At 39.7% G+C, this 54,858-nt stretch carries 47 protein-coding genes, 1 tRNA gene, 1 riboswitch and 1 other annotated feature (1 of these 50 cut by a window edge); of the genes, 7 read left to right on the top strand and 41 right to left on the bottom strand.

Features of this window, described 5'->3' with window-relative positions; all coding sequences use genetic code 11:
* The 9 genes from EO118_RS04875 to zwf form a co-directional block, all read right to left on the bottom strand.
* Positions 1-885 (bottom strand): DUF262 domain-containing protein (locus EO118_RS04875; protein WP_164726245.1); only part of this gene is annotated, 885 nt, incomplete at its 3' end.
* A 240-nt stretch (positions 886-1,125) separates the two neighbouring features.
* The gene (locus tag EO118_RS08760) at positions 1,126-1,344 is read right to left on the bottom strand and encodes a hypothetical protein (protein WP_240626882.1); all 219 of its coding nucleotides are present in this window, start codon (positions 1,342-1,344) and stop codon (positions 1,126-1,128) included.
* A 4-nt stretch (positions 1,345-1,348) separates the two neighbouring features.
* A complete protein-coding gene (locus tag EO118_RS08755; RefSeq protein WP_240626881.1) occupies positions 1,349-1,831 on the bottom strand; it encodes a DDE-type integrase/transposase/recombinase in 483 nt (160 codons plus the stop codon).
* Between the two features lie 499 nt (positions 1,832-2,330).
* Positions 2,331-3,269, bottom strand: a complete 939-nt coding sequence (locus EO118_RS04865) for a bile acid:sodium symporter family protein (RefSeq protein ID WP_127068895.1) — start codon at positions 3,267-3,269, stop codon at positions 2,331-2,333.
* A 343-nt stretch (positions 3,270-3,612) separates the two neighbouring features.
* On the bottom strand, positions 3,613-4,053 hold the full coding sequence (locus tag EO118_RS04860) for a cupin domain-containing protein (RefSeq protein ID WP_127068894.1): 441 nt from the start codon (positions 4,051-4,053) through the stop codon (positions 3,613-3,615).
* Between the two features lie 94 nt (positions 4,054-4,147).
* The gene (locus EO118_RS04855; protein WP_127068893.1) at positions 4,148-4,453 is read right to left on the bottom strand and encodes a heavy-metal-associated domain-containing protein; all 306 of its coding nucleotides are present in this window, start codon (positions 4,451-4,453) and stop codon (positions 4,148-4,150) included.
* 8 nt (positions 4,454-4,461) lie between these two features.
* On the bottom strand, positions 4,462-4,686 hold the full coding sequence (locus EO118_RS04850) for a twin-arginine translocase TatA/TatE family subunit (protein ID WP_127068892.1): 225 nt from the start codon (positions 4,684-4,686) through the stop codon (positions 4,462-4,464).
* A 26-nt stretch (positions 4,687-4,712) separates the two neighbouring features.
* Positions 4,713-5,468 (bottom strand): 6-phosphogluconolactonase, encoded by a 756-nt coding sequence (pgl, locus tag EO118_RS04845; protein ID WP_240626880.1) that lies wholly within the window; start codon positions 5,466-5,468, stop codon positions 4,713-4,715.
* Positions 5,447-6,970: a glucose-6-phosphate dehydrogenase gene (zwf, locus tag EO118_RS04840; RefSeq protein ID WP_127068890.1), complete on the bottom strand. Its 1,524-nt coding sequence runs from the start codon at positions 6,968-6,970 to the stop codon at positions 5,447-5,449. Before zwf ends, pgl begins: the two co-directional genes overlap by 22 nt.
* A gap of 175 nt (positions 6,971-7,145) precedes the next feature.
* Here zwf and rpsD point away from each other — a divergent pair, with 175 nt between their 5' ends.
* The 3 genes from rpsD (at position 7,146) to EO118_RS04825 (ending at position 8,746) form a co-directional block, all read left to right on the top strand.
* Positions 7,146-7,733, top strand: a complete 588-nt coding sequence (rpsD, locus tag EO118_RS04835; RefSeq protein ID WP_126939854.1) for a 30S ribosomal protein S4 — start codon at positions 7,146-7,148, stop codon at positions 7,731-7,733.
* Positions 7,734-7,859: 126 nt separating this feature from the next.
* Positions 7,860-8,405, top strand: a complete 546-nt coding sequence (locus EO118_RS04830; protein WP_127068889.1) for a hypothetical protein — start codon at positions 7,860-7,862, stop codon at positions 8,403-8,405.
* A 20-nt stretch (positions 8,406-8,425) separates the two neighbouring features.
* A complete protein-coding gene (locus EO118_RS04825) occupies positions 8,426-8,746 on the top strand; it encodes a YnfA family protein (protein WP_197413469.1) in 321 nt (106 codons plus the stop codon).
* A gap of 199 nt (positions 8,747-8,945) precedes the next feature.
* Here the strand turns inward: EO118_RS04825 and EO118_RS04820 are convergent, their stop codons facing one another.
* The 4 genes from EO118_RS04820 to EO118_RS04805 form a co-directional block, all read right to left on the bottom strand.
* Complete coding sequence (locus tag EO118_RS04820; RefSeq protein WP_127068888.1) at positions 8,946-9,788, bottom strand: DUF362 domain-containing protein; 843 nt, start codon at positions 9,786-9,788, stop codon at positions 8,946-8,948.
* A gap of 61 nt (positions 9,789-9,849) precedes the next feature.
* A tRNA-Ser gene (locus EO118_RS04815) sits at positions 9,850-9,940 on the bottom strand.
* On the bottom strand, positions 9,894-10,391 hold the full coding sequence (gene tadA / locus EO118_RS04810; protein ID WP_127068899.1) for a tRNA adenosine(34) deaminase TadA: 498 nt from the start codon (positions 10,389-10,391) through the stop codon (positions 9,894-9,896). Before tadA ends, EO118_RS04815 begins: the two co-directional genes overlap by 47 nt.
* 61 nt (positions 10,392-10,452) lie before the next feature.
* On the bottom strand, positions 10,453-11,292 hold the full coding sequence (locus EO118_RS04805; RefSeq protein WP_127068887.1) for an Rpn family recombination-promoting nuclease/putative transposase: 840 nt from the start codon (positions 11,290-11,292) through the stop codon (positions 10,453-10,455).
* Between the two features lie 336 nt (positions 11,293-11,628).
* Between EO118_RS04805 and ispE the strand changes: the two genes are divergently transcribed.
* Both ispE and EO118_RS04795 read left to right on the top strand, forming a co-directional pair.
* The gene (gene ispE, locus EO118_RS04800) at positions 11,629-12,513 is read left to right on the top strand and encodes a 4-(cytidine 5'-diphospho)-2-C-methyl-D-erythritol kinase (protein WP_127068886.1); all 885 of its coding nucleotides are present in this window, start codon (positions 11,629-11,631) and stop codon (positions 12,511-12,513) included.
* Positions 12,510-13,199 (top strand): GntR family transcriptional regulator, encoded by a 690-nt coding sequence (locus EO118_RS04795; protein WP_127068885.1) that lies wholly within the window; start codon positions 12,510-12,512, stop codon positions 13,197-13,199. The genes ispE and EO118_RS04795 overlap by 4 nt, the downstream gene beginning before the upstream one ends.
* A 174-nt stretch (positions 13,200-13,373) precedes the next feature.
* Here EO118_RS04795 and gltB read toward each other — a convergent pair whose 3' ends face one another.
* From gltB to EO118_RS04740, 11 genes are all read right to left on the bottom strand, one after another.
* On the bottom strand, positions 13,374-17,960 hold the full coding sequence (gene gltB / locus EO118_RS04790) for a glutamate synthase large subunit (protein ID WP_370447322.1): 4,587 nt from the start codon (positions 17,958-17,960) through the stop codon (positions 13,374-13,376).
* Positions 17,961-18,479: 519 nt separating this feature from the next.
* Complete coding sequence (locus tag EO118_RS04785; RefSeq protein WP_127068884.1) at positions 18,480-19,499, bottom strand: branched-chain amino acid aminotransferase; 1,020 nt, start codon at positions 19,497-19,499, stop codon at positions 18,480-18,482.
* Positions 19,500-19,735: 236 nt separating this feature from the next.
* On the bottom strand, positions 19,736-20,362 hold the full coding sequence (locus EO118_RS04780) for a hypothetical protein (protein WP_127068883.1): 627 nt from the start codon (positions 20,360-20,362) through the stop codon (positions 19,736-19,738).
* 163 nt (positions 20,363-20,525) lie between these two features.
* The gene (locus EO118_RS04775) at positions 20,526-21,386 is read right to left on the bottom strand and encodes a hypothetical protein (protein WP_127068882.1); all 861 of its coding nucleotides are present in this window, start codon (positions 21,384-21,386) and stop codon (positions 20,526-20,528) included.
* 626 nt (positions 21,387-22,012) lie between these two features.
* Positions 22,013-23,455 (bottom strand): [FeFe] hydrogenase, group A, encoded by a 1,443-nt coding sequence (locus tag EO118_RS04770; RefSeq protein ID WP_127068881.1) that lies wholly within the window; start codon positions 23,453-23,455, stop codon positions 22,013-22,015.
* A 315-nt stretch (positions 23,456-23,770) separates the two neighbouring features.
* Positions 23,771-24,955, bottom strand: a complete 1,185-nt coding sequence (gene meaB, locus EO118_RS04765; RefSeq protein WP_127068880.1) for a methylmalonyl Co-A mutase-associated GTPase MeaB — start codon at positions 24,953-24,955, stop codon at positions 23,771-23,773.
* A 128-nt stretch (positions 24,956-25,083) separates the two neighbouring features.
* Positions 25,084-27,267 (bottom strand): methylmalonyl-CoA mutase, encoded by a 2,184-nt coding sequence (gene scpA / locus EO118_RS04760; RefSeq protein ID WP_127068879.1) that lies wholly within the window; start codon positions 27,265-27,267, stop codon positions 25,084-25,086.
* A complete protein-coding gene (locus EO118_RS04755) occupies positions 27,268-29,442 on the bottom strand; it encodes a methylmalonyl-CoA mutase family protein (protein ID WP_127068878.1) in 2,175 nt (724 codons plus the stop codon).
* Between the two features lie 309 nt (positions 29,443-29,751).
* Positions 29,752-29,928: riboswitch (cobalamin riboswitch) on the bottom strand.
* A 275-nt stretch (positions 29,929-30,203) separates the two neighbouring features.
* Positions 30,204-31,139: a LysR family transcriptional regulator gene (locus EO118_RS04750; RefSeq protein WP_009352929.1), complete on the bottom strand. Its 936-nt coding sequence runs from the start codon at positions 31,137-31,139 to the stop codon at positions 30,204-30,206.
* 257 nt (positions 31,140-31,396) lie between these two features.
* Entirely contained in the window at positions 31,397-32,758 is a 1,362-nt protein-coding gene (dcuC, locus tag EO118_RS04745) for a C4-dicarboxylate transporter DcuC (protein ID WP_127068877.1), read from the bottom strand.
* A gap of 35 nt (positions 32,759-32,793) precedes the next feature.
* A complete protein-coding gene (locus EO118_RS04740; RefSeq protein ID WP_127068876.1) occupies positions 32,794-33,954 on the bottom strand; it encodes a M20 family metallopeptidase in 1,161 nt (386 codons plus the stop codon).
* A gap of 343 nt (positions 33,955-34,297) precedes the next feature.
* Between EO118_RS04740 and metF the strand changes: the two genes are divergently transcribed.
* A complete protein-coding gene (gene metF, locus EO118_RS04735; RefSeq protein WP_127068875.1) occupies positions 34,298-35,179 on the top strand; it encodes a methylenetetrahydrofolate reductase [NAD(P)H] in 882 nt (293 codons plus the stop codon).
* 169 nt (positions 35,180-35,348) lie between these two features.
* On the opposite strand, the gene alr is transcribed toward metF, so the two are convergent.
* The 17 genes from alr to yfbR form a co-directional block, all read right to left on the bottom strand.
* Complete coding sequence (alr, locus tag EO118_RS04730) at positions 35,349-36,458, bottom strand: alanine racemase (RefSeq protein ID WP_127068874.1); 1,110 nt, start codon at positions 36,456-36,458, stop codon at positions 35,349-35,351.
* A 592-nt stretch (positions 36,459-37,050) separates the two neighbouring features.
* The gene (locus tag EO118_RS04725) at positions 37,051-38,346 is read right to left on the bottom strand and encodes an SLC13 family permease (protein ID WP_127068873.1); all 1,296 of its coding nucleotides are present in this window, start codon (positions 38,344-38,346) and stop codon (positions 37,051-37,053) included.
* Between the two features lie 51 nt (positions 38,347-38,397).
* Positions 38,398-38,661, bottom strand: a complete 264-nt coding sequence (locus tag EO118_RS04720; protein ID WP_127068872.1) for a hypothetical protein — start codon at positions 38,659-38,661, stop codon at positions 38,398-38,400.
* A gap of 143 nt (positions 38,662-38,804) precedes the next feature.
* The gene (locus tag EO118_RS04715) at positions 38,805-39,920 is read right to left on the bottom strand and encodes a sodium ion-translocating decarboxylase subunit beta (protein ID WP_127068871.1); all 1,116 of its coding nucleotides are present in this window, start codon (positions 39,918-39,920) and stop codon (positions 38,805-38,807) included.
* A 56-nt stretch (positions 39,921-39,976) separates the two neighbouring features.
* Positions 39,977-40,360, bottom strand: coding sequence for a biotin/lipoyl-containing protein (locus tag EO118_RS04710; RefSeq protein ID WP_127068870.1), 384 nt, complete (start codon positions 40,358-40,360; stop codon positions 39,977-39,979).
* Positions 40,361-40,420: 60 nt separating this feature from the next.
* On the bottom strand, positions 40,421-40,585 hold the full coding sequence (locus tag EO118_RS08615; protein ID WP_009352831.1) for a hypothetical protein: 165 nt from the start codon (positions 40,583-40,585) through the stop codon (positions 40,421-40,423).
* 16 nt (positions 40,586-40,601) lie between these two features.
* Complete coding sequence (locus tag EO118_RS04705; RefSeq protein WP_127068869.1) at positions 40,602-40,925, bottom strand: OadG family protein; 324 nt, start codon at positions 40,923-40,925, stop codon at positions 40,602-40,604.
* 80 nt (positions 40,926-41,005) lie between these two features.
* Positions 41,006-42,535, bottom strand: a complete 1,530-nt coding sequence (locus EO118_RS04700) for a carboxyl transferase domain-containing protein (RefSeq protein WP_126939950.1) — start codon at positions 42,533-42,535, stop codon at positions 41,006-41,008.
* A gap of 36 nt (positions 42,536-42,571) precedes the next feature.
* Positions 42,572-42,994, bottom strand: a complete 423-nt coding sequence (gene mce, locus EO118_RS04695) for a methylmalonyl-CoA epimerase (RefSeq protein WP_009352819.1) — start codon at positions 42,992-42,994, stop codon at positions 42,572-42,574.
* 101 nt (positions 42,995-43,095) lie between these two features.
* Positions 43,096-44,037 carry a methylmalonyl Co-A mutase-associated GTPase MeaB gene (meaB, locus tag EO118_RS04690; protein WP_009352943.1) on the bottom strand — a complete coding sequence of 314 codons (942 nt, stop codon included), beginning with the start codon at positions 44,035-44,037 and terminating at the stop codon, positions 43,096-43,098.
* A gap of 68 nt (positions 44,038-44,105) precedes the next feature.
* Positions 44,106-44,501, bottom strand: a complete 396-nt coding sequence (locus EO118_RS04685) for a cobalamin B12-binding domain-containing protein (protein ID WP_126937572.1) — start codon at positions 44,499-44,501, stop codon at positions 44,106-44,108.
* Positions 44,502-44,531: 30 nt separating this feature from the next.
* Positions 44,532-46,178, bottom strand: a complete 1,647-nt coding sequence (locus EO118_RS04680; protein WP_126937571.1) for a methylmalonyl-CoA mutase — start codon at positions 46,176-46,178, stop codon at positions 44,532-44,534.
* 20 nt (positions 46,179-46,198) lie between these two features.
* Entirely contained in the window at positions 46,199-47,707 is a 1,509-nt protein-coding gene (locus EO118_RS04675) for an acetyl-CoA hydrolase/transferase family protein (protein WP_127068868.1), read from the bottom strand.
* A 668-nt stretch (positions 47,708-48,375) separates the two neighbouring features.
* The gene (locus EO118_RS04670; RefSeq protein WP_127068867.1) at positions 48,376-49,575 is read right to left on the bottom strand and encodes an O-antigen ligase; all 1,200 of its coding nucleotides are present in this window, start codon (positions 49,573-49,575) and stop codon (positions 48,376-48,378) included.
* On the bottom strand, positions 49,575-50,867 hold the full coding sequence (locus tag EO118_RS04665; protein ID WP_127068866.1) for a folylpolyglutamate synthase/dihydrofolate synthase family protein: 1,293 nt from the start codon (positions 50,865-50,867) through the stop codon (positions 49,575-49,577). The genes EO118_RS04670 and EO118_RS04665 overlap by 1 nt, the downstream gene beginning before the upstream one ends.
* 11 nt (positions 50,868-50,878) lie before the next feature.
* Positions 50,879-53,539, bottom strand: coding sequence for a valine--tRNA ligase (locus EO118_RS04660; RefSeq protein WP_127068865.1), 2,661 nt, complete (start codon positions 53,537-53,539; stop codon positions 50,879-50,881).
* A gap of 98 nt (positions 53,540-53,637) precedes the next feature.
* Positions 53,638-53,848 (bottom strand) — a binding site (T-box leader).
* A gap of 187 nt (positions 53,849-54,035) precedes the next feature.
* A complete protein-coding gene (gene yfbR, locus EO118_RS04655) occupies positions 54,036-54,629 on the bottom strand; it encodes a 5'-deoxynucleotidase (protein WP_127068864.1) in 594 nt (197 codons plus the stop codon).
* 223 nt (positions 54,630-54,852) lie between these two features.
* On the opposite strand from yfbR, the gene EO118_RS04650 reads away from it, so the two are divergent.
* A protein-coding gene (locus EO118_RS04650) for a hypothetical protein (protein WP_127068863.1) crosses the window boundary here: on the top strand, positions 54,853-54,858 show its 5' portion. Its footprint extends 1,491 nt past the window's final position; only the first 6 of its 1,497 coding nucleotides appear in the window; its start codon is at positions 54,853-54,855; the stop codon falls past the right edge of the window.

Genomic DNA, 54,858 nt, shown 5'->3' with positions numbered 1-54,858 from the left:
TTTATCAATAATGAAACCAGGACGCCCAATTATATAAACTTCGTCTACTAATTCTTCTATTTGCTTACGAGCATCTCCCTCTTTCCAATTAGCAGACGCAATAGACATAAGTAAATCTGAAAAAGATAATGGTGTCCCTCCACTATTAGTCCTAATAAAAATTTCAAGTACTTTATCAGGTTCTTGTTCTTCTTGTAGATAATAATTTATTAACGGGTCTTTATGAATAACTTCAAATAATTTAACTAATGTATCGTAAGCATAATTATTATCCATTAGTTTATTATCATTTAGATACTTATCAACTTTATTTTTAGTATCTAGGTTTAACACTTCACCGACTTTAAACCAAAAATATGTATCTCTATCTTTATCAAATTTCTCTAAATCTGATTTTGATAGAAACCTAAAATCAAATTCCTTTTGATTATCATATTCTTGATTTATAGGTGCAATTAAATTTAAATGTAATTCTCTAGTAGGAATGCATTCTTCTGTATTTTTCCACCATTTTCTAGGCATTTTATATGCATAACTACCTTTTAAACCAATGTATAAGCTTGTTAATCTTTGTTGTCCATCTATAACTGCATCAAAATCAGAAACTCCCTTTGTATCAATATAACTATTATTTTCCCCAAAAAATTCTCTGTATTTAGTTATAAACTCATAGAATTTATATCCACTTTTTATTTCGTTATCTGTTATCTTCCAAAACATAAAAGAATTAATAGGATACCCATGCATAATACTATCAAATAGCATCTCAATCTGATTACTCGACCAAGTAAATTTTCTTTGAATTGCTGGTAATAGAAATTGTCTATTATGGATATTATCTATTGCATTTTTTATTGTAATTGGAGATTGAAAACCACTACTCATCTTATTTCCTCCCAAAAAATATATATTAATTTTATCATTTTTCGGTATGAATTTCCATTTTAAAAGCAAGCAGATTTTACACTGCCTCTAAGAAACACAAACATTTGTGACACGAACCAATATCAATACAACTTGTGGGACAATTGGCTTGCACACAAAACAATTGAACAGCTGAATTTGTCAAGGGCTTTAGAGCGAAGCGTCCCTTGACAAAGGAAGAAGGCGTTGAACTACAATACATTAAGCCGATTGTAACAAGTGCTGCTGTGCTATTTGATTTGGAGGTTTAAATTTTAGTACACATCTAGCTACATTATTATCTCTACTAATATATCTTTTATGTGCTTGAACTAAACTATCTAAACTCTTAAATACTCGATTATAAAATCTTCTTCCATCTTCTCTATGGCTACGTTCTACTTTCCCATTTTGCCATGGAGAGTAAGGTCTAGTTTTTATATGTTTAATGCCTTTTTCTTCTAATTTTTGTTCGAAAATCGTTTTTTTTAGTTGTCACTTTTGGATCATTTGTAAATTCACGTCCATTATCTGTTTGAACGGTTTTAATGCTAAATCCAAATTTTTCTTCTAAATTATCTAAAAAGGCTGCTGTATGTGTAACGCTTTTCTCGTCTACAACTTTATATACTCGTTTTCTACTAAATTCATCTATAGCTGTTATTTGATAATATTTAATACCTTTACTATCCCATCCTATACAATGTTGCGGAATATATTTAATATCGATTTGTGCTTTTTCTCTTGGATAAGTAGTTGGTATTTTTATCCATTTACTCTTAGGATACGTTCTTTTTTCTTTCTTCTCAGTTAATTGAAGCTTTTTAATCATTTTTTTCATAGCACCGTATGAACGTGTATACCCTCTTCTTTGACATTGGACATAAACCTCTCCTTTTTGGAAGCAATGATTGTGCAGTGCCATCATATCGACTTCTCCATCGAGCAATTTGTTGTCTAGTTGTATGGTATTATATTGCTGTTTTAGCATTATTATCATGTTTTATTGCATATCTACAGCACGCTGTTTTAATTTGATTTCTTCTGTTATAATAGATTTCATAAGAGAACCTCTTTTCCTGATTTTGAGCAACTTCAGTATAACATTGGTTCTCTTTTTTGTACTTTTTTTGTCACAAATGTATTATACCCTAACAAACGAAATGTCATTTTCTAGTGCCATATCCATCACCTTCCTCTATACATAGTATACATCAATATGTCGTATACTGCGACACGATTTAGCATACAGTTTGTATGTTATATAAAAGAGCCCCAGTACCGCCATATCTGTTTATTCATTTTCTTAGTAAAGTAAAAAACGTCACATACTTTCATCCTATAACAAACTATGAAAGTACATGACGTTTCTAAAAAATATTTAATTATCTAATTACTCTAATACCCAAAGTACCCTAACTTTCAGATTAATGTGTACTTTTAGAATCATTGCGACGGCAAATGCCTGCAAAGATAGATCCTGTAAAGTTATGGATAATGGAGAACACGGCACCTGCTACGGCTGCTTGTGGTGTAAAGTGTTTCAATGCCAAGCTAGCTGCCAAAGCAGAGTTTTGCATCGCCACTTCTATTTGCATGGCACGGCGGTCTGGTACGTTGGAACCGAATAGACGGCAAATGAAATATGTCACCACATAACCGCTCACGTTTTGCACTAAGCAAGCCAAGAAAATCATCACACCATGCGCTAAGATATTATCACGACTAACGGCAGTAACGCCAGCTAGGATGATCAATACAGCTACGGCACCCACGGTTGGCAAGACTTCTTTCACAGGTTCAATGCGAGAACCAATGAAATAGTTCACAATAATGCCCAATGCAATTGGCACGGCAATGATTTTCACGATGGACATGAACATTGGCCAGAATGCAATATCTACCGTTTGTCCTGCATATAAGACGATAAAGATTGGTGTTAACACTGGTGCTAATAACGTGGATACTGTTGTGGCAGATACGGATAACGGCACATTACCATTTGCCAAGAATGTCATCACATTGGATGCGGTGCCGCCTGGGGCAGCTCCTAACAAGATAAATCCTAAGGCGATTTCTGGTGGGAATCCAAACAAGTTACCCACTAACCAACCTGCTAGTGGCATCCACAAGAATTGAATCAAGGACACCAAGATCACTTGCCACGGTTGTTTAAATACATCTAAGAATACTTTCCCTGTTAATGTTAAGCCCATGCTGAACATAACTAATTGTAGCAAAGGAACTGTTTGTTTCGCTGCGCCCATGAATACTTCTGGCACTAAGAATGCGATAACTGCTACAGCCAACACAATCCATGCTAGGTAATCATTGAACAAGCGATTGATACTACGAATAAAATTCATATGTAACCTACTTTCTATAAAACATGAGAACTTTACAATTATAGCAAATCTTTCTCTCTAATAAAAGGGATTTATCTTAAATTTATAATATGTTTGTCCATTTATGTGTTACAACTATTAGCTGTGATGTACATCGTATAGTTTTCGTCCCACTCTCATGATCATAACTAGGCTCCGTTATTGTATATCAGAAAATGTTATCTACTTAATTGTATAATGCAATTTCACTTTAAAATAAAAAAGAAACATAAGTGACGATAACTCCTAACATCAACATTAGATGCCTAGATTCCTCATCACTTATATTTCTTCCTTGTGAGACAGCTGTATGTAAACTGATTGACTAGCTATTCAAAAATGTCCGAATCGCCGAATTTTCCATCATCTCAGCTTGTTCTTCTGCAGTGATAACTTGTACTTTATCTCGGTCCACATTAACCAAGCAAAGGAATCCTAAATGATCGCCTTGGTTCGCACGGAATTGGTGTGCCATCAATTTAGGGATTTCAATCATATCTCCTACTTGTACATCTTCTATAGTATCACCCATTAAACATTGACCTTTTCCGCGGAAAATCATCACCATGTGCGTATGCTCATGGCGTTCCATGGTGCTATACCCACCTGGTTGTACTTCAAAATAGCGGAACTGACATGGAATATCCCAAGCTCCATCGAAAAGAACTTGACGAGTTACGTCTTTAAATGGACTATTATCTTGCTTATACACCAGCGTGTCTACACCATCCCAGGTGTATTCTTTTTGATTAAATTTACGTATCATAGCTACTCCTACAAAAGGGCCATCTTGGAATCAATCCAGATAGCCCCTCTTCGTATTCTAATATATACCTGGCATATCACCAGATAGGTACGCCTTATTTGAATATTTTCTTAATTGCGCCCAAAATGCCACCATGCTCATGAACATAATCTTTCACAGCTTCCACTTCAAAACCTGTTTCATCGATGGCTGCACGAATAGTCGCTTCATCCGTTTTTGTATGGTCAAAGCGAATACGCACTTCTTTTGTTTTCAAATCTACTGTAGATTCTAATACGCCTGGTAACCCACGAACAGCACCATTCACAGTATTTTCACAGTTCACGCACATCATGCCTGGCACAACAAATAATTTCGTAGTCACATTACCTGTGCTACCACAACCGCAATCTTTACACATAGTTCCTCCTAATTGTTTTGTTTATGACTATTGGTAGCACCTGCTTCTACATCAATGGTTTCTGCTTTTGCAGGTTCTTCTTTAGCTACTTTTTTATCGCCACTAACAGCATCTTTAAATTCATTAATCCCTTTACCGATGGCCTTACCAATTTCAGGTAATTTTTTAGGTCCAAAGATAACAAGGGCAATAATTAAAATAAGAAATAACTCTTGTGTACCAAAATTAAACATGCTTATCACCTCATATTTCACATCAACTAATTCTTATGAGCTGCCTCATCTACATACCATTCCACTGGGTCATGGGTTAAAACAGCACCTGGTAAACAATGGTCTACTCGATCTTCCCAAGAATATTCTTCGTATTCTTTGCGTTGGCGAAGCACACGGGCTAAGGCTGACTCTTTAGAGGCCCCTACCACCGTGAACCACACAGATTTCGCATTCACTAGCATTGGGAATGTTAATGTCACACGCTCCCATACTTTGCCGTCTTTTACGGCTACTACCATACGATCACGTTCGTACAACGCTTCGGATTTAGGGAATAAGGACGCTGTATGTCCATCATCACCTAATCCTAGTAACACCAAATCTATACATTCTTTTTCTGTGCGCTTCAAGACCATTTGTACTTCTTGTTCGTATTTATCTGCTGCTTCCTCCACAGTACCGTTATTCGTTGGTACCGGATAATAGTGAGCAGCTCCCATAATATTTCCAAATAAGCGATCTTTTGCACGTCCAAAATTGTTATCTGGATTTGACTGTGGCACAAATCGTTCATCTACCCAAAGGAAGAAAATATGCTCCCAATCGATGCGATTTGTATACTCATCAGAATCAAGCAAAGAAAACAATGCATTCGGCGTAGTACCTCCAGATACAGCCACCACACAAGTACCCGTCTCAGCAATACATGCATTGGTATAGTTTAAAAATCGATCGGCCACTGCTTTCGCCACGTCATCTCCTGTAGGAAATGCATGAATTATATCTCTCGCCACGACCATGATCCTCCTTCTAATAACTCTTCTGCCTCTTTTGGTCCCTCACTGAAAGCGGGGTAGAAGCATAACGGTGTTTCTTCATCATTTCGTTCCCATGCCTCAATCAATGGCTTAAATAAGCGCCAAGATTTTTCTACCGCATCATTGCGAACGAATAGTGTTTGATCTCCTAACAAACCGTCTAAAATCAATCTTTCATAGGCATCTGGAATATCTGCTAATTCCTTGGAATTGCTATAGGAAAAATCCATTTCTAATGTATTGACACTCAATTTAGATCCTGGAGATTTTACCTCCAAGGACAATCCCATTCCTTCATTTGGTTGCATGCGAAGTACCAATACGTTTTGGTTAAAATCTTTCGCATGGAACGGTTTAAAGATAGAATGCGGAATAGGTTTGAAAGTAATAGCGATTTCACTAGATTTCTTCGGTAATCGTTTCCCTGTGCGCAAATAGAACGGCACATCACGCCATCTCCAATTATCAATGAACAATTTCAATGCCACATAGGTTTCTGTCGTAGACGTAGGTGGCACATTTTCTTCCTTGCGATACTCAGGAGCTGGACGTTCTGTATTGCCAGAATCTGCATATTGACCACGTACTGCGATATCACCTAATTTTTGACGATGTAAACTACGGATAGATGAAATTAACTTACCAATTTCATCACGGTAATCGTCAGCATTAAAACTAGCAGGTGGTTCCATGGCAATCAAAGATAACACTTGAATCATATGGTTTTGCACCATATCACGCAAAGCCCCTGCCCCATTATAATAGCCTGCACGTTTTTCTACACCTAACTCTTCAGCCACGGTAATTTCTACACGCTCAATATATTTGCGATTCCAAAGTGGTTCAAATATAGCATTGGCGAAACGAAGCATCAAAATATTTTGTACCGTTTCTTTCCCTAAATAATGATCAATACGATAGGTTTGCTCTTCTGTAATATATTGTTTTAATGATTCATCTAATGCGATAGCACTTTCTAAATCATGTCCAAATGGTTTTTCAATGATAACACGGGACCAAGAACCTACTTCTTCTAATAGCTTTGCTCCATGTAATTCACGTACGATAGGTTCAAACAACTCTGGTGGCATGGCTAGATAAAATAGTGCATTCCCACCTGTACAATGAGCCGCCGCCACACGCTCTAATTCTTCACGCAACGCTACATACGTAGACGGCTCTGTATATTGGCCAGCTACATAAGAAAAGCGTTCAATAAATGCTTGTTCTTCTGCACTTGGTTCACGGTCACCTAGTATGGACGCTTTTACCTGTTCACGAAATTCATCGTGGCTCATCGCTGTCCGTGCTACGCCCACTACGGCTACCTTCGGTGAAAGTAAACCACGTTGAAACAAGGAATAAATAGCTGGCAATAATTTACGTTTTGTCAGGTCTCCGGAGGCTCCAAAGATAACGATGGCACCTGCCCCTGGTGTATGTTCAATACATAATTCTTCTTTTACATTATAGGACACATTCATGGTGAATCTCCTCTTACATCAGTTTCCAATGGAAACACTAATACTGTACCTTTTATTATAGCACAAACCCTACTATTGACAATGGTCATACGCCTTTGACTTTTTCATTTTCATAAGGTATAATAAATAAGCACAATTTGTGCAAAGTTTTATTAATCTATGAGGTGATAATCACATGGCAACGAGAAGAGAAGCACGATTTAAGTTATGCCGTCGCTTCGGTGTGAACGTTTTCGGTCACGCGAAGGCTTTAAAACGTGTAAAAAAAGACCAACGTCAAAAGAAAATGTCTGAATATGGTCTTCAATTATTAGAAAAACAAAAAGTTAAAGCATACTACAACTTGCTAGAACGCCAGTTCGTACGCTATTACGATAAAGCGAAAAAAATGCACGGTGTTACAGGCCAAAACATGTTGAAATTGTTGGAATGCCGTTTGGACAACCTTGTATATCGCATTGGCTTCGGTAACTCCATCCGTCAAGCACGTCAAATGGTAAACCATGGCCATATCCTTGTTAACGGCAAACGCGTTGACATCCCTTCTTACCAATGTAAACCAGGTGATGTAATCGAACTTCGTGAAGCTAGCCGTGACAACGAAATGTTCAAAGTGAACTTCCAAGAACTTCGTTCTTTCGAACTTCCTTACATTGAAAAAAATCTTGACGCTTTCCAAGGCACATTAACTCGCCTTCCTGAACGTGAAGAACTTCCTATCGAAGTAAACGAGACACTAATCGTCGAATTGTACTCCAAATAATAGGATACTACAGCAACCAATCTTCGGATTGGTTGCTTTTTTTATGCTCTCATAGTTGAAATTATTGTGGGTAGTTTATATAATGAAAGTATATATCATTCATTATGCATTAAGCGAGGTGCGATTATGAAAAAACTGTTTCTTCTACTAGCGATTTTTTCGCTCTTTACAACATCAGCATTTGCCGTTTCATTAGATGAGTTGAGAAATTCACCAGATCGTTATAAACTAGTTTATGCAGATTCAACAACTGATAAATATGTAGAAATACCTTCTATCAATGTCATCAGATATAACCCACCTTACTACACTATAAATGCCACAAGCTACAATGTTTCATATGATAAAAATTTAATAATAAAACATGATGAAATATTTTTTTACAACTATAACCGCTCTGTAAACTCTTTACGATTAAAATTTAGTACAACAGGTGCTGTAGCTGCTGAATTAAAGAAAGATACTGGTATAACATTTCAATTCAGAGGTATGGAAACTTATGACTATAACGGGCAAGTAGAAATGCCATACCAATATATCAACCCTTCTAGTTCTCTATTACCACCTTTAAAATCCCATATGTTTTCTCCTAGTTATATGGCTGCTATGTACAGTTTCCTCAAATCATATAATATGTACTTTAACCCACCTTCAAAAAGCCAATTATTCTAAAGGTACCCATTATGTCACAAATTCTCTTATCAATATTCTATTTTATCTTAGCCGGTATTGCTGAAATTGGCGGTGGCTATTTAGTATGGCTGTATCTGAAAGACGATAAAAGCCCTTGGTATATGCTCGCTGGTGCTATTACCCTCATCATTTATGGTATCATCCCTACCTTGCAAGAAGCACCCTTCGGCAAAGTCTATGCAGCCTATGGTGGCATCTTTATCGCCCTTTCTATTCTGTGGGGCTATTATGTAGATGGTATTACCCCCGATCGGTATGATATCATCGGCGGTATTGTATCCATCATTGGGGTACTGATTATTATGTATTATCCTCGATAGTAAGTTACATTTAGTCCTCCATATTGCAAAATAGAAAAGAACTGCTCAGTCCAATGAGCAGTGTCCAGCAATACAAATTAAATACACAAAAATCTCTAGTCAAAGCTATGCTTACGCACTCGCTTAAACTAGAGATTTTTTTGCATCAGATACACCAGTTTCTACAATTTAGTAAAACAGTGTATCTATCTATGTTCTATTAAATTTTTTCACCATAGAAGATTAGCTCTTCATCTTTCACTAGGGCATAGGAGCGTGTACCGAGTCCCATACGGTCTGCACGAAGTAAGATGGCTTGCCATTCGCTGTTTGGGGAAATATCTTTGAAATAATCCCAAGTGCGTTTTTCCACTGTGCTTAATACACCATTTTCTACTGGTGTGGCTTGAGTAATAATATCACCCAACGCTTCATCCATAGCCACCATATCATAGGATACGACGATGCCTAAGTTACCTACGATTTCATTGGTAGCGCCTGCCTCTTTCAGCTTATCTTGGTTCACATAATCAGCCACAACGTCCATCGCTACCCCTACGTGAAAACGTTGACGATTTCTTGTAGCAGCTGCTGCATACTCGGCCACTGCTTTATGGTGTTCAGTACCTGTTAATGCCACTAACTCACGACGACCTTCTAAGCTTGCAGAATACCAGCCTGTATTGTTCACAGCACCAGAGAATCCACTGTACTCATTCGCTTTAATATGATTCACGGAAATCATCACATCACTAGTAGCAATGCGTTCATCAATATAGGCTACTTTCACAGATTCCCCATCAGGGATGATAACCTCACGAGAATTATTGCTAGGCTCATCTACATAGACCACCGTGCCACCTTCGGATTCGATGCGTCCTTTCATATAAGCCACTACCGTTTCATAAGCCGCATAGTCACTGTGCAAATCATTGCGAAGTAACGCCACTCGTTTACCATCGCAACCAATTTCATCAAAGCCAATTTTGCGCAACAAAAAATCTAATCGTTTATGGATTAATTCTTGATTAACCTCTTGTAGAGGGGAATAATACACTTCCATGATATACCTCCGATAACAATTTAGTAAAAAAGGGCTGCATCTACTGATACAGCCCTTACTTTGGCGGAGAGAGGGGGATTTGAACCCCCGCGCCAGTTTCCTGACCTACCGCATTTCGAGTGCGGACTCTTCAGCCACTTGAGTACCTCTCCGTATACGTCGGCGTTCTTTGAAAAAATCTTTCATAATTTGACTGCATTCGTCTTGCAATACACCCGCCAAGACCTGTGGTTCATGGTTTAAATTCGGATGTGAAAGTACATTAAACAAAGATTCTACCGCACCACCCTTATAATCGCTACTGCCATAGACAACACGATCAATGCGACTGTTAATAATAGCACCAGCACACATAGGGCACGGCTCTATGGTAACATAAAGCGTGCAACCGGTCAACCGCCACCTTTCAAGCATAGCATTTGCCTCACGGATGGCAAGGACCTCTGCATGTGCCGTCGCATCATGGTCAACCTCACGACGGTTGTGATGACGACTAATAATTTGGCCTTCATGCACTAATACAGCACCAATAGGAATCTCCCCCATGTCATAGGCTTTACGTGCCTCTACCAAAGCTTCACGCATATACTCTTCATCAGTCATACAATCACTTCCTTTCCACTTGCCGCTACACAATAGAATACCATATACGTATACAACTCAACTACATCAACGCATGCTCTTCGGCAATCTTTCTTACGTCTTCTACTGTAAAGTTAGTAACCTCTGCAATCATTTCTAAGGATAATTGCTTACGTAACATCTGAATAACAACTTCAATTTTACCTTCACTTTTACCTTCAGCTTTACCTTGAGCAAGACCTTCCGCAATGCCCTCAGCCATGCCTTCTTTCCAATATTTATAATGATCCATGGATAGCATCACGTATTCCTCCTTCCACGCTTCACAATGCTTAACTTCATACACAGCATCGTCAATATCTCTTAGCAACTCATCTGTTGCTTCCTCCCCATCAATGTAATCTAAAAACGCTTGCAACGGTTTTGACACATCATTTTGAGTTCCCTTTGTACTCAAAAATAACTTGGTTGCACCATCATTCAAGGCAATGTCATGATCTTCGATACAAACGTTTTTAAACGTATACTTATGACGATTGCCCGTAAACACGGGGAATGTACAAATAAAAATAATATACGAATCGTTCAGTGTGGTATATTTTTGGCCTTTTTGAATATGATACATATCTAAAATACTTTGATAAAACCGTGTCCGTTTGACAAGTTCTTCCATATCCTTGCTAGTTTGCATTTCAATATTGAATACCGTTCCTTTATCATCATTCACAAACACATCAAGACGCACACTTTTAGTATCCCATCGGACATCTAGATTCTTCTCTTCATGGATATACACAATATCCTTAATCGAAATGTCTAACAACCGTTCTAACACAGCCTTACAAATATGTTTCTTTAACATCACCTTCTGAAAGATAAAATTATCTTGGAACGTCAATTCATCAAATGACTTAATGTACATGGAATTCCTTCCTTTCTTAAATTATACCATACAGTTCTATCCAGTAATAGCGCAGCCTTACTGTCTAGTGAAAGTATTCCATATAAAAATAATTAAACCCTTTTTTACACTCCTAACAGTCAACATTCACTATTGAGTAGATAAAAAACACAAAAGAGAACCAAAAAGCGATTGGCTAAATTGGTGCTCTTTTAATTTATCTATTAAACTAATATCCTCTCAATGGTTAGTCATAAACTAAAGCTATTTCAACTCACAAGGATTTTCACCCGTAATATATGGTATAATAAAAAACACATGCAAACATTTTGATGACTTCACTGAGGTGACTATCTTATGGAACAACGAGCTTTTAGTAAAATCAATGTGGGCCTTGCTATCACGGGCAAACGTGATGACGGGTACCACAATATAGATACAATTTTTCAATCTATTTTCCTAGGGGATTCCCTCTATTTCGCGCGCCACCATTCTGTGGTGTTCTCTGGCGATGCGCCTGAACTGCCCTATTATATGGCACAATTAATCCCTTATACAGAAAGCAACATTGCTATGAAAGCCCTTCGTATGGTCCAAGACTATACGGGTTGCACGCAAGGGGCTGCCATTCATTTGTTAAAACGAGTTCCTCCTTGTGCTGGCATGGGCGGTGGCAGTGGTGACGGTGCAGCTATGCTACTAGGTCTTAACAAATTTTGGGACCTTCGCTTAACCGATGAGGAACTAATGACCATGGCTTCTAAACTCGGTTCTGACGTACCTTTCTTACTGAAAGGCGGTACTGCCCGTGGTACTGGTCGAGGTGAACTTTTAGAAACTTTACCAACTAGCAGCGCTCAATGGTTATTAATCGTAAAACCAGAAGTAAGCATTTCCACTGCTGAAGCCTATGGAAGATTCAAGGGCGCTTCTCGTGTCACTTCAGACACTATGGATACTGTTACCACACATATGAAAGCCAAAGACTTTCGTCAGGCTTTCATAGCTAGTGACAATACCTTTGAAGAATTAATTTTCCCTATCCATCCAGAGCTTGTAGCATGCAAACAATTCTTCTTAGACCGTGGATTCCCTACCATTATGACTGGTAGCGGTCCTACTATGGTGGTTCTATTGGAAAAAGCACTGGATGCAATTCGATTACAAGAAGAAATCAAACAAGCTGGTCACAACTGGCTTTCACTAATTACGAAAACACATGATGAGGAGGCCCTACGATGAATGCACCACGTTTACAACCCATCCGTTTAGATGCGTACAAACCACTTCGTGAGATTGTTAGCGATGCGTTACGCCAAGCTATTCGTGACGGTCTGTTGCCACCAGGTGAACGCCTAATGGAGATTCCTCTTGCAGAGGAGCTCGGTGTGAGCCGTACTCCTATTCGTGAAGCTATCCGCATTTTAGAACAAGAAGGTCTCGTGGTGATGATTCCTCGCCGTGGCACCTATGTGGCAGATATGAGTTTGAAAGATGTAACAGAAGTGTTTGAACTTCGTTCTATCTTGGAAGAACTCGCCGCAGAACTAGCTGCAGAACGTATTACGAATGAAGAAATCGAGGCCTTAGAGCAACATCTTGTAGAAATCGGCAACTACATGAACGAAAATAATTTAGACAAAGTCGTACAAGCCGATATTCTATTCCACGAAATTCTTTATAAAGCATCTCGTAATGATCGTCTTGTAGAAATGATTCACAATCTACGGGAGCAAACTTTGCGCTTCCGTACCTTATCCATGAGCCAAACAGGTCGCCTTGCGAAGACTTGGGATGAACATCGTCAACTAGTGGAGGCTATTTCCGATCGCGATGTAGAACGAGCTCGCCATATTGCTCGTATCCACATGGAAGAGTCTGAAAAAACATTACTTGCTGGTATGAAGCTCAAAGGACATGAGGAATAATTACATACTATATAGAAAAGGCTCCTATGGAGCCTTTTCTGTTTCGCTATATATACATAAAATCATATTAGTATGGCATCTACGCAAAAAAGGAATGGATCTGAATCATCAGTTCCATTCCTTTTTATATTCTAATTCAACTAGGGTATAGCTACTAACTATCTCCGAGATAGATTATTTTCCACTCATATATTTCGCTTTAAATGCTGCTAACTGCGCGTCTTCTAATGCCATACCTTCACCTTGGAAGTGAGCAATGCTTTGTTGCATTTCTTCGTAGGCTGTTGGCACGATTTTCGTAAAGCGATCTTTATACAGTACCCAGTTTTCTAACATATGACGACCTTGTTTAGAGTTCGTATGTAATACATGTTGTTGTACTAACTCATGAATCCGTACTAGGTCACTTTCACTAGTTTTACGAAGTTCCACAAGTCCCGTGTTACAATAGCGTCCATCTAGGTCAAGCACGTACGCATAGCCACCGGACATGCCAGCACCGAAGTTACGGCCCACACGACCAAGGACGAGAACTTCACCACCTGTCATGTATTCGCAACCGTGATCGCCCACACCTTCTACGACAGCAGTAATACCACTGTTACGAACGCAGAAGCGTTCCCCTGCCACGCCATTGATATACGCCGTACCAGAAGTAGCACCATAGAATGCCACATTGCCGATTAAGATATTTTCATGCGCTTCATAGGTAGCTGCTTTTGGAGGGTATGCAATAATTGTACCGCCGGACAAACCTTTACCAAGGTAATCGTTGGCATCACCTTCGAGTTCTAAGGTCATACCGTTCGGAATGAAAGCACCGAAACTTTGACCTGCAGAACCAACGAAGTTCAATTTAATGGTATTCTCTGGCAAGCCCGCTTCGCCATAACGACGAACCACTTCGCCACCGACCAAGGTGCCTACTACACGATTCACATTGCTGATAGCCAATTTGGCACGAATTGGTTTTTGATCATCCAAGGCAGGACGGCACATGCGAAGTAATTTTTTCATATCCAAGGTGCGTTCCAATTCATGGTCTTGATCAATGCTATGCAAATGTCCTACAGAAGCATCTGTGTATGGTTTGAACAAGATTCGTTTCAAGTCCACACGAGACAATTTGAAATTATCGTCTTGGGAGCGTTGGCGCACTAAATCGATACGACCTACTAACTCACGAACGCTACGGATACCTAAACGAGCCATGATCTCACGCAATTCTTGGGCGATGAATTTCATCAAGTTTTCCACATATTCTGGTTTGCCTGTGAATTTAGCACGCAATTTTTCATCCTGTGTTGCCACGCCGTACGGACATGTATTCATATGGCAAACCCGTGCCATACGACAGCCTACTGCCACTAATGGCAAGGTACCAAATCCGAATAATTCTGCCCCTAGCAAGGCTGCGATAGCCACATCATAACCAGTCATGAGCTTACTATCTACTTCCAGTTGTACACGGTCACGCAAACGATTCAACATCAAGGTTTGATGCGTTTCTGAAAGCCCCAATTCCCATGGCACGCCCGCATGTTTAACAGATGTACGACCTGCAGCGCCAGTACCACCATCATAACCAGAGATGAGGATACTATCTGCTTTCGCTTTGGCTACCCCTGCAGCAATGGTACCTACTCCAGCTTCTGAAGTCAATTTCACAGAGATCGCTGCACTTGGGTTCACGCATTTCAAGTCATAAATCAATTCTGCCAAATCTTCGATAGAATAAATATCGTGATGTGGTGGAGGGGATACAAGCTCTACCCCTGGTGTGGAGTGACGGGCTTTACCAATCTCTGGATATACCTTTTTGCCTGGCAATTGGCCACCTTCACCTGGTTTCGCCCCTTGGGCACACTTGATTTGCAACTCTTTCGCATGGACCAAATAATTCGTAGTTACCCCAAAACGACCAGATGCAATTTGTTTTACTTCACTATTTCGATTATCTCCATTAGCATCGAGGACAAAACGACTTGTATCTTCGCCACCTTCCCCAGAATTCGATGTAGATCCTAAGCGATTCATAGCGATGGCAATAGTTTCATGAGCCTCTTTACTGATGGCGCCATAACTCATAGCGCCTGCTTTAAAGCGCTTCACAATGTCTTCCACTGGTTCTACTTCTTCTACAGGAATACCGCCACCTACAGGGAAGTTTAATTCCATCAAGCTCCGTAAGGTCACATGGTAATCATTGCGAATCATTTTGGAGTATTCTTTGTACGTATTATAATCCCCTTCAATCAAGGATGTTTGCAACAACTTAATCGTATCTGGATTAAATAAATGCTCTTCCCCATCTTTCATAGGGCCATACCAACCGCCTGGTTCTAGGACTTTCACATCTTCTCTGAAAGCTCGTTGGAATCGTTCCAACGTTTCATGAGCTACGCCACCTAAGCCGATACCGCCAATACGTGTTGGCGTGTTCGGGAAATAGGTACTAATAAAGTTTGTATTCAAGCCCAATGCCTCGAAGATTTGCGCTCCATGGTAACTGCGTACAGTGGAGATCCCCATTTTCGACATAACTTTCATAATGCCCGACACTGAGGCCTTGATGTAATTGGCTTCTGCTTCCTCTGGTGTGAGGTTACCCAAGCGGTTTGTGGCTTGTAGCTCACGAACCGTTGCTAACGCCACATACGGATTGATGGCTGTTACACCATAGCCTAATAAAGTACAGAAATGATGCACTTCACGAGGTTCACCAGATTCCAAAATTAAGCCCATTTCTGTGCGCAATACGGTGTTAATCAAGTGATTGTGCACCGCTGCCACTGCTAATAAAGCAGGGATTGGCGCATGGTGTTCATCCACGCCACGGTCAGATAAGATTAACACATTTTGGTCAGTACGAGCTGCTTCCTCTGCATCTTTGCACAAACGGTCTAAGGCTTCTTTCATGCCTTCCGCACCTTTGGCAGGGTCAAACAAGATGGACAAGGTCACCGATTTCATGCGACGGCAGTCTAATTGTTTAATACTTGCCAATTCTTGATTTGTCATAATTGGAGTTCGCATAGATACAGCATAGGTGCCTACTTTATTAGGGTCCGTCAAGTTGCCGCTATTACCAAGCATCACTCGTGTAGAAGTCACCATTTCTTCGCGGATGGCGTCGATTGGTGGATTCGTTACTTGCGCAAATAGTTGTTTAAAATAGGAGTACAACATTTGCGGTTTGTCAGACAAGATTGCAAGCGGTGCATCGGCACCCATGGAGCCTACTGGATCTTTTCCATCTTTCGCCATAGGGATAATCATGCGCACCAAATCTTCTTGAGTATAGCCGAATACTTGTTGTTGCATGAACAAGTCTCCTACTTCTGGGATACTATCTTCCGTAGCTTGTTGAATTTCCGATAAATGAATGACATGCTCTTTTACCCATTCGTTATAAGGAAGTTCTGTAGCCACACGGTGTTTGATCTCTTCATCAGAAATGATACGACCTTCTTCTGTGTCGATTAAAAGCATTTTACCTGGCTCTAAACGACCTTTAGCACGAATCATATCGTCCGCTTCGTTCACTACGCCTACTTCAGATGCCATAATCACACGATCGTCAGCAGTCACATAATAACGTGCAGGACGTAAGCCATTTCTGTCCAAGACACCACCGATAACAGTACCATCGGTAAAGCCCATTGCCGCTGGACCATCCCATGGTTCCATCATGAAACTATTGAACTCGTAGAAGTCATGTTTTTCTTGGCTCATCAAAGTATTGCGTTCCCACGGTTCTGGAATCATCATCATGATGGCGTGTGGCAAACTACGGCCTGTCATATGCAAGAATTCAAGGGTATTATCAAACATAGCAGAGTCAGACCCTGTATCGTCAACAACAGGGAATACTTTTTTAATATCTGGGAACAATGGAGATTCTGCTTTTCCTTCACGAGCATTGATCCAGTTTACATTACCACGGATCGTGTTGATTTCCCCATTATGTACTAAGTAACGGTTAGGATGGGCCCGTGCCCAGCTTGGGAATGTATTCGTACTGAAACGAGAATGGACCATTGCCAAAGCAGAGGTGAAATCTAAATCGTTCAAGTCTAGGTAAAAGTTTCTTAATTGCACTGGTGTCAACATACCTTTGTAAACGATGGTTTTAGAAGACAAGGATGCAATGTAGAAATCGCTACTCATTTCTTTGCTCAATGGGACGATACGTTTTTCTGCAATTTTACGAATCATATATAATTTGCGTTCAAACTCCTCTTGGTTTGTCACATCTGGACCTTTACCAATGAGGATTTGGATCATCCAAGGACGAATCAAAGCCGCCTCATGACCGACTGCCGTAGAATCTACCGGCACTTCACGCCAGCCTAATACAATTTGACCTTCCTCACGAACGACCTCTTCTAGAATGCGCTTTTGCTCATTTCGTAACGTTTCATACTTGTGAGCAAAAACCATGCCCACACCGTAGTCGCCAGCAGGTGGTAAATGGATGCCCAACACTTCGCACTCACGGCGGAAGAAGTCATGTGGAATTTGTACTAAGATACCTGCTCCATCGCCCGTATCCTTATCGGCGCCAGCACCGCCACGGTGTTCCAAACGCTCAAGAATACGCAAGCCGTCATCGATAATATCGTGGGATTTTTTACCTTTAATATTCACCACAAATCCCATACCGCACGCATCTTTTTCAAATTGGGAACTATACAAACCATTTGCTTCCAAATGGCGCTGTTCCTCATGTTGTTTTGCAATGGTACTCATTTCCATCATAACCCTCTCCTCCTGTAGGCTCTCTATCACTACACTAGCGTACTTAACACTAGGTATACATATACTAAAAGTCCTATATCCATCTGTCAATCGACTGTACTTCGCCATAGTCCTGCTAAATGTTATACCAACATTCATCTACTATACGCTCCCTCTATACAGGATTGGCCTCTTGTGATAATCATTCACTACATTTCATAGTAGTCATAAAATATAGTTATTATTCTATAGAATATAGAACTGTATATTATAGTAGCAAAAATTATACTATTTTTCAATACATATCCATTATGTATACATGTATTCTTTAAATGATCCATCTCTTATTTCTTACTCTACATTTCCAAATTTATATAGTACACCTGTATCACATATCCACTCTTAATAAATTTATATATTTACATTCACAGCTTCTTTCAAGATTATTTTCATCTACACCGCCATATATGTCTACTATGCAAGAAAACGCACAGCTACCCTAAGATAACCATGCGTTTACGTCATTGTAAAAGTATTCTATTATACGATGCGAACAATCCAGCCTTCTGGTGCTTCGATTTCACCATGTTGAATGCCAAGTAATGTTTCGCGTAATTTTGTTAATGTTGGCCCCATTTCATCCATGCCGCTTGGGAAGAAGATATCTTCTTCTTTGGAATGTACCATTCCCACAGGAGAAATAACAGCCGCTGTACCGCAAAGACCACATTCAGCAAAGTCTTTCAATTCTTCTCTGTACACTTCACGATGTTCTACAGTCATGCCCAAATAATGTTCAGCCACATACATCAAGGAACGACGTGTGATGGATGGAAGAATACTATCGGATTTAGGCGTTACTAATTTGCCATCTTTCGTAATGAAAATAAAGTTCGCTCCACCAGTTTCTTCTACTTTTGTACGAGTTCGGGGATCCAAATACATATTTTCTGCATACCCTGCTTCATGCGCTGCTTCTAAGGCATGCAAGCTCATTGCATAGTTCAAGCCTGCTTTGATGTGACCAGTACCATGTGGCGCTGCACGGTCAAAATCGGAAATTTGGATTTTTAACGGTTTTACACCGCCTTTAAAATAATCCCCTACAGGAGTACCGAAAATACGGAATTGGAACTCATCTGCCGGTTTTACACCGATAACACTGTTAGTACCCATCAAGAATGGACGAAGATACAAACTACCACCTGTGCTATGTGGAGGCACAAACTCTTGGTTTGCTTTTACCACTTCTTTTACAGCCTCAATAAAACGATCTGTTGGAAATGGTTGCATCACAAGGTATTTCGCAGAATCATACATGCGCTCAGCATTTAAATCAGGACGGAAACACACAATGTGACCATCTTTTGTGTAATACGCTTTCAAACCTTCAAAAATCGTTTGCGCATATTGGAATACACCAGCACATTCATTGAGGACAATATTCGCCTCACCCGTTAAACCGCCTTCATCCCATTGACCATCTTTGAAATTAGACACATAACGGAATGGCGTTTCTTTATAACTAAAATCTAAATTGTTCATATCAATCTTTGCCATACTGTCCTCCTACTATTCCATACCCGTGAAAGCCTATGCATCAGTGCATTTTCCTTTTTCACATCATATGAATATTTACTGATTTGTATTTTAGATAAAAACTATTATACACCCAACACGGAAAATGTACAAGAGTACGAGATTAAAAGATGGGGTAGATTCTAAACGTGTATTCTATTCTAATATTGGCAAGAAGTTCTTTTCAAGTAAGTTTCTAAATCATGATCTGTAAAACCTTACATTGATTGAATACATATAAGCTCATCAAGTGTCAGCTCCTTGCCTTTTATTTCTTCCCAACCTGTATCCTTATATATCTTTTCTAAAATACTATGTGTAATCCAAGCCCCACCTGATAGATATCCAGAATTAGTAGATTGAAATACTTCTACATAAAACCGCTTTACTTCGGCCTCCTCGTGCTTTTCATCTACTGACATTTGGTGAATCAACATAGTAGCTATATCATAAACCTTTTGTATTTTATCCGCATCAATTTTATAAAAAGAATCTGTAATCGTAGGTAGGCCTTCTCCATGACCTACCTTTCGTACATGATTCCTCAACGCGCTATCATTCCGCAAGGTATGTATATCAGTCGCTTTATCCCAATACATTTCATGAAGAATCATCGCATCAGCCCTTGCTATGTTTATATGATTAGCATAAAAACTATACACGCATTGTTTCTGATTAGGCCTATCTTCCACAATTTTAATAAGAAGATTATCCATCACTGTTACAGGATCTACTATTAGCTTAATCCCCTCTATCCGTCCATAATAATCATCTATATATCTCTCAACCTGTATCATCGCCAATATAGGAAATTTCCTACGTTCTATATACCTTTGATCTATCAAATCGCTTTCACCTCTATGTATACCATATACACTACTGCTCTTATTTCTGAAAGTATTCTAACATTGGAGAACTTTTTCACTCAACTTTTCTAAAAAAGTTCCCCAATTATTCTAGTCTCTTGAATCTAAGAGTATATTTTAAATCATCTTTACCGTACTCAAACTATTGCACTACTTCTCCACGTTTTTCCTTAACCTTTTTGACTGCCTCAACATAAAAATTATATACCACCTGAGATGAAACAGGGATCTCATCTATATTATGTACATATATGGTATTAAAAATGCTAGGTCTCTGATAATCATGATTTCTAACTTCTGTACTAGTATTAATCACATGTACAAATTCATTGTAATTCATAATCCTTTCTTTACTAGAAAAAGGGAAATTCTTATCTTCAATGGTATATATTTGTTTCTGTTTCAAATCTATAATCAGAATGCCAACCTGAGTATATACATACATATATTTAGATTGAACCTTTATATATCCTGGATATACTAATAAATAATGCTGCGTTATATCCATTAACACTCCATCATATCTGAAAGGTAGATAGGATAACTCTGATACTATATCTTCACTAGCAATTGTTTGGTCTGAATATTCCTTCATCCACTTTTCCCAACTCTGTTTCCTATATTTTGAAAGTAACATCTCACCTCGTTCAGCAGAATACTCCTTTGTCCACATTCTTTCAGAATAGCCCCTATCATATGTTTCGGAATACACTAAGGTTTCACCCAGAAAAATATAATATCCATCAAGCGTTACCACTAAGACCTCATTATCATCCTCACTGTAATAATCTAACACTGACTGTAAAACAGTCGCATTATCTCGATTCCTAACTAAAATTAAAGTCCAATTTTTATCATCCCAAGTATGTGTATCTTCCACCTTATAATACTGAAAGCCATGCACAACATCATTACTAAGCATATAAAATATGCCCCCAACAAGAATAGAACAGAGCAATAACAACATGCCACAAACCGTCAGAATTATCTTAACAACCTTCATTAACACCTCACAGTTTCAATCAGATATCATCACTCTAAATGCAGTAACATTACCAATTATGCCAACTAATATGTCCAACAGTATTTATTTACATTCTATCATAACTACTATCCATTTTCCTAAGATTGTTCCCTAGATTACCTTGGGGGGCGGCTATTTCCTCTACATGAGCCAAACCTATAATTGCCCTCATTCGTAGAGCATCTTTGTGATGATCCACTACATTAGATAATCCCAGAAGAGCGGAACATGTGCCTAAACAAACATTACCAATGGTAGCCTGTGTGTACTATGTCTAAATTAAGCTAACCTAGAAAAGCGGAACATGTGCCTGAACAAACATTATGAAATACCGTTTGTGAAGGTATATGTTCCGCTTTTCCATTGATAAGAGTATCCCCCAGGCTACAAGGAGAGTATGACATATGTTCCGCTCTTCCCTTTGCCTAAGCATGAACCGTCCCAAAATGGAATAGAATAGAAAAGACTCCTATGGGATGATCCCCATAAGAGTCTTTTCGTCTTGCAGTATGTTGTCATGCTTAGATGACTATATAATAACTTCGTTCAGCAGCAAACCAACTTACACATTCGCTGACTCACCGGAGTTGAAGTTACTAACTAAATTATTCCGGCTTTTTAAATTTTGGAGATGTTGGACATGTTTCAGGAGTCACGTCTTTACGAGCTCCCAAATCACCACTACGATCTACATAGGTAGTATGTAACAACTCATGAGCAATATGCCCTAATGGTTTTTCCAAGAAATTAGCATAAGCATCTTTAATTTCAGGGTTTTCATAGGAAGAACGAAGCTTCATGTTGGAATCCCAATTATAAAGACCATCGATACGCTCACCTTTTACTTTATTTGCCACTGGTAATTTTGCACGTGGTTGTCCACCACCGCCGATACAGCCACCTGGGCATGCCATCATTTCGATGAAATCATATGTTTTACCAGATTCTTTCAATTCGTTCAAGAATTCACGGATGTTTTTACCACCATGGCACACAGCCACGTTGATGGTATGTCCACCGATTTCTACAGTAGCTTCTTTCACACCGTCCATACCACGCACATCTGTTAAGTTAAGAAGTGGAGCTGGAGATGGTTCGTCACCAGTGATGAATTTGTAGGATGCACGCATCGCTGCTTCCATAACACCACCAGTATTACCGAAGATAACCCCGCCACCAGTCGCAGCACCGATAAATTTATCGTATGCAGAATCTTCTAGGGCTGCGAAATCTAATTCAGCCTCACGAATCCATTGTGCAAATTCACGTGTTGTAATACAGATGTCTGTATCTGGACCCAAATCTTCGCCAGTGTAACGAGATGCGTTATTTTGCTCCGGACGACGAATTTCTGCTTTTTTAGCAGTACATGGAGCTACAGATACGGATACAATTTTCTTAGGATCAATGTTCATATTTTTGGCAAAATATGTTTTGACCATAGCAGATTCCATAGCGATACAGCTACGAGCGGAAGAGATATGGGATACGTATTCTGGGAAGAATGTTTCACAGAATTTTACCCATGCTGGACAACAGCTAGTGAACTGTGGCAATGGACCTGTACCATGTAATTTACGTTCTAATAATTCGCTTGCTTCTTCCATAATGGTTAAGTCAGCACCGAAGTTAGTATCTACTACATAGTCTGCGCCCAAGGAACGAAGGGCTGCAATCATTTTGCCTTCTTGGTAAGTACCAGGTTCAAATCCGAATTCTTCACCGATAGATACGCGAACGGCTGGAGCCGTTTGGATAACCACGATTTTATCAGGATCTGCAATAGCTTCTTTTACTTTATCTAATTCTGTACGTTCGTACATTGCACCAAATGGGCAAATTACCGCACATTGACCACATTGGATACAAATAGGATTATCTCCTGTTGCTTCCAAATCATAATAGTCAAGTACGCTCATAGTGTCAGCACATGCTTTACGACATAGAGTACAGTTCTTACATTTTTCTAAATCATGAATAATCGCCACATTATCCTCAGCAATAGGGGCACGGCGATCAAGATGTTGGAATCGACTTTCGAAACTCATTATTATGCACCTCACATAGTGTAAACAATACTAGTTATGTATTCATTAACTTTCCGTCATATTATAACAAATATTCAGACTTGTGAAAATAAATAAATATGCCATTTATTTTCCTATTCTTTTAAGTTCTAGTAAAATTTTACGCATCCACTTAGAATATACATTTATGTCATTTTTATGTTACATTTGTCACACATGTAGATTTTTATTATATATTTTTCATATTATATCTTTCAAAATCCATATACCCAAAAAACTACTAGGATTTTGACCACAATAGCAGAAAACAGGAGAGTTTCCCCTCCTGTTTCTATGTTATTTCAGTTCAAATAACGGAACATTTTTAGCTTGGTCTCCCAAGGCTGTTTGTGTAAATGTATTAATAAATTGTTGTACTGCTAATGTAGGCGTTAAACGTCCCTCAATAACTGCATCTTCAATACCTCCACGGCAAGATACAATTTCTGGTGCCCGATAGAACAAGTTTTGTAAATGCTCTTCCACCATGGAATATACCCACGATAAAGTTTGGTCACGGCGACGTGCTTGTAGCACTCCATTGCCTTTACATTGTTCCATGAATTTTTCAATCACACCTTGCCACAATTCCATGATGCCGTCCCCAGTGTAGGCAGAACATGTGTACGCATGGGTTGTCCATTGTTCTGTGGCATCTCGAATGAACCATAAAATACGTTCATATTCTTGGCGTGTTACTTTGGCACGTTGCAAGTTATCTCCGTCGGCCTTATTGACTACAATAGCATCTGCTAATTCCATAACACCTTTTTTCATACCTTGCAATTCATCGCCAGCACCAGTCAAGACAACTAGTAAGAAGAAGTCTACCATAGAACGCACTGTAGTTTCACTTTGACCTACCCCTACAGTTTCTACCAGGATTGTATCATACCCTGCTGCTTCACATAGAAGTAAGGTTTCTCTACTTTTACGGGTCAAACCGCCCAAGGTACCCCCCGATGGGGATGGGCGAATGAATGCATTCGGCTCCCGTGAAAGTTGTTCCATCCGAGTCTTATCTCCAAGGATAGATCCACCGGTCACAGTACTAGATGGGTCAACCGCAAGAACCGCTACTTTATGACCATTTTGACATAGTTTTGTTCCTAGCGCTTCAATTAAGGTAGATTTACCAGCCCCAGGTACCCCTGTTATCCCTACACGAGTGGATTTACCTGTATACGGTAACAAGCGCTGAATGACTTGTTGCGCCATTTCAAAATGTGCTGCTGCATTACTTTCAATTAATGTGATGGCACGGGATAAAATCATCCGATTACCCGCCAGTACCCCTTCTACATAGTCATCGACGGTCAATTTTTTCCGTTTTACTACCTTAGGAGCTACCGGTTTTTGTGGCGCATTCGTATGTGCATCCATCCCATCATGACCACCGTCCACGCCACGCATGACGCGGCATGCAAATTTATCATCTTTCTCCTCAGGAACCCAAGAAGGCTTATAGGTATCATCACTCATAAGACACCCTCCTTTCACCGATTCGAATATGACAAACACGCAATCAGTAGCCAGCTACAAAGTAGCACGAGGCACTGACTACGTGTCATGTCTTACTTATGTTTAAGTATAGAACAATCTACTATAGATTATTCTTCCTCTTCTAGACGTTCTTCTAACAATTCGAGAACTTTTTTAGCACATACTGGAATGATTGTACCAGGTCCGAAGATCGCTGCTGCACCATGCTCATAGAGATAATCATAATCTTGAGCTGGGATAACGCCACCGATAACAACCATAATATCTTCACGGCCTAATTTTTTAAGCTCTTCACATAATTGAGGCATCAATGTTTTGTGCCCTGCTGCTAAGGAACTCATACCCACGATATGTACGTCATTATCTACGGCATCTTTCGCTGCTTCTTCTGGAGTTTGGAATAAAGGTCCGATATCTACATCATAGCCCATATCTGCGAAGGCTGTAGAAATTACCTTAGCTCCACGGTCATGACCATCTTGACCCATTTTCGCTACGAAAATACGAGGACGGCGACCATGTTTTTCTTCAAATTTTTCAGTCATGCTACGTACTTCTGTGATCACATCATCATCGCTGAATTCGCTGCTGTATACACCAGAAATAGAGCGAATAATCGCTTTATGACGGCCACATACTTTTTCTACCGCATCAGAGATTTCACCTTTAGAGGCACGAGCACGAGCTGCTTCTACGGCTAATTCAAGCAAGTTTCCTTCTCCTGTTTCCATCGCTTTTGTAATGGCATCCAAACAGCTGCGTACTTTATCGTTATCACGATTAGCACGCAATGTTTTCAATCGTTCGATCTGTGCCAAACGTACAGCTGTATTATCAACTTCTAAGATATCTAATGGATCTTCTTTATCAAGGCGCAAGTAGTTAACACCGACAATTTTTTCACTGCCGGAGTCAATGTGCGCTTGGCGACGAGCTGCCGCTTCTTCGATACGCATTTTTGGAAGACCTGTATCAATCGCTTTAGACATACCACCCAAGGCTTCAACTTCTTGGATATGAGCCCATGCTTTACGGATCAATTGGTTAGTCAAGAATTCTACATAGTAAGAACCGCCCCATGGGTCGATAACTTTACATACATTAGTTTCATCTTGGATATACAATTGCGTATTACGAGCAATACGGGCCGAGAAGTCTGTAGGCAAGGCAATCGCTTCGTCAAGAGCATTCGTATGCAAGGATTGTGTATGACCCAAGGCTGCTGCCATCGCTTCGATACATGTACGAGTGATGTTATTGAATGGATCTTGTTCTGTTAAAGACCAACCAGATGTTTGGGAATGTGTACGCAATGCCATAGATTTAACATTTTTCGGACCAAAGGATTTAACAATCTTAGCCCATAACATACGGCCTGCACGCATTTTAGCGATTTCCATGAAGTAGTTTTTACCCATCGCCCAGAAGAAGGATAAGCGTGGTGCGAATTGGTCAACGGTAAGACCCGCTGCCACACCAGTACGCAAGTATTCCAAACCATCCGCCAATGTGTAACCTAATTCGATATCTGCTGTGGCACCTGCTTCTTGCATGTGGTAACCAGAGATAGAAATACTATTAAATTTAGGCATGTATTTAGATGTATACGCAAAGATATCACCAATGATACGCATAGATGCTGCTGGTGGATAAATGTAAGTATTACGCACCATGAACTCTTTCAAGATATCATTTTGGATTGTACCTGCCATAACAGATTTATCTACGCCTTGTTCTTCACCAGCTAAGATATAGAAGGCCATAACTGGTAATACGGCACCATTCATTGTCATAGATACAGACATTTGATCCAATGGGATACCAGAGAACAAGATCTCCATATCCAAGATGGAGTCTACCGCAACGCCGGCTTTACCAACGTCACCTACTACACGAGGATGGTCGGAGTCATAGCCACGGTGAGTAGCCAAGTCGAAGGCGATAGACAAACCTTTTTGACCAGCCGCTAAGTTACGACGGTAAAAGGCATTGGATTCTTCCGCTGTGGAGAAACCAGCGTACTGACGTACTGTCCAAGGACGTTGTACATACATAGTACCATATGGTCCACGAAGATACGGAGGAATACCCGCTACGTATTGTAAATGGTTACATTGATCATAAATAGAGGAATCATACACAGGACCCACATCGATTTGTTCCATAGTACGAATGAAGTTGTCATCATAAGATTTGCCAGTTTCAGCTTGCAATTGCTCTTTCCATGCATCGAAATCGGATGCTTTTGGGCTAGCAGCTGTAAAAGGAATATTTCTAAAATCCGGAATCATCTACATCATTCCTTTCTCGCGTTGCATTGCTAATAATGTTTGATAGCAATTGGAGCGTACACTAATATAATCATCCATGCCTGCTGCATCGCAAAGCTCTTTCAACTCTGCAGATGGAGCCCCTGCCAAGAATACTTTCATAGTTGGGCGAGCATCTTTAATGCCTTTCGTCACAGCTGGCGCCAATTCTGGATAGGTATCGTCAGTGGAACATACAATTGTCACGTCTGCATTCGATGCTAAGGCAGCTGCTACTGCTTCGTCTACAGTTGGGAATCCATCATTTGTAAGCACGTCAAATTCAGCTACTTGCATGAAAGAAGTAACAAAATCGGCTCTCGCTTTATGTTGAGGAATAGGTCCCATGTTAGCCAAGAAGATTTTAATATTGTCCCCATTATGTGTTTCTTTGAAGTTTTCAGTACGCATACGCAATTCTTCATATTGTTCTGTCCAACGATGAGATAGAATTGCTTTCACTGTGATACCTTCGCTACCATCTGCTAAGGCTTCGAACACTTGTCCAAAACTAGCACCAGCTACGAGTGCCGTATACGCAGCGCTTACTAAAGAACCTAGTTCACTGAAATCAGATTCTTGTAGTTTTTTTAGAGCTAATTCAGCTGCATCAGTTGTACCCACATTAGCTAATGCTGCTACACGAGCTTGGCGTAAGCCCTCAAAATCTACCACTGGTACTTCTAGTAATTCTTCCGTCATATTTGGATACATGTTACTACCAACGGCACGATCTTTACGAGTTGCCAAGTTTTTAAAGCGGCTTTGTAAAATAGCATCCACGGCTTCTTGCGTTTCACCAGATACTAATGTTTCTAAGATGCCACCTTTACCTTCTAATTCTTGGAACAATGCCCAAGATTTTTCAGTCAATTCTTGTGTTAATGGTTCTAAGTACCAGCTACCACCGGCAGGGTCAACTGGTTGAATGAAGTTGAACTCTTGTTGCTCCATGATTTGAATATTACGGGCAATACGGCGAGAGAATTCATCACTTGGACGAATGCAGCCATCAAGAGGTCTTACAAACATACCATCCATACCACCTACTACTGCGGAGAAGGATTGAGAACCAGCACGCAATAAGTTTACATACGGGTCAAATACAGTTTGTGTGAAGTGAGATGTACTTACGAACAAGTTAATTTTCTTCGCTTCTTCATCACCACCGCAATGTTCAACAATTTGAGCCCATACCATTTTTATAGCACGTAGTTTCGCAATTTCCATGAAGAAATTAGCGCCTACGCTGACATGGAAACGGATTTGTTTTGCAAATGTATTTACATCAATACCACGGCGTTCCATGGCACGTAAATATGTCACAGCTGTAGACATAGCAAAGCCTAATTCTTGTACATCATTGCCACCGCCATTATGGTACACATCTGTGTCTACCAACACTGTGCGTAATTGTGGTGCATGTGCAGATGCCCAAGCAATGGTATGTGCCATATCGTCAAAATATTCATCCATAGGGCGTGGTAAATGACCGTCTTGTGCCAAAGTACCAATTGGATCTGCCCCAATCATACCGGACAAGGATTTCACATCCACCCCTCGGGATTCGCAAAGTGCATGTAAAGCAGCCGCCCAACATACGCTACTAGCACCTGTACGAATATCTAATTCTTTTGTAGTTAAGTCCATGCCTTTTAATAAAGCTTCCACTTCTTCTACAGTGGACAAGGATACCCCTACATCAGCCACATCCTTAGCTTCAGCTTTCGTAGCATCTTGTCCTTTCCGTGTAGCACTATCTAGCGTGAAACTGATAGCTGTGCTACCTTTATCTAATTCAAATTGTAACATGTCATGCATGTCAGCAATTGTTTTTCCATCACAACGTTGTGCAATTGTCCAAGGTGTATGGATATATCCACTAGCTTTCGCTCCCCGTAAATTGCTATCACGACCAGGATATGTCAAGTTTTGAGTCAATCCTTCTTGGTCGCTCAACCAATACATTGGTTGTAAAGTAATTCCTTCGTATGTTTTTGTATACATACTTTTTTGGAAATCTTTCCCTTTCAAGATACCTTCTACCGTCGTTTTCCACTCCTCGTAGGTAGGGATAGAAAACTCATCAAACGATACGTCTGGTAGCTCAAACTGTTCTTCGTGAACTTGTGGTTCATGATGCTTGTCTTGTCCCATAGTCTAGCTTCCTTTCTCTGACCACATAGGCATACGTTCCCTTACTCAAACCACTTTTCTAGTGAGATTTGCCTCATCATAGAGATTCTAATAGCTTATGTAATCGTTGCAGCTCTCATAAAAATAAAATAAACAATTAGAAAATGGGTATACCCTACCCAACCCTATAACTCATCACCCTACCTAGTCTTTTACTGAAAGATATAACTACCATTCATAAAAGAAAAACCGTTTTCGATGGAAAACGGTAGGTTATGATTTAGCGTATGCACTTAGCGCAAAACCATCTCTACCCGTCTCTCGCGGATCTAACGACATGCTTCTTACGGCAGTTCTTCTGACTCAGGATCTTCGCTACGCTTCGCCTTCCCAGTTTCCCAGTGACGTTACATGAAGTTTCGCTCCCCTTTACAGCGGCGGGACCGTGTTGGCTTTTCACCAAGCTTCCCTATTAAGCCTTGCGGCACCAGTAAGGCGAATATAAAGTTATACCTTGATTATAAACTGTTTTCTGAAAGAATAGAACGTCATTTACAGACTATAACAACATTTCACGTTGACATAAACTTCAGTTATCATAAGATATCTTTATTGCATTTTACAAGCTCATCAACACAATAATTAACAGTTATCTCATAATAGACTGTTATTTTATTACCACAAGTTATTTACCACATAATTAAAATTTATTCTTAATATAAAACAGAGGTACGCCTACAGCAGCATACCTCTGTTCACTTTCTCATATTCTATTAGAAAATTTATTTCTTTTTCCATTCCATTATTTCAAAACCATAGTTGCGAATATGTTCTTTCAATAGTTCCAAATATTTTTTCGCAATCGGACTTGGTTCTAGCATATGTGGCATTAAGTACCCCATAGTCATCGTATCTTCTACATCCAATGGGATAGCGATAATCTTGTCATCGTTTAACTCACGGCTCAAAATACCAGAACTAATGGTATATCCATTTAAGCCGACCATTAAGTTAAAAATTGTAGCACGGTCCGATACTTTGATCGTCATTTTTCTGTCCAAAGTACTTAAGATTTCCTCTGAAAAATAGAAGGAGTTATCTTCCCCTTGGTCATAACTTAAGTATGGGAAATCTTCTAATTCTTCTAGTGTAATTTTATCTTGTTTCGCTAATGGATGTTCACGACACAAAAATACATGTGGTTCCGCTTCAAATAATGGGTAGAACGTCAATTTATACTCTTTAAATAACTTTTCCATCACTTGACGATTGAAATTATTCAAATACAAAATACCCAATTCGCTTTTAAATGTCGCTAAATCTTCAAAAATATTTTGCGTTTCTGTTTCACGTAAACCAAATTGATATTCATCAGTATCTACACTTTTGATAAGCTCTACAAATGCATGGACCACAAAGGCATAATGCTGAGCCGAAATAAAGAAGTGTTCTTTTCGTTTTGTATTCGATTTATATCGCTCTTCTAATAATTGAATTTGATCTAGTACTTGCCGAGCATAAATCATAAATTCTCGACCATCATGAGTCAAAGTAACTCCTGATTTAGTACGCAATAGTAGTTGAACACCCATTTCATGTTCTAATTCTTTCACTGCATTGGATAAGCTAGGTTGGGATAAATATAATTCCTTAGCCGCTTCATTAATAGATCCTTTTTCTGCAATTTTTTCTAAATATTGTAATTGTTGTATTCTCATCTGTATTGGCCTTTTCTATATCTATCATGAAGTACATCCATTGATCATTACTTTCATAGGAATGAAAAACCTAACGAGTAAGATATACATACTTACACGTTAGGTACTTCATGTTGTTAACGATTCCATTATTCACCCTCATAGGGTAATAGTCTTGTACAAATATAATACAAAAAAGACCTCTCATCGTCAACATTTAATTTCTATCAAATTCTTAGGAATTACAGAAAACCTTACTTCTATGCGACTTTCACCAATTAATGGAAAATCAAAATACAAATGGTAGAAGTAATGAAAGTAATTAATACTGGCACTGCAGTTCGTTTTACTAAATCAAAACTAGAAATATTTGCCACACCAGCCACGGCAATCATAACTGCACTAATTGGGCTTAACAAACGTCCTACAGAGGCCGCATTTTGCATACCAAGTAGCATAGTAATTGCATTACCACCTAATTCTTTGGCAAAGTTTGGCACTAATGGGGAGAATGCAAACATAGAGGCCACACCAGAGCCCATCACAATGCTCAACACTAAAATAATACCAGATACAATAACACCTACTATATCTGCTTGGATGGAGAAGGTTTTAATGAATGCTACGAACTCATTAACAATTCCTAACGATGTCAAACCAAATGCAAAGGTTTCCCCTGCTACGATTAAAGTTACGGTATTTGTAAATTGATCGCCCATACCTTTAAAGAATGTTTGGATAGACGCAGCTACTTTTCGGAAATCACGGAATCGAATGAATTCAAACACCATAGCAATGAATAAGCTCAAGAACATCGCCAAGTTTACATTCATCTTAATGCCCGCAATGCCATATTTACTAAATCCTAACATAAATACAAGTGGCAAGAATGGTAATACTAGGTACACAAAAGGTCCTACTGCTACTTCTTCTTGTGCTTCTGTATGTACTACTTCGGACGGAACATGACCAGATTTTTTATCCATATATTGTTGCCAAATGTAATGAGCAACGGCCGTCACAATACCACAGATAATATATACTTTTAATTGATAGCCTACGAAGTATTCTTCTACTCCTAACCCCACTGTTTTAGACACTAATAGACTTGTAGCAGAGGCTGGTCCAATATCCAACAAATGACCAGTAGCTACCGCTGCCGCCGCCCCAACTGGACTTACGCCTAAGCGTACCAAGATAGGGAAAATAGTGCCCATCATCAACATAGCTAGACCGGATGCGCTAGGGATTACCAAGGACATAAACATATTCACTAAGAATGTTAAAGATAATACCAAATAAGGCGCTTTCATCGCTTGCAATGGTTTAATCGCAGTTGTCACCAAACGAGAGCTAGCACCGATATGATCCATGTATTTAGCAAAACCAGTACATGTCATAATCATGAGACCCAAGCCTGCTGCATCCTTTGCAGTGGTATTATTAATCCACTCAAAGGCATCGAAGAACATCATACCAGTTCCTTTTTTCGCCTCCACGAACTCCGTTGTATACCCAAGGAAGTACGCCCCTAGCATCATAATTAAACCACCTAAGAGCAATACTGTTTGTGCTTTAAACTTTTTAATTACCAATGTACCTGCGCCTAAAATTACAATAGCGCACAACAATAAATTCATAACTACTTCTCCCTTACCCATTCAAAATAGGCTACTTAATAATTTGCTTTCGACTGTTGAAAGTCTTCTTGAATCTTAGCCAATAAGCTCGGTGTGGTAAGAATTTCCTCTACTGTAAGAGCGATTCCCTTAGCACCGTACATAATGGCATCCTCTGCTAGCTGAGTTTTTCCATTATCTAACCATTCTTGGGAATGACTAGTCACCCCTCTACCTACAAATTTAACCCGCAAACAAGCTCCTGGTACGCGGAAGGTAACACTGGAAAAATCTGTAGAGCCAGTGACTTTACGTGGCTCAGAAATATCTGGTGCACCCACTTGTTCCGCATTCTTTAAGAGCAAGTCATTCAAGCTTTGCACATTGACCTTATTATCATAGGCTTTCACTTCATCCCATTCCATAGTGGCTCCCACTTGCAAGGCTGCCCCTTGCGCCACTTGTTTCACACGCTCCACTACTTCATCTAAGCGAATACGACTAGAAGATCGAATATACCACTGTGTACAGGCATAATCTGGCACGATGTTAGCAGCCTTGCCACCATCGGTGATAATCCCATGCATACGTACTTCTGTAGGTACATGCTCTCGAAGATATTCCATACCATTAAAGAACAACAATACCGCATCCAAAGCACTGATGCCTTTTTCTGGAGCAATGGCTGCATGAGCGGATTTACCATGGAATTTAATATTCACCAAATTAAGGGCTAAAGATTTGCCATCTACCGTGGTAGAATCACTACCATGCATCATGAAAGCCACATCTAAATCGTCAAATACTCCTTCTTTTGCCATCACCAATTTACCAGATGCGGTTTCCTCTGCCGGCGTTCCATAGACCACCAATGTAGCTGGCACTTGTAAGGTACGACGTAAACCAATCGCTGCCGCACAAATGGAAGGTCCTTGTAGATTATGCCCACAGGCATGACCTAATCCTTCTAAGGCATCATATTCACAGAGTAGTCCAATCTTAGGACCTCCTCCTTGCACATGGTAGACCGCACGGAAGGCCGTTTTTAGTCCACTCACTTCACGGTCCACAGTAAATCCTTCCCGTTCTAACAAATCGGTCAATTTACCATGGGCTAAAAATTCTTCATTCCCTAATTCTGGATGGTCGAAGAAAAAATCATTCAATGTTTTCATGGATCCTCGCAAGGATTCAATTTCTTTGAGTAATTGACTCATCACTTTCTCCTTTCTTGCACAATAGACATGCACAACTCTATGACTACAGGAATTACATCCCCTCTGTTTTCTCTTCTGAAAGTCCTGCTATAACTGAGCAGCAATAGCAGTATTCCGAATACTTCTATTATATAGATTTCTAGTGAAAGTTCCAATACATATAGCATACGATTCTCCTATTTTCTCTATGCTAATTTCATATGTATATCCCTAGATTCTAATTTTCATTATATTTCATTCTATAGCTTTTACCTATAACAAACTATATATATTAAGAATTGGTCTATATAGAAAAAAATTGGTATCATAAGAACATGTTTTACAGATATGAAAGGAACCAGCCATGAGCGAAACTATACAACAAAAACGACCAACATTATCTTACGAAATATTCCCTCCTAACACACAAGTGGGAGATGAAAAAATCATTACTGTATTAGATGAATTAAAAAGCCTAAAACCAGAGTTCATCTCTGTTACCTGCAGTAATAAACAACGCAATATTGAAGAAACAACTATCAAGTTGTCCAACTATGTACAAAATACATTGCACATCCCTACGAAAGCCCATTTGCCGGCTATTTATTTATCTAAAGAACAAGTGCGCTCCGTCATTGATCAATTAGATCAACTAGGTATCCATAAGCTATTAGCACTTCGTGGTGATATTTTAGAAGACCTACCACCAGTAGGAGACTTCAAATATGCTTCTGAACTCGTGCATTTTGTAAAAGACTATGCTCCGCACTTTCAAATTTCTGGTGCTTGCTATCCAGAAGTACATCCAGATTCACCTAACCAATTACAGGATATTAAATTCTTAAAAGAAAAAGTAGATGCTGGCTGTGAACTATTAGTAACACAATTTTTCTTAGATAACAATGTATTCTACGATTTCCAAGAAAAATGTGCCTTAGCAGGTATTGATACACCAATCTTAGCAGGGGTAATGCCTATCATCAACCGCAACCAAGCCTTGCGTCTTTTAACAAGCAATGCTACCGCTATTCCACGCAAATTTAAAGCTATTTTAGACAAATATGAGCATGACCCAGTCGCCCTTCGCGATGCTGGCCTTGCCTATGCATTAAATCAAATCGTAGACCTTGTAACAGAAGGCATATCTGGCATTCATTTATACACAATGAACCAATCCAATACAGCGTTGTATATCGAAAATGCAGCACGTTCTTTATTTAGCTCTCCTATTTATGAAAGCCAATAAATAAGAAGCACAATATAGCCTACAACACGTATAGTATACATACAAATTATAAAAAGAATGCTCTACCTAGTGTCTCTCTAAGAGAACCTAAGTAGAGCGTTCTTTTTCTTCATTTTGGCCTTATCAGTATAGTTATATTGCAGAAACAATTTTCTTTTATCAATATCCTCTAAATATAATGTCGTGGCACCCTTTCTGAAAAGTTACAGAATATTTCATAGGGAATAGTCCCAACCAAATAGGCCAATTCAAGCGCTGTAATACTCTCTTGTCCTTGTTGTCCTAGTAGTACAACCACATCTCCTGGGGCTACTGTTATATGATTAGGTACTTTCACCATGAATTGGTCCATACAGATGCGACCTACAATAGGACAGCGTGTGCCATGAATCAACACAGACCCTTTATTTGATAAGGATCTAGGATACCCATCGGCGTATCCTACAGGTATGGTAGCAATTGTTTCCTCCCCCGTTGTTGTATACGTGCTGCCATAGCCGATCGATGAACCTTTCGGTAAATGTTGTACATGTACTACCTTACTATATAAACTCAAAGCCGGTTTCAATCCCAATCGATTCGGCACATCCATAGATGGCATAATACCATATTGAATAATACCTGGTCGAGCATCGTTAAATAAACTATCTTTTACTGCTAACAATCCAGCACTATTAGCCAAAGAAAAACGATATGCTTCATCCCGATGGGCACGAATCATTTCTACGACCTTTCTAAATTGCTCCACTTGAAAATTAGCATGACTTTGATCGGCTGCATCTCCATTTGCTAAGTGAGAAAAAAATCCATCAACTCGTAAATATTCATAAGATTCTACTTTTTCTAAAAATGCCAATACATCCTCTAGCTTACTACCGATACGATGCATACCTGTATCTACAGCAATGGCGCACTCTACAATTGTTTCATGTCGACGAGCACATTCATTTAAAGCTTCTAAATCTGTAGATTCACAAATAGCAGGTCTAGAATGCCCTTCTATTACCAAATCAAAGGATTGAGGCAACGTTAAACCTAATAGATAAATAGGTACCGTGATGCCCGCCTCACGCAAAGGAATAGCCTCTTCTGGGAAAGCTACAGCTAGCGACTCATACCCTTCCTCTACGGCAATCCGCCCTACCATGACACTCCCATGTCCATAGGCATTCGCTTTCACCACTGCTGTACTCGTGCACCACTCCGGCAAACAATCTTTAATTTTCCTTAAATTACTTCGTATTTGTGCTGTATCAATTTCTACATAGGTAGGTCTCACACATTCACCCTCTTATTGTTAGTATATACACTCTAGTATTGGCTAATATACTATTTACTAAGCTAGTATAATAGCCCTTGAATATCCCAAATTATCATCTATATGACTGATGTATCATCTATAAAATGCCCAGGTACTATTTATTATAGAACACAATGAGCACCTATAGATAACTATAGACGACTACAAATAATCATCATCGACTATAAAATTCTATATTCATTTTACTATTATACACCTAAATAGAATCAAATTCTCTAGATAATCAAATATTTTCTTTGAAGTAGTGAAAATTTTAAAGTATATTATAGAACAGAAAACATACTTTGCGAAATTTCTACTGTTCTTCCGCCAAACTACCTTATAGAGATCTTTTTGATTACTTCAAAATTCATATACTTCTATTAAGCAAAGAGAGTGGCACTAATTATATAAGATAACTAGGCGCTAAAAACTTTTTATTTGAACAACCCCACATTTGATAAAGGGTGCGTAAAAAGACTGACTACAGAATCTTATAAACAAGATTCCGAGTCAGTCCTTATTTATTATCTATTTAGTTTTACATTATACCTAACCGACGTACGTTACATTATGGCATATTGAAAGGCCATACCATTGGAATGATGATAAGACTTACAATAAAGCATACTACGATTAATGGAGTACCTGCTTTCACATAATCCATAAATTTGTAATTACCAGGTGTTAATACGATTGTATTAGGTGGTGTACCTACAGGTGTGGCGAATGCACAAGATGCGGCAACACCAATCGCCATAAGTACTGCATGAGGGCTTGCACCCATCGCTTGGGCAATAGAGATACCAATTGGAGCTAACAATGCACAAGATGCTGTGTTGGACATAAATTGTGTTAATACACAAGATAAGATAAATAACACAGCTGTTGCAAAGTAAGGGCTTGGATTATCCCCCATGATACTTACTACTGCATGAGCAATCATTTTACCAGCACCAGAATCATTCATAGCCGCTGCTACTGGCATCATACCTGCAAATAGAAAAATAGTTACCCAATCTATAGATTGATATGCTTGTTTCTCTTTCAAGCAACCTGCTAATACAGCTAAAATAGCACCTACAATAGCAGCTAAATGAAGAGGAACGTTAATACCAATACTTTTCAATGGATCAGACAATGCCATGAATAATACAACGCCTAATAGGATGATACCAGAGTACCACATTTTTTTAGGATCGTTAGAAATTTCACTAGCATCCACTTCTTGTTCTACTTCAGCATCTGCATTACCATCATGTTTAGGTAAAAAATGTTTACCAATCGTTACCATATAGATCATAAATGCAACTGTTAAAGGAATACCAATCCATGCAAATTCAAAGAAACCGAATTGAGGTAGTTTAGCTTGGCCTAATGCACCATTGATGATGATATTAGGAGGTGTACCTACTAATGTGATGATACCACCAATCCCAGCAGCAAATGCCATAGGCATTAATTGACGGGATGCTGGAATTTTAGCAGATGCACAAATACCAATAACTACTGGCAATAACGCTGCTGCCGTACCTGTGTTAGAAAGCACAGAGGACATACCTGCTGTTACAAGCATTAAAGCAATCATAAGACCGTTTTCACTTTTACCTGCTTTATTAACAACGGAAATACCAATTTTTTGTGCCAAACCAGTATGGAATAATGCAGCACCAATAATAAACATACCTGCGAATAAAACTACTGTACTATCGGATAAACCGCTAAATACTTGTTTCATTGGAATAACACCTAATAAACCAAGTGCCATAGCACCACCGATAGAAGTAATTGCGAGTGGAATAATTTCTGTTACAAATAATAACGCCATTACACCAAGGACAATTAAGGTTTGTACAGCCGGATCCATAAGAATCAACTCCTCCCTAAGGGATACATTCCTTATTAGCCGCAAAACGCTCTAAAAACAAGCGCATATAATATAGGAAGATAGGCCAATAAGAAATAACATAATCGCCGCTACTCCATACCCTTCTACTGTACAAGGGTATCCAAAATGCAGCCACTCTCCAAGTAGGCCACGGCGGAGAAAAAAGCTATATGTTTTTCGTTTTTGAAACCATTTAGATTTTCGCTCTTCACCTAATAGGAGCGCGGTGATGATAAAAATAAAAAGCGCAATACAAATACAAGCAAAAACCTTTCCTTCGTCTGATAATATCATAGGCGTCACCTCATACATAATAAAAAGTGAAAAAAGTCTGAGTATTTCTAAAGCGCTGTAAGACAAACTAAATAGTTTATCATAAAAAGTATCTGTAATAGCCTAGGCAACCCTTAGGCGGATTGCCTAGACACTGTTACAAATTATTTCATCATAGCAAGCATCGTACCAGCTGCTACAGCTGTACCGATAACACCTGCTACATTTGGTCCCATCGCATGCATCAATAGGAAGTTCGAAGGATTTGCCTGTGAACCAACCACTTGCGATACGCGGGCCGCCATTGGTACCGCAGATACACCAGCGGAGCCGATTAATGGATTTGTTTTACCACCATCTGCCCAGCACATTAATTTACCGAAGATTACACCACCAGCGGTGCCACCGATGAAGGCAACTAAACCTAATACGATAATTTTAATGGTTTCTAAATTTAAGAAACTGTCTGCTGTCATTGTAAGACCAGTACCAGTAGCCAAGAAGATTGTTACTGTGTTAATCAAAGCATTTTCAGAAGTATCTGCCAAACGTGATGTTACACCAGATTCACGGAATAAATTACCAAGCATCAACATGCCTAATAAAGAAGTGATTGGTGGTAACAACAAGGAAATGGAAATTGTCGCTACTACTGGGAAAACAACTTTTTCAAAACGAGTTACTTCACGCAATTGTTCCATTACAATCTCACGGTCTTTTTGAGTTGTGAATAACTTCATAACCGGAGGTTGAATCAATGGTACAAGAGACATATAGGAATATGCCGCTACTGCGATAGCACCTAATAACTCAGGCGCTAATTTTGAAGCTAAATAGATGGATGTAGGACCGTCAGCGCCACCGATGATACCGATAGCTGCTGCTTGTTTAGCAGTAAATCCAACCATCATCGCTCCACCAAGAGCCACGAATACGCCGATTTGAGCTGCTGCACCTAATAATAATGTTTTAGGATTTGCAATGAGTGGACCAAAGTCGGTCATTGCGCCTACCCCTAGGAAGATAAGAGGTGGGAAAATTTCGTATTTAATCCCTAAACCAATTAGGTTCATCACACCTTCATGGAAACCATTATTAGGAATGTTGGCCAAAATACATCCAAATGCGATTGGACTCAATAATAGAGGTTCAAAGCCTTTCGCAAAAGCTAAATACAATAAGATAATTCCGACAAGGATCATGATACCATGACCCATTGTGAAACTAATAAAACCACTATCCACCCAAACAGAGTTGAGTGCAACAAGAAAAGCGTCCATATGGAGTTCCTCCTTTAGTAATAGAAGGGTTTAGTTTAAGCAGTATAAAGTTATGATTAGCCTAAAACAACTAAAGCGTCGCCAGTTGCTACAGTTTGGTTAGCTGCTACACGAACTTCAGCTACTGTTGCATCATGTGGAGCGTAGATTTCGTTTTGCATTTTCATAGCTTCTAAGATGCAAAGAAGATCGCCTTTTTTAACTGCTTGGCCAGCTGTAACTGCTACGGATAAGATTTTACCTGGCATTGGGCATTTTACTGTTTCTGCGCCTGCTGGTACTGGAGCTGCTGCCGCTGCTGGAGCTGGAGCTGCTGCTGGATCTGCTTTAGGAGCTGGAGCTGCTGCTTTAGGTGCTGCTGCCACTGGAGCTGCGCCGCCAACTTCATTTACTTCTACTTCATAAACTGTACCGTTTACTGTAACATTGAACTTTTTCATTATAACTTCCTCCTGAATTACCTATTTGTAATGAAACTTTTTCATAAGCTTTAGATTAGCTTATAGGGCCTGTAAACGACTAGCTAGTCGCCAAGAATTAGACACTACAGGGCGAATGGATGCAATTTGGTTTTGCGAATAGCCCATAGCAACGATAGCACTGACAATAGCTGCTACAACTTCTGTTTCTTTGTTAGCAGCTTGTGCGTTGGTAGTCTTATTCATTAAGTTCTCCTCCAAACTATCTGGTTACATTCCTACCTAGCAGTCTACCGTCCAATTTCCAACCTGTGCTCACAATCGGTCTTACGGAAGCAATTTGTGATTTGGAATATCCCATCGCACATACTGCTGCCACGATGGCTGCAACCACTTCATCATGATTAGTAGTCGTTGCTGCACTAGGAGCTGTGGCTGATGATACCTCTGCTACCTCAGCCTTAGTTGACTTTTTTTTTGTAGGATCTACTAGATAAATAATATGCATAAGCACGCCTAATAAAATTAGAACGGCGAATACAATTGTCATATTGATGGCCATAATTAGCCACGGATTATCTGTCATACTTTCACCTCATTAATAGAGAACCATGATAGTAGAATCATGCAAGAAGCAAAGTGTGTAGTATGCCTCTACCTAATATCTTATAGAGGGATATTACCGTGTTTTTTCGGAGCACGGGTTTCGCGTTTACTTGCCAACATTGCTAATGCATTGATGATAGCAGGACGAGTATGTTTAGGTTCAATTACTACGTCAACGAATCCACGTTCAGCAGCTTTGTATGGAGTTGCGAACTCTTCTACATATTTAGCTGTTTTTTCATCTTTATCTTCATCGCGTTTGAAAATGATGTTAGCTGCACCAGCAGGTCCCATTACAGCGATTTCAGATGTAGGCCATGCATACACTTGGTCTGCACCCAAATCTTGGGAACACATTGCAAGGTAAGATCCACCATATGCTTTACGAGTGATAACAGTAATTTTAGGTACTGTTGCTTCAGAGTAAGCATATAACATTTTCGCACCGTGACGAATAATGCCACCCCATTCTTGGTTTGTGCCCGGTAGGAAGCCCGGTACGTCAACGAAGTTTACAACAGGAATGTTGAAAGCATCACAGAAACGGATAAAGCGGGAAGATTTGTCGGATGCATTGATGTCTAAGCAACCTGCCATTACGCGTGGTTGGTTAGCAATGATACCTACGCTTTGTCCAGCAAAACGTGCGAAACATGTAATAATATTTTGTGCATAGTGTGGTTGTACTTCATAGTATTCACCATTATCGACTGTTGCACGGATAACATCGAACATGTCATAAGGCATATTTGGATTGTCTGGAAGTAAAGTATTTAAACCTTCATCTTCACGAGCTGGGTCATCACCAGTATCAACTAATGGAGTATCTTCCATGTTGTTGCTTGGTAAGAAGCTCAACAAGTAACGAATTTGTGCTAAGCAATCATCTTCGTTTTCAGTTGCAAAGTGAGCTACACCAGATACACTGTTATGAGCCATTGCACCACCAAGGTCTTCTGCTGTTACTTCTTCTGCTGTTACAGATTTGATAACTGCTGGACCAGTGATGAACATTTGAGATGTATGTTTAACCATGTAGATAAAGTCAGTTAATGCTGGGGAATACACAGCACCACCTGCACATGGTCCCATGATAACAGAGATTTGTGGAATAACGCCAGAAGCGTTAGTGTTTTCAAAGAAGATTTTACCGTAGCCAGCTAATGCGTCTACTGCTTCTTGAATACGAGCTCCACCGGAGTCATTGATACCGATAATAGGAGCACCCATTTTCATCGCCATACGTTGTGCTTTAACGATTTTAGCAGCGTGCATTTCCCCAAGGGAACCACCTTCTACTGTAAAATCTTGAGCAAAAGCAAATACCAAACGTCCGTCGATAGTACCGTAACCAGTTACTACGCCTTCACCAGGTAATTCTTTTTTCTCTTGACCGAAGTTTACACAACGATGTTTAACGAATTGATCCAATTCAACGAAGCTATTATCGTCGAATAATTTTTCAATACGTTCACGAGCTGTATATTTACCACTCGCGTGTTGTTTTTCTACGCGTTTTTCACCGCCACCTTGTTTTACAGTGGACAGCTTTTTGTGCAATAATTCAATTTTTTCCTGAACTGTTGCCATTTTACACCTCCATAGAATAATTACGGATATAGTCTATTATTTCATGCGTTGGCAAAGTTCTAATAAAACACCGCCAGTAGCTTTTGGATGAAGGAATGCAATTGCAGATCCACCAGCACCATAGCGAGGTTCTTCATCGATTAATTGAACACCTTTTGCTTTTAAATCAGCGATAGCTGCTTTGATGTCATCAACGCGAAGTGCTACGTGTTGGATACCATTACGGCCACCATTTTTTTCGATAAAACGACCGATAGGGCCATCTGGAGTTGTAGATTCTAAGAACTCAAGTTCAGCATCACCGCAAGGGAAGAAGCTTACTTTTACTTTTTGTTCTTCAACCACTTCATCTTCTGGTAGATGTTCCATACCAAGTGCGTTTTTATAAAATTCTTTTGTTGCTGCTAAGTCAGATACACCGATACCGATGTGGTCTACTTGTAATACTTTGAATGCCATAATAACTCTCCTTTCAAATGAGCTGCAACTCGAAAGTGATTTTTATCATCCTTCGATTACTTATATGATACCACGATATTAGATTTTTATCATTCTTTTTATTATCTTTTTAATGACTTTTCCAATACCGAGTTAACAACACTATAAGGGTCGTTAGTTCTATTATTAACAGCTGCTACATCTTGTTTGAAAGCATCGCTTTCTACAACATGTTCGTGAACATAGCGCATGATTTGTTCATTGATCATCGCTACGAGCTCATCGTGAGTACGTTCTGCACGACGAGTTGCTAATTCTCCACTATCTTCAAGATATTCAAAGTGTTCATCTAGTGCTTCCACTAATTCATCAACACCTTCATCTTTACTAGCGATAGTTCTCTTAATTGGTGGTCTCCAATCAAGTTCACGAGAATCTAGGTCTAGCATCATTTCAATTTCAACATTAAGCTTATCACAGCCATCGCGGTCTGCTTTATTGATAGCGAATACATCACCAATCTCTAAAATACCTGCTTTGATAGCTTGGATATCATCACCTAAACCTGGTACTAATACAACCAATGTAGTATCTGCATTTTTAACGATATCTACTTCTGATTGTCCAACACCTACAGTTTCGATGATAACAAGATCCATGCCAAATGCATCCATTAATTTAACAACATCTGCTGTTTTTTTAGATAATCCACCTAGGCTACCACGTGTCCCCATACTACGGATAAATACATTTTCATTTAATGTCAAATCATTCATCCGAATACGGTCACCTAAAATAGCGCCACCTGAGAATGGACTGGTTGGGTCAACAGCAACGATGCCGATCCTCTTACCTTGTTCTAGATAATGCTTAACCACTTTATCTGTCAATGTACTTTTACCAGCTCCTGGAGCACCTGTGATACCCAAGATACGAGCTTTACCAGTACGTGGATAAATAGCTTTCATAATATCGATCGCATTATCGTATTCATTTTCTACAGCCGTGATCGACCGTGCCAAAGCAAGACGAGAACCTTCTAATAGTTCTTTGATTAAATCCATATTGTCACCGTCCCAATTATATATACGTCTAGGCTCGAACATAGATGCCCGAGCCTAGCTCAAGTATATTATTTTACGTTAGCTTTGATGAATTCAATTACATCAGCTGTTGGAGTGCCTGGTGTGAATACTGCGGATACGCCAGCTGCTTTTAAGCCAGGGATATCAGCGTCAGGAATAACGCCTCCACCAACTACTAATACATCGCCCATGCCTTTTTCTTTTAGCATTTCAACGATTTTAGGGAACAATGTGTTGTGTGCGCCAGAAAGAAGAGATAACGCAACTACGTTAACGTCTTCAGAAAGAGCTGCTTCAACGATTTGTTCTGGAGTTTGACGAAGACCTGTGTAGATAACTTCGAAACCAGCATCGCGAAGTGCGCGTGCTACTACTTTTGCACCACGGTCATGACCATCAAGACCTGGTTTTGCTACGATTACTCTGATACGTTTTTCTGCCATGATGTTATACCTCCAAATAGGTTCGATTAATTATAGTGTGGAATGAGCTTGGTATTCACCGAATACGCCGCGCAATACGTTACAAATTTCACCTAATGTAGCATATGTTTTAACGGCAGCCAAGATTAATGGCATCAAGTTTACAGATTCATCTTCTGCACCAGCTTTTAATGCTGCTAATGCTGCATCAACTGCTGCTTGATCGCGGTCTGCACGAACTTGTTGTGTTTTCTTGGATTGGTTGATACCTACAGAAGCATCGATACGAAGAAGACCTTCAACTGGTTTTTCCTCTACTTGGAATTTGTTAACACCTACGATTGTACGAAGGCCAGATTCCACTTCCATTTGCCATTTATAAGCAGACTCTTGGATTTCTTTTTGGATATAACCTTTTTCGATAGCTTCAACAGCGCCACCCATTTCATCGATTTTTTGGATGTATGCTTTAGCTTCTTCATAGATAGCATTAGTCATAGCTTCTACATAGTAGGAACCGCCCAATGGGTCAACTACGTCAGCTAAACCGGATTCGTAAGCAACGATTTGTTGAGTACGAAGAGCGATTTGTACAGATGCTTCAGTTGGAAGAGCCAATGCTTCGTCACGAGAGTTAGTATGTAAGGATTGAGTACCACCCATTACAGCAGCTGCAGTTTGAAGAGCAACACGAACGATGTTGTTGTCAACTTGTTGTGCAGTCAACATGGAACCAGCTGTTTGAGTATGTACACGTAACATCATAGATTTAGGTTTTTTAGCACCAAAACGTTCTTTCAAGATATGTGCCCATAGACGACGGGATGCACGGAATTTCGCAACTTCTTCTAATACGTTGTTGTGTGCGTTCCAGAAGAAGGATAAACGACCTGCGAAATCGTCAACTTCTAAGCCAGCTTTAAGAGCTGCTTCGATGTATGCAATACCATCAGCAATTGTGAAAGCGATTTCTTGCGCAGCAGTGGAACCAGCTTCACGAATATGGTAACCGGAGATGGAGATAGTATTCCATTTTGGCACATATTGAGAGCAATATTCGAAAATATTAGTGATCAAACGCATGGATGGTTTTGGAGGGAAGATGTAAGTTCCGCGAGCTGCGTACTCTTTCAAAATATCATTTTGAATTGTACCGCGAAGTTCAGTGGAAGGCACACCTTGTTTTTCAGCAACTGCAATGTACATAGCAAGAAGTACAGATGCAGGAGCATTGATTGTCATAGAAGTGGAAACTTTACCTAAGTCGATACCTTGGAACAAGATTTCCATATCTTTTAAGGAGTCAATCGCAACACCTACTTTACCAACTTCGCCTTCAGCCATAGCGTCATCGGAGTCATAACCGATTTGTGTTGGTAAGTCGAATGCGCAAGAAAGACCAGTTGCACCGGACTCAATTAAGTAACGGTAACGTTTGTTGGACTCTTCAGCAGTTGCGAAACCAGCATACATACGCATTGTCCAGAAACGACCACGGTACATAGTAGGTTGTACACCACGAGTATAAGGATAGAATCCTGGGAATCCAAGATCACGTTCATAATCAAAACCTTCTAAATCAAGCGGTGTGTATACCGGTTGTTCTGGTAAGTTTTGACGTGCAGGTACTTTCTCACAGTTTTTAGCGTACGCTGCTTCGTATTCAGCAAGTTTGGCTTTTAAGTTGTCATTAGCCATGTCATCATCCTCCTAAAAAATTAACCTTGTTTTTTCATGCTTCCTGTTTCAGTGAAGCGTTTATGCCAAGAAAGAGCTTCATCTAATAAGATAGGTGTATGGGCGCCATTTGTCTTTTCAATAGCTCTTTCGAGGTAATCTAATAATTCTTGTTTGTAGTCTGGGTGAGCACAGTTTTCAATGATTTTGTATGCTCTTTCAATTGGAGCCAAACCACGAACATCGGCAATACCTTGTTCTGTACAGAATACTTGTACATCATGTTCTGTATGGTCAATGTGAGATACAAAAGGAACGATAGAACTGATGTCTCCGCCTTTTGCTACAGAGTTCGTACAGAAAATGGAGATATAACCATTTCGAGTGAAGTCCCCGGAACCACCGATACCATTCATCATTTTGCTACCCATGATATGAGTAGAGTTTACATTACCGAAGATATCGAATTCGATTGCTGTATTCATAGTGATAACACCAAGTCTACGAGCTAAGCCAGGGTTATTGGAAATCTCTTGCGGACGCAAAAGAATATGTTTGCTATATTTGTCAATATTAGCGTAGAAGCGTTTCAATCCATCTGGGGATGGGGACAACGCTGTACCAGAGCAATCTGTTACTTTACCTGCATCAATTAAGTCCAACATACCATCTTGAATAACTTCTGTGAAAATGGATAAATTTGTGAATGGACCTTCAGCCAAGCCAGACACAACAGCATTTGCTACAGAACCTACACCAGATTGTAATGGTAATAAGTTTTCAGGTAAACGACCTGCTTTAACTTCTTCTAAGAAGAAGTTAATCAAATGTTGACTCATTGCTTTTGCATCATCATCGATTGGTGCTAATGGACGAGTTGTGTCAGGCACATCACATGGAACGATAGCTACGATTTTCGCAGGGTCACATGGGATGTAATCTGTTCCGATACGATCGCCAGCCGCTTTGATTGGGAATGGCTCACGGTATGGAGGATCTTGTGGTTCATAGATATCATGCATACCTACCAAGGACATTGGTTGGGATACGTTTACTTCTACGATAACTTTTTTAGCTTGGCTAACAAATGTTGGAGAGTTACCAACGGATGTACTAGGAACGATACCACCATCTTCACGGATGCAAACCGCTTCAACGATAGCTACGTCAGTGTCACCGAAGAAACCATAACGGATTTGTTGAGCCATTTGGCTAAGGTGCATATCAATATAACGAATTTTTTGGCTATTTAAAGCTTTACGAGTATCGTTATTTGTTTGATATGGGAAACGACGACGAATACCGTTTACACGAGTTAATGCTCCGTCTGCTTCATCACCAACTGATGCACCAGTCCAAAGATCAATTTGGAAAGGGTCTGATTCCATGCGTTTTGCAAGGGCCAATGGCACTGCTTTAGGGTAACCAGATGGTGTAAAACCACTGATACCTACATGGTCTCCTGGATTAATCAATTTAGCTGCTTCTTCTGCTGTAGTAATTTTTGCTTGCAACGCTACGCCTTGCACGCGATCTAAAATGTCGATCATACTACCATCTCCTTTAGTTTGAATGACTTATTCAGCTATCTAACATTCACACACTTTTCATTTTTTATTTCTACTAAGAATTTCTTAAGTTAAAAAATTCTTTATAGAAATATTAGATTAAATATCTACTCAAAGTGTGATATTTGTTAATTCTCATAAATACTACTCATTTTTCTTGTTATTGTCAACCACATATGTAAATATATGCATAATAGGCATACTGAACAGGAAAATTTAATGCGAGTATAACTTTTTGTTATACCCTTTATCTACCTATATCTATAAATATTGGTATAGTACAAATTTTTTCGATATTTTAATTCTTATATATAAACTCTATTTATGTTTATGCATATCTAGCTTTTATATTATTCATAACTAACAGTTATTTGCTTTTATTACTTTTTGTTATTTCCCATGTTATATTCTTTAAGCCGTTTCATATCTCAACGTAAAACTATATGTGTAATGAGACCTCTCTTAATTCTTAACCTTACTAGTAAGGAATCATCTTTCGTTATTGTTAAACCTATGTTCATATTCGTCTATAGAAATTGATGTATACAAATAATGTTATAAACCATATACGTGCTAAGATACAATAGTCTCCACATACAAAAAGTATAGAGACAGTCATATGACCATCTCTATACTTTCAGTTTTATATATTATATTTTATTTCGTATGATACTCATAGCAAAACCTAATAGTTGCCACAGCACCAAGCTTACTTGCTGGCTATATAAAGCATGATCAAAAAGACCACTTACCAAAACAACTACGGTAATCAAAGTCATACTATATCGGAACGGAATAGATAGATGCTTTTGTTTTTGCACATTTCTGCTATGTCCCAATAAAATTGCTAATAATAAGCATAAAGATATCGGTCCTGTTTCTGCTGCCACTTGCAAATATAAATTATGGGCATGATAGATAATCACCGTTGGATCTTGGATGAAATAATTATAGTCTGGATAAGTCATCCAAAACGCATCCCAACCAATACCAAAAATAGGAAAACCTTCTATCATGTACATAGTGCTATCCCACAGTGCCCATCGGAGCATAACCGATGTATCTTGTCCACTAAAAAGGGACCACAATCGACTGGACACTTCTCCATGGTAAAAGAATAACACCAAGGGAACCGCTAATAACGCATATAATAACCTACGCTCCACACAGATACCGGCTACAAAAACAGCTACCGCCAAACTTAGCCACATACCACGAGAATAGGTAAGGACTAAGCACAATAGCATGACTGCAACGGCGAAACCCATCATGGCTGAGCGCTTCCAATCTTTTGTTTTCAGCACTTGCATAGCACCTAATCCACCAATGGAAATGGTAAAAAGTAAGTATTCTCCTAATAAATTAGGATTCTGTAATGTTCCATACATGCGTCGCATAAGTCCCGGGAAATGAGTATTATCTACCCATTCATGAATATGCTCTGGAGTCATATAAAAATATTGATACCCAGCACCTAAGCAGACAAGGAATCCAGTCATACAAAACAAGGACAAAAATGTTTTCTGCCGTCTTTCAGTATCCATATAATATGTCATCAACCAATAGATACTGCCATATATCCCTATGTGATAGAGCCAACTCATAGTAGACCATGGGACATTCACAGAATTAATAATGGAAATACCTGTCCAGAGAATAAATCCCAAGACTGCCCATTGTAGCCAATGTAAAGTTCCAGAAAATCGTTGTCTATCGAATAGTAACGCTAGTAACCCCGCCATGATGACAAGAACATTACCACCTATGGGTAATAAAGGAATACACACCGTTGCTCCGTATAGTAGATAGACTATCCATTGGTCCACAGATAGTCTACGTAGGGCATCCATTAGTGCCCCATTTCTTGAGCAAGCCATTGTTGCACGTCACCAAGAATATATAAGGAGCCTACTACAGCGATGATATCGCCTTCCTTAGTTGTTTTCATAGCATGGTCTAAGCCTGCTCGGATGGTCTCCATAGGATCTGCTTGGACTGGCATTTGTTTCGCTAATTGCACTGGATCAGTACCTCGTGGTGTTGGCGCTGGCACCGTGATCACGCGGTCCTTTTGCCCTACCAAATAGCTGACCATCGTGGATATATCTTTATCTTCTAAAATCGATAGCACCACTGTTTTCGCTTGTTCTGGGTACAGTTCATTGAAGGTCATCGAAAAGGCTTCTGCCCCACTTGCATTGTGGGCTCCATCTAAAATGATAGTTCGTCCATGGACTTTGAACGTTTCAAAGCGACCCGGCCATGTAGCACGAGCTAGACCTTCACGGTATGTTTCTTCACTCACTGCTGGTTCTTTGTCTTTCAAGATTTGCAATACTCGTGCTGCACAAGCTAAGTTCAAGGCTTGATGAATACCATGCATGGATGTGAAGAGCATGTCTTTATGACCGTCTTTGTCTTTCACGGTAATCATTTGCCCCATTGCCATCGCACTACGACTATCGATAGTGAAATCTTCGTTGAACACATGATATTTCACGCCTAATGATTTTGCCGTTTCTTTAATCACATCAAGGGCACCCCCTTGAGCTGCTGTTACAAGAGGCACGCCTTGTTTGATAATCCCTGCTTTATGTCGGGCAATTTCCTCTACTGTGTCCCCACAATACGCTTGATGGTCAATGGTCACATTTGTAATCACTGCCACTTCTGGAGTGATTACATTAGTAGAATCCAATAATCCACCTAAACCCACCTCGATGACAGCGTAGTCTACGCCTTGCTCTTGGAAAAACAAGAAGGCTGCAGCTGTTAAGATTTCAAATTGTGTAGGTGCTTCTACGCCACGGTCTATGATGGCTTTCACAGCATGGCTCACACGTTCAATCAAATCTGCAAAGGCCTCTTCTGTAATGTACGCTGTGTTTACACGCATGCGTTCCGTATAGGATTGGAGGTGCGGGGACGTAAATGTCCCCACACGAAGACCACTCATGTACAATCCATAGGTAATATAGGTGGAAACGGATCCTTTCCCGTTCGTCCCCGTTACATGGATTGTCTTATATGTATTTTGTGGATTTCCTAGCTCTTCTAATAGAGCAGTAATCCGTTCTAATCCTGGATGAATCCCAAAGGAGGCTACCTCTTCTAGGTAGGCAATCGCTTCCGTATAATTCATGATGGATCTCCTTATGCTAATGTTTTTAAGAACTCTTCACGTTCGTTCAACGCTTGTTGTTTTTGTTTGTATTCTTCCAATTTTTCTTTTTCTTTCGCTACCACCGCTTCAGGGGCTTTTGCTAAGAATCCTTGGTTGTTCAATTTTCCTTCTAAACGAGCGATTTCTTTCAATACTGTGGCTTGTTCTTTGGCGATACGTTCTTTTTCTTTGTCAGCATCGATTAAATCTTTCAGCAACAAGTACACTTCTAACCCGTTCACCACTGTTACTGTAGCATTTTCTGGTTTAGGCGCATCTGGTGAAAGTACCGTTACTTTTTCCGCCCAGCCTAATGTATGGAAGTAATCACCATGCGTTTCTAAGATGCCTTTTAACTCTTCTGTAGCAGGCACTAAGATAACTTCAGAGCGTTTGCCCATTGGTACATTCATTTCTGCACGCATGTTACGGATACCTTTGATGCCGTCCATCATAACATTCATATGAGCCGCTGCAGAGCTGAAACCTTCCATAGATAATGTGCTTGGCCATGGAGCGACCATGATGCTTTCTCCTTCATGAGGCAAGTGTTGCCAAATATGTTCTGTAACGAATGGCATGAATGGATGTAATAATTCCATCATATGACGAAGGATAGATACCAATAAGTATTGTACTGTTTGACGGTCACGGCCACCTTCTTTATTATATAAACGAGGTTTTGCTAGTTCAATGTACCAGTCGCAATAAGTATTCCAAATGAAGTCGTACACAGCGCTTGCCGCTTCCCCTAATTCAAATTTATCAAGGTTATTCGTAATGTTAGTGACCGTTTTATTGTATTCTTCTAGAATCCATTTATCCGCCAATGTGTAATCTTCTGCACTTGGTACGAAACTTTCATCAAAGCCTTCTAAGTTCATCAATACGAATTTGGATGCATTCCAAATTTTATTGGCAAAGTTACGGTTTGCTTCCACACGTTCCATATAGAAACGCATATCATTGCCCGGTGTATTGCCTGTTACCAACGTAAAGCGCAACGCATCGGCACCATATTCTTCAATCACTTCTAATGGATTGATACCATTGCCCAAGGATTTACTCATTTTACGACCTTGGCTATCGCGTACTAACCCATGAATGAACACGTGTTTGAAAGGAATTTCTTCTTTAAATTCTAAGCCCATGAAAATCATACGAGCTACCCAGAAGAAGATAATATCGTACCCTGTGACCATCACGCTAGTTGGATACCAATGTTTCACTTCCTCTGTGTTGTCAGGCCAACCCATTGTGGCAAATGGCCATAACGCAGAGCTGAACCATGTATCTAATACATCTGGATCTTGCTCTACCTTGCCATGACAATGCGGACATTCTGCCAATGTCTCTGTGGTTACGATCGTTTCTCCACAATCTTGGCAATACCATGCTGGGATACGGTGGCCCCACCATAATTGACGAGAAATACACCAATCACGAATGGATTCTAACCAGTTGGTATATGTTTTAGTGAAACGTTCTGGCACAAATTCAATAGATTTGTCGCGTACTACTTCTAAAGCAGGTTTTGCCAATGGTTCCATGGATACGAACCATTGTTTCGATACCATAGGTTCTACAGTTGTATTACAACGGGAACAATGACCTACACTGTGACCATGTTCTTCCACTTTTTCTAATAAACCTTGTGCCTCTAACTCAGCCACTACTTGTTTACGAGCCAATTCACGTGGCATATTCACAAAGTGACCTGCTCCTGCATTCATAGTGCCATCTGGATTCATCACCACGATACTTTCTAAGTTGTGGCGTTGTCCCATTTCAAAGTCATTAGGGTCATGAGCTGGTGTAATTTTTACGCAACCAGTACCGAAAGATTGATCTACATATTCATCGGCAATGATTGGGATGTGACGATTCACAAATGGAAGTAATAATTCTTTGCCCACTAAGTGCGCATAACGTTCATCATTAGGGTTCACCGCTACAGCTACGTCACCAAACATTGTTTCAGGACGTGTGGTAGCTACGGTTAAGAATGTATTTTCTTCCCCGATAACAGGATATTTAATATGCCATAAATGACCATTTTCATCTTCGTGTTCTACTTCGATATCGGATAAAGCTGTCAAACAATTAGGGCACCAGTTAGTAATACGTTCTCCACGATAGATTAAACCTTTTTCGTATAATTCTACGAATACTTTTAATACCGCCTCATGATATCCTTCATCCAAAGTAAAACGCTCTCTCGTCCAATCGCAAGAAGCACCTAAGCTACGAATTTGTTTTACAATAGTGCTACCGTATTCTTGTTTCCACTCCCATACACGTTTTAGGAACTCTTCACGACCTAAATCATGACGAGACTTTCCTTCCGTTTTCATGATATTTTCTTCTACTTTTACTTGCGTTGCAATCCCTGCATGGTCTGTGCCAGGCATCCACAACACATTGTAGCCTTGCATACGTTTCGTACGAATCAAAATATCTTGCAATGTGTTATCAAGGGCATGACCCATGTGTAATTGACCTGTTACATTTGGTGGTGGTAACACAATACTGAAAGGCTCTTTTTCAGTATCTACTTCTTCATGAAAATACCCTTTCTCTTCCCAATATCTATACCATTGTTGTTCAATCTCTTTAGGATTGTAGGTTGTCAAATTTTTATATTCCTTCATATGTCCTCCTATGTATTGGATATATCACCAGGTTACCACTGTTTTGTACAGTAAAGCTGTGAATATCCCTCCCATATATACAAAAAAGACCCCTCGTCCGTTAGGACGAAAGGGTCTATACTTCCGCGGTACCACCTAGATTATTGCCGTAGCAATCACTCATTATCGTTAACGCTGATCAGCGGGCACACTTACTCTAGTTCACCATGCCAACTCCGAGGCTACCCTCTTTCTACTACATACATTGTTTCACCAACCCAATGCTCTCTGTGATGCGTTCAAAAGATTTTTCCTCTTCTTAGTCATTATCCATATAGTATTAGTATACGTGAAAGTATGTAATAACGTCAATATATGGCTCACAAAACTCTATATATTTTCTAGAGTTATCATACACTTGTGACATCCCTTCACAACACTGTCATTTTGTCTATTTATCAACGTATCACCTATATCTAGCATTCCTCATCAAACGTTTCAACATAGGGAATACACATTACTTTGCAAAGGATACATTCATTTCGTCTAAAGACTTCGTCAAGCTAGGCACATAGACTTTCAAAAATAGATCTACCTCTGGCAATTGCATCTGTACTAAGCGTTCATAAATCGTATCATAAGCTGCATTGAACTCATTATTACCAGCAGATTTTTCTGTGACACATTTCATAAATGCCGACAAGGTATCCGCTGCTTTCACTAGCACCTCGTATTCCTCTGGCACAGATACTAAGGCTTCCTCATAGGCTGGTTGCACCGATTCTGGCAATGTACGCCATAAGGTTTCATTGGCCAACTGTTCTACTTCTCCATAGAGGGCTCGCAACTTAGGATTAAAATATTTTACTGGCGTGGGCATATCTCCTGTAAATACTTCACTTACATCGTGATACATAGCTAGTACCGCTAATCGGTTCACATCTACAGTTCCATCAAAATAAGTATTCCGAAGTACTCCCAGTTGATGAGCAATCATGGCCGTTTCTAAGCTATGACCTTGCAAATTTTCTACTTCTGTATTGCGCATCAAGCTCCAACGCTGAATATATTTCATACGCCCTAAAAGGGCAAAAAAATGACTTTCTTCCATAGCATACTCCTCCTTAATCTACTCTATTCATTATACAAAAAAAAGCTCATCACCGCTATTCCGGCAATGAACTATCTAACACGTCCCGATAGTTACTATGTTAATATCTGATATGTAAAATATACTAAAATCAATATCCCCTATGTTCCGTTTTATGGTACTATAACTATATACTGACGAACTTTATTGCTCACTAACTGCAGATACACTGAAAGGAACTCACATGGCA

Source organism: Veillonella sp. 3891 (assembly GCF_003992315.1).
Lineage (GTDB): Bacteria > Bacillota > Negativicutes > Veillonellales > Veillonellaceae > F0422.
The sequence above is the reverse complement of the archived record's forward strand: the minus strand, read 5'-3'. Positions and strand labels throughout refer to the sequence as shown.

Bases quoted from the DNA above. Each gene is read 5' to 3' on its own strand.
- EO118_RS04740 (WP_127068876.1), bottom strand. From the start codon at position 33,954: ATGAGTCAATTACTCAAAGAAATTGAATCCTTGCGAGGATCCATGAAA.
- EO118_RS04685 (WP_126937572.1), bottom strand. From the start codon at position 44,501: ATGGCAGAAAAACGTATCAGAGTAATCGTAGCAAAACCAGGTCTTGAT.
- EO118_RS08755 (WP_240626881.1), bottom strand. From the start codon at position 1,831: ATGATGGCACTGCACAATCATTGCTTCCAAAAAGGAGAGGTTTATGTC.
- dcuC (WP_127068877.1), bottom strand. From the start codon at position 32,758: ATGAATTTATTGTTGTGCGCTATTGTAATTTTAGGCGCAGGTACATTG.
- EO118_RS04755 (WP_127068878.1), bottom strand. From the start codon at position 29,442: ATGGGACAAGACAAGCATCATGAACCACAAGTTCACGAAGAACAGTTT.
- EO118_RS04725 (WP_127068873.1), bottom strand. From the start codon at position 38,346: ATGGATCCGGCTGTACAAACCTTAATTGTCCTTGGTGTAATGGCGTTA.
- gltB (WP_370447322.1), bottom strand. From the start codon at position 17,960: ATGATGGAAATGAGTACCATTGCAAAACAACATGAGGAACAGCGCCAT.
- EO118_RS04820 (WP_127068888.1), bottom strand. From the start codon at position 9,788: ATGGAAGTGTATTATTCCCCTCTACAAGAGGTTAATCAAGAATTAATC.
- EO118_RS04750 (WP_009352929.1), bottom strand. From the start codon at position 31,139: ATGAGAATACAACAATTACAATATTTAGAAAAAATTGCAGAAAAAGGA.
- EO118_RS04660 (WP_127068865.1), bottom strand. From the start codon at position 53,539: ATGAAGGAATATAAAAATTTGACAACCTACAATCCTAAAGAGATTGAA.
- EO118_RS04710 (WP_127068870.1), bottom strand. From the start codon at position 40,360: ATGAAAAAGTTCAATGTTACAGTAAACGGTACAGTTTATGAAGTAGAA.
- pgl (WP_240626880.1), bottom strand. From the start codon at position 5,468: ATGGTCGTGGCGAGAGATATAATTCATGCATTTCCTACAGGAGATGAC.
- meaB (WP_009352943.1), bottom strand. From the start codon at position 44,037: ATGGATTTAATCAAAGAACTATTAGAAGGTTCTCGTCTTGCTTTGGCA.
- EO118_RS04720 (WP_127068872.1), bottom strand. From the start codon at position 38,661: ATGATATTATCAGACGAAGGAAAGGTTTTTGCTTGTATTTGTATTGCG.
- EO118_RS04705 (WP_127068869.1), bottom strand. From the start codon at position 40,925: ATGACAGATAATCCGTGGCTAATTATGGCCATCAATATGACAATTGTA.
- yfbR (WP_127068864.1), bottom strand. From the start codon at position 54,629: ATGGAAGAAAGTCATTTTTTTGCCCTTTTAGGGCGTATGAAATATATT.
- scpA (WP_127068879.1), bottom strand. From the start codon at position 27,267: ATGATTCCGGATTTTAGAAATATTCCTTTTACAGCTGCTAGCCCAAAA.
- EO118_RS04775 (WP_127068882.1), bottom strand. From the start codon at position 21,386: ATGAAGGTTGTTAAGATAATTCTGACGGTTTGTGGCATGTTGTTATTG.
- ispE (WP_127068886.1), top strand. From the start codon at position 11,629: ATGGAACAACGAGCTTTTAGTAAAATCAATGTGGGCCTTGCTATCACG.
- rpsD (WP_126939854.1), top strand. From the start codon at position 7,146: ATGGCAACGAGAAGAGAAGCACGATTTAAGTTATGCCGTCGCTTCGGT.
- EO118_RS04850 (WP_127068892.1), bottom strand. From the start codon at position 4,686: ATGTTTAATTTTGGTACACAAGAGTTATTTCTTATTTTAATTATTGCC.
- zwf (WP_127068890.1), bottom strand. From the start codon at position 6,970: ATGAATGTGTCCTATAATGTAAAAGAAGAATTATGTATTGAACATACA.
- EO118_RS08615 (WP_009352831.1), bottom strand. From the start codon at position 40,585: ATGAATAAGACTACCAACGCACAAGCTGCTAACAAAGAAACAGAAGTT.
- EO118_RS04795 (WP_127068885.1), top strand. From the start codon at position 12,510: ATGAATGCACCACGTTTACAACCCATCCGTTTAGATGCGTACAAACCA.
- mce (WP_009352819.1), bottom strand. From the start codon at position 42,994: ATGGCATTCAAAGTATTACAAGTAGACCACATCGGTATCGGTGTATCT.
- tadA (WP_127068899.1), bottom strand. From the start codon at position 10,391: ATGACTGATGAAGAGTATATGCGTGAAGCTTTGGTAGAGGCACGTAAA.
- EO118_RS04770 (WP_127068881.1), bottom strand. From the start codon at position 23,455: ATGAGTTTCGAAAGTCGATTCCAACATCTTGATCGCCGTGCCCCTATT.
- metF (WP_127068875.1), top strand. From the start codon at position 34,298: ATGAGCGAAACTATACAACAAAAACGACCAACATTATCTTACGAAATA.
- EO118_RS04860 (WP_127068894.1), bottom strand. From the start codon at position 4,053: ATGATACGTAAATTTAATCAAAAAGAATACACCTGGGATGGTGTAGAC.
- EO118_RS04830 (WP_127068889.1), top strand. From the start codon at position 7,860: ATGAAAAAACTGTTTCTTCTACTAGCGATTTTTTCGCTCTTTACAACA.
- EO118_RS04805 (WP_127068887.1), bottom strand. From the start codon at position 11,292: ATGTACATTAAGTCATTTGATGAATTGACGTTCCAAGATAATTTTATC.
- EO118_RS04865 (WP_127068895.1), bottom strand. From the start codon at position 3,269: ATGAATTTTATTCGTAGTATCAATCGCTTGTTCAATGATTACCTAGCA.
- EO118_RS04855 (WP_127068893.1), bottom strand. From the start codon at position 4,453: ATGTGTAAAGATTGCGGTTGTGGTAGCACAGGTAATGTGACTACGAAA.
- meaB (WP_127068880.1), bottom strand. From the start codon at position 24,955: ATGAGTGATGATACCTATAAGCCTTCTTGGGTTCCTGAGGAGAAAGAT.
- EO118_RS04700 (WP_126939950.1), bottom strand. From the start codon at position 42,535: ATGGCAACAGTTCAGGAAAAAATTGAATTATTGCACAAAAAGCTGTCC.
- EO118_RS04670 (WP_127068867.1), bottom strand. From the start codon at position 49,575: ATGGATGCCCTACGTAGACTATCTGTGGACCAATGGATAGTCTATCTA.
- EO118_RS04715 (WP_127068871.1), bottom strand. From the start codon at position 39,920: ATGGACGCTTTTCTTGTTGCACTCAACTCTGTTTGGGTGGATAGTGGT.
- EO118_RS04675 (WP_127068868.1), bottom strand. From the start codon at position 47,707: ATGATCGACATTTTAGATCGCGTGCAAGGCGTAGCGTTGCAAGCAAAA.
- EO118_RS04680 (WP_126937571.1), bottom strand. From the start codon at position 46,178: ATGGCTAATGACAACTTAAAAGCCAAACTTGCTGAATACGAAGCAGCG.
- EO118_RS04785 (WP_127068884.1), bottom strand. From the start codon at position 19,499: ATGGCAAAGATTGATATGAACAATTTAGATTTTAGTTATAAAGAAACG.
- EO118_RS04665 (WP_127068866.1), bottom strand. From the start codon at position 50,867: ATGAATTATACGGAAGCGATTGCCTACCTAGAAGAGGTAGCCTCCTTT.